Origin of the sequence: Pseudomonas sp. A1230 (genome assembly GCF_044218825.1) — a bacterium.
Classification (GTDB): domain Bacteria; phylum Pseudomonadota; class Gammaproteobacteria; order Pseudomonadales; family Pseudomonadaceae; genus Aquipseudomonas; species Aquipseudomonas iridis.
This window is the reverse complement of the sequence record NZ_CP162582.1, coordinates 5787571-5844985: the sequence shown is the minus strand read 5'-3', so window position 1 is coordinate 5844985 and position 57415 is coordinate 5787571. Positions and strand designations below refer to the sequence as shown.

51 protein-coding genes (2 of these 51 running past the window's edge) are annotated in these 57415 nt (G+C 60.1%); 28 read left to right on the top strand and 23 right to left on the bottom strand.

Annotation, left to right across the window (positions count from 1 at the left end; genetic code table 11):
- The 9 genes from urtC to ureC form a co-directional block, all read left to right on the top strand.
- On the top strand, positions 1–357 hold the final stretch of the coding sequence (gene urtC, locus AB4P97_RS27115; protein ID WP_047299523.1) for an urea ABC transporter permease subunit UrtC. Its footprint begins 723 nt before the window's first position; only the last 357 of its 1080 coding nucleotides appear in the window; its start codon lies beyond the left edge, outside the window; its stop codon occupies positions 355–357.
- Positions 354–1223 carry an urea ABC transporter ATP-binding protein UrtD gene (gene urtD, locus AB4P97_RS27110; protein WP_042557446.1) on the top strand — a complete coding sequence of 290 codons (870 nt, stop codon included), beginning with the start codon at positions 354–356 and terminating at the stop codon, positions 1221–1223. Before urtC ends, urtD begins: the two co-directional genes overlap by 4 nt.
- 143 nt (positions 1224–1366) lie before the next feature.
- On the top strand, positions 1367–2065 hold the full coding sequence (gene urtE / locus AB4P97_RS27105; RefSeq protein ID WP_042557445.1) for an urea ABC transporter ATP-binding subunit UrtE: 699 nt from the start codon (positions 1367–1369) through the stop codon (positions 2063–2065).
- A gap of 43 nt (positions 2066–2108) precedes the next feature.
- A complete protein-coding gene (locus AB4P97_RS27100; protein WP_273876596.1) occupies positions 2109–2948 on the top strand; it encodes an urease accessory protein UreD in 840 nt (279 codons plus the stop codon).
- A 173-nt stretch (positions 2949–3121) separates the two neighbouring features.
- Complete coding sequence (gene ureA / locus AB4P97_RS27095) at positions 3122–3424, top strand: urease subunit gamma (RefSeq protein ID WP_042557443.1); 303 nt, start codon at positions 3122–3124, stop codon at positions 3422–3424.
- 9 nt (positions 3425–3433) lie between these two features.
- On the top strand, positions 3434–3967 hold the full coding sequence (locus AB4P97_RS27090) for a GNAT family N-acetyltransferase (protein ID WP_210624179.1): 534 nt from the start codon (positions 3434–3436) through the stop codon (positions 3965–3967).
- A gap of 5 nt (positions 3968–3972) precedes the next feature.
- On the top strand, positions 3973–4506 hold the full coding sequence (locus AB4P97_RS27085; protein WP_339480321.1) for a GNAT family N-acetyltransferase: 534 nt from the start codon (positions 3973–3975) through the stop codon (positions 4504–4506).
- Positions 4506–4811 (top strand): urease subunit beta, encoded by a 306-nt coding sequence (locus AB4P97_RS27080; protein ID WP_042557440.1) that lies wholly within the window; start codon positions 4506–4508, stop codon positions 4809–4811. Before AB4P97_RS27085 ends, AB4P97_RS27080 begins: the two co-directional genes overlap by 1 nt.
- A gap of 123 nt (positions 4812–4934) precedes the next feature.
- Positions 4935–6635, top strand: a complete 1701-nt coding sequence (gene ureC, locus AB4P97_RS27075; RefSeq protein WP_395601844.1) for an urease subunit alpha — start codon at positions 4935–4937, stop codon at positions 6633–6635.
- A 69-nt stretch (positions 6636–6704) separates the two neighbouring features.
- Here the strand turns inward: ureC and AB4P97_RS27070 are convergent, their stop codons facing one another.
- The 3 genes from AB4P97_RS27070 to AB4P97_RS27060 form a co-directional block, all read right to left on the bottom strand.
- Entirely contained in the window at positions 6705–7865 is a 1161-nt protein-coding gene (locus AB4P97_RS27070; protein ID WP_395601843.1) for a hypothetical protein, read from the bottom strand.
- A 394-nt stretch (positions 7866–8259) separates the two neighbouring features.
- A complete protein-coding gene (locus AB4P97_RS27065; protein WP_042557437.1) occupies positions 8260–8565 on the bottom strand; it encodes a chaperone modulator CbpM in 306 nt (101 codons plus the stop codon).
- 23 nt (positions 8566–8588) lie between these two features.
- Positions 8589–9539 carry a DnaJ C-terminal domain-containing protein gene (locus tag AB4P97_RS27060; protein WP_042557436.1) on the bottom strand — a complete coding sequence of 317 codons (951 nt, stop codon included), beginning with the start codon at positions 9537–9539 and terminating at the stop codon, positions 8589–8591.
- 291 nt (positions 9540–9830) lie between these two features.
- On the opposite strand from AB4P97_RS27060, the gene AB4P97_RS27055 reads away from it, so the two are divergent.
- Complete coding sequence (locus tag AB4P97_RS27055) at positions 9831–11099, top strand: Hsp70 family protein (RefSeq protein WP_042557435.1); 1269 nt, start codon at positions 9831–9833, stop codon at positions 11097–11099.
- A 102-nt stretch (positions 11100–11201) separates the two neighbouring features.
- On the opposite strand, the gene AB4P97_RS27050 is transcribed toward AB4P97_RS27055, so the two are convergent.
- From AB4P97_RS27050 to AB4P97_RS27040, 3 genes are all read right to left on the bottom strand, one after another.
- Positions 11202–12215 carry an AI-2E family transporter gene (locus AB4P97_RS27050; protein WP_042557434.1) on the bottom strand — a complete coding sequence of 338 codons (1014 nt, stop codon included), beginning with the start codon at positions 12213–12215 and terminating at the stop codon, positions 11202–11204.
- 249 nt (positions 12216–12464) lie between these two features.
- A complete protein-coding gene (locus AB4P97_RS27045; protein ID WP_042557433.1) occupies positions 12465–12770 on the bottom strand; it encodes a PsiF family protein in 306 nt (101 codons plus the stop codon).
- Positions 12771–12833: 63 nt separating this feature from the next.
- Positions 12834–13628, bottom strand: a complete 795-nt coding sequence (locus AB4P97_RS27040; protein ID WP_395601842.1) for an AraC family transcriptional regulator — start codon at positions 13626–13628, stop codon at positions 12834–12836.
- Positions 13629–13724: 96 nt separating this feature from the next.
- Between AB4P97_RS27040 and AB4P97_RS27035 the strand changes: the two genes are divergently transcribed.
- Positions 13725–14612: a DMT family transporter gene (locus AB4P97_RS27035; protein ID WP_042557431.1), complete on the top strand. Its 888-nt coding sequence runs from the start codon at positions 13725–13727 to the stop codon at positions 14610–14612.
- Between the two features lie 121 nt (positions 14613–14733).
- Here the strand turns inward: AB4P97_RS27035 and AB4P97_RS27030 are convergent, their stop codons facing one another.
- Together AB4P97_RS27030 and AB4P97_RS27025 are read right to left on the bottom strand one after the other, a co-directional pair.
- On the bottom strand, positions 14734–15612 hold the full coding sequence (locus AB4P97_RS27030) for an alpha/beta fold hydrolase (protein WP_395601841.1): 879 nt from the start codon (positions 15610–15612) through the stop codon (positions 14734–14736).
- A gap of 120 nt (positions 15613–15732) precedes the next feature.
- Positions 15733–16380, bottom strand: a complete 648-nt coding sequence (locus tag AB4P97_RS27025; protein ID WP_395601840.1) for an FMN-dependent NADH-azoreductase — start codon at positions 16378–16380, stop codon at positions 15733–15735.
- A gap of 120 nt (positions 16381–16500) precedes the next feature.
- Between AB4P97_RS27025 and AB4P97_RS27020 the strand changes: the two genes are divergently transcribed.
- Together AB4P97_RS27020 and AB4P97_RS27015 are read left to right on the top strand one after the other, a co-directional pair.
- On the top strand, positions 16501–17448 hold the full coding sequence (locus tag AB4P97_RS27020) for a LysR substrate-binding domain-containing protein (RefSeq protein WP_042557428.1): 948 nt from the start codon (positions 16501–16503) through the stop codon (positions 17446–17448).
- Positions 17449–17539: 91 nt separating this feature from the next.
- Positions 17540–18073, top strand: a complete 534-nt coding sequence (locus tag AB4P97_RS27015; RefSeq protein ID WP_042557427.1) for a bacterioferritin — start codon at positions 17540–17542, stop codon at positions 18071–18073.
- A gap of 111 nt (positions 18074–18184) precedes the next feature.
- Here the strand turns inward: AB4P97_RS27015 and AB4P97_RS27010 are convergent, their stop codons facing one another.
- Positions 18185–20260, bottom strand: a complete 2076-nt coding sequence (locus AB4P97_RS27010; RefSeq protein WP_395601839.1) for an AsmA family protein — start codon at positions 20258–20260, stop codon at positions 18185–18187.
- A 385-nt stretch (positions 20261–20645) separates the two neighbouring features.
- On the opposite strand from AB4P97_RS27010, the gene AB4P97_RS27005 reads away from it, so the two are divergent.
- The 7 genes from AB4P97_RS27005 (at position 20646) to AB4P97_RS26975 (ending at position 25865) form a co-directional block, all read left to right on the top strand.
- Positions 20646–21065, top strand: a complete 420-nt coding sequence (locus tag AB4P97_RS27005) for a hypothetical protein (RefSeq protein WP_042557425.1) — start codon at positions 20646–20648, stop codon at positions 21063–21065.
- 170 nt (positions 21066–21235) lie between these two features.
- Positions 21236–21868: a TetR family transcriptional regulator gene (locus tag AB4P97_RS27000; protein WP_042557424.1), complete on the top strand. Its 633-nt coding sequence runs from the start codon at positions 21236–21238 to the stop codon at positions 21866–21868.
- Between the two features lie 240 nt (positions 21869–22108).
- The gene (gene ureE, locus AB4P97_RS26995) at positions 22109–22609 is read left to right on the top strand and encodes an urease accessory protein UreE (RefSeq protein WP_115145917.1); all 501 of its coding nucleotides are present in this window, start codon (positions 22109–22111) and stop codon (positions 22607–22609) included.
- Complete coding sequence (locus tag AB4P97_RS26990; protein WP_395601838.1) at positions 22606–23280, top strand: urease accessory protein UreF; 675 nt, start codon at positions 22606–22608, stop codon at positions 23278–23280. Before ureE ends, AB4P97_RS26990 begins: the two co-directional genes overlap by 4 nt.
- Before the next feature lie 38 nt (positions 23281–23318).
- Positions 23319–23933, top strand: coding sequence for an urease accessory protein UreG (gene ureG / locus AB4P97_RS26985; protein ID WP_395601837.1), 615 nt, complete (start codon positions 23319–23321; stop codon positions 23931–23933).
- Between the two features lie 27 nt (positions 23934–23960).
- A complete protein-coding gene (locus AB4P97_RS26980) occupies positions 23961–24533 on the top strand; it encodes a HupE/UreJ family protein (protein WP_042557420.1) in 573 nt (190 codons plus the stop codon).
- 198 nt (positions 24534–24731) lie between these two features.
- A complete protein-coding gene (locus AB4P97_RS26975) occupies positions 24732–25865 on the top strand; it encodes an AGE family epimerase/isomerase (protein ID WP_273876636.1) in 1134 nt (377 codons plus the stop codon).
- A 93-nt stretch (positions 25866–25958) separates the two neighbouring features.
- Here AB4P97_RS26975 and AB4P97_RS26970 read toward each other — a convergent pair whose 3' ends face one another.
- The 9 genes from AB4P97_RS26970 to AB4P97_RS26930 form a co-directional block, all read right to left on the bottom strand.
- Entirely contained in the window at positions 25959–26864 is a 906-nt protein-coding gene (locus AB4P97_RS26970; RefSeq protein ID WP_042557418.1) for a cation diffusion facilitator family transporter, read from the bottom strand.
- Between the two features lie 198 nt (positions 26865–27062).
- On the bottom strand, positions 27063–27827 hold the full coding sequence (locus AB4P97_RS26965) for an SDR family oxidoreductase (RefSeq protein WP_115145921.1): 765 nt from the start codon (positions 27825–27827) through the stop codon (positions 27063–27065).
- An 838-nt stretch (positions 27828–28665) separates the two neighbouring features.
- Positions 28666–29382, bottom strand: a complete 717-nt coding sequence (locus tag AB4P97_RS26960) for an ABC transporter ATP-binding protein (protein WP_042557417.1) — start codon at positions 29380–29382, stop codon at positions 28666–28668.
- Positions 29379–30251, bottom strand: a complete 873-nt coding sequence (locus tag AB4P97_RS26955) for an ABC transporter ATP-binding protein (RefSeq protein ID WP_016985385.1) — start codon at positions 30249–30251, stop codon at positions 29379–29381. Before AB4P97_RS26955 ends, AB4P97_RS26960 begins: the two co-directional genes overlap by 4 nt.
- Positions 30248–31549, bottom strand: coding sequence for a high-affinity branched-chain amino acid ABC transporter permease LivM (gene livM, locus AB4P97_RS26950; protein WP_047299506.1), 1302 nt, complete (start codon positions 31547–31549; stop codon positions 30248–30250). The genes AB4P97_RS26955 and livM overlap by 4 nt, the downstream gene beginning before the upstream one ends.
- A 3-nt stretch (positions 31550–31552) precedes the next feature.
- Positions 31553–32467 carry a branched-chain amino acid ABC transporter permease gene (locus AB4P97_RS26945; protein WP_042557415.1) on the bottom strand — a complete coding sequence of 305 codons (915 nt, stop codon included), beginning with the start codon at positions 32465–32467 and terminating at the stop codon, positions 31553–31555.
- 241 nt (positions 32468–32708) lie between these two features.
- Entirely contained in the window at positions 32709–33842 is a 1134-nt protein-coding gene (locus AB4P97_RS26940) for an ABC transporter substrate-binding protein (protein WP_210703025.1), read from the bottom strand.
- A 368-nt stretch (positions 33843–34210) separates the two neighbouring features.
- Positions 34211–35494 (bottom strand): FAD-binding oxidoreductase, encoded by a 1284-nt coding sequence (locus tag AB4P97_RS26935; RefSeq protein ID WP_047299505.1) that lies wholly within the window; start codon positions 35492–35494, stop codon positions 34211–34213.
- 152 nt (positions 35495–35646) lie between these two features.
- Complete coding sequence (locus tag AB4P97_RS26930; protein WP_042557412.1) at positions 35647–37137, bottom strand: aldehyde dehydrogenase family protein; 1491 nt, start codon at positions 37135–37137, stop codon at positions 35647–35649.
- A 163-nt stretch (positions 37138–37300) separates the two neighbouring features.
- Here AB4P97_RS26930 and AB4P97_RS26925 point away from each other — a divergent pair, with 163 nt between their 5' ends.
- The 3 genes from AB4P97_RS26925 (at position 37301) to nadE (ending at position 40469) form a co-directional block, all read left to right on the top strand.
- Positions 37301–38203: a LysR family transcriptional regulator gene (locus AB4P97_RS26925; RefSeq protein WP_042557411.1), complete on the top strand. Its 903-nt coding sequence runs from the start codon at positions 37301–37303 to the stop codon at positions 38201–38203.
- 210 nt (positions 38204–38413) lie between these two features.
- The gene (pncB, locus tag AB4P97_RS26920) at positions 38414–39637 is read left to right on the top strand and encodes a nicotinate phosphoribosyltransferase (RefSeq protein ID WP_042557410.1); all 1224 of its coding nucleotides are present in this window, start codon (positions 38414–38416) and stop codon (positions 39635–39637) included.
- A 4-nt stretch (positions 39638–39641) separates the two neighbouring features.
- Positions 39642–40469, top strand: a complete 828-nt coding sequence (gene nadE, locus AB4P97_RS26915) for an ammonia-dependent NAD(+) synthetase (RefSeq protein ID WP_042557409.1) — start codon at positions 39642–39644, stop codon at positions 40467–40469.
- Positions 40470–40642: 173 nt separating this feature from the next.
- Here nadE and azu read toward each other — a convergent pair whose 3' ends face one another.
- Positions 40643–41089, bottom strand: coding sequence for an azurin (gene azu, locus AB4P97_RS26910; RefSeq protein WP_395601836.1), 447 nt, complete (start codon positions 41087–41089; stop codon positions 40643–40645).
- Between the two features lie 344 nt (positions 41090–41433).
- On the opposite strand from azu, the gene AB4P97_RS26905 reads away from it, so the two are divergent.
- Both AB4P97_RS26905 and AB4P97_RS26900 read left to right on the top strand, forming a co-directional pair.
- Positions 41434–42021, top strand: a complete 588-nt coding sequence (locus tag AB4P97_RS26905) for a TIGR00730 family Rossman fold protein (protein ID WP_395601835.1) — start codon at positions 41434–41436, stop codon at positions 42019–42021.
- Between the two features lie 68 nt (positions 42022–42089).
- Entirely contained in the window at positions 42090–42278 is a 189-nt protein-coding gene (locus AB4P97_RS26900; protein ID WP_042557406.1) for a hypothetical protein, read from the top strand.
- Positions 42279–42411: 133 nt separating this feature from the next.
- Here AB4P97_RS26900 and AB4P97_RS26895 read toward each other — a convergent pair whose 3' ends face one another.
- The 4 genes from AB4P97_RS26895 to AB4P97_RS26880 form a co-directional block, all read right to left on the bottom strand.
- Complete coding sequence (locus AB4P97_RS26895; RefSeq protein ID WP_395601834.1) at positions 42412–43302, bottom strand: transglutaminase N-terminal domain-containing protein; 891 nt, start codon at positions 43300–43302, stop codon at positions 42412–42414.
- Positions 43302–45788 carry a circularly permuted type 2 ATP-grasp protein gene (locus AB4P97_RS26890; protein WP_395601833.1) on the bottom strand — a complete coding sequence of 829 codons (2487 nt, stop codon included), beginning with the start codon at positions 45786–45788 and terminating at the stop codon, positions 43302–43304. Before AB4P97_RS26890 ends, AB4P97_RS26895 begins: the two co-directional genes overlap by 1 nt.
- Before the next feature lie 88 nt (positions 45789–45876).
- Positions 45877–49152 (bottom strand): DUF2126 domain-containing protein, encoded by a 3276-nt coding sequence (locus AB4P97_RS26885; protein WP_395601832.1) that lies wholly within the window; start codon positions 49150–49152, stop codon positions 45877–45879.
- 277 nt (positions 49153–49429) lie between these two features.
- Complete coding sequence (locus AB4P97_RS26880) at positions 49430–51742, bottom strand: YgiQ family radical SAM protein (protein ID WP_395601831.1); 2313 nt, start codon at positions 51740–51742, stop codon at positions 49430–49432.
- Positions 51743–51963: 221 nt separating this feature from the next.
- Between AB4P97_RS26880 and AB4P97_RS26875 the strand changes: the two genes are divergently transcribed.
- From AB4P97_RS26875 to AB4P97_RS26865, 3 genes are all read left to right on the top strand, one after another.
- Positions 51964–53751: a hypothetical protein gene (locus AB4P97_RS26875; protein WP_395601830.1), complete on the top strand. Its 1788-nt coding sequence runs from the start codon at positions 51964–51966 to the stop codon at positions 53749–53751.
- 94 nt (positions 53752–53845) lie between these two features.
- On the top strand, positions 53846–56419 hold the full coding sequence (locus AB4P97_RS26870; protein WP_395601829.1) for a hypothetical protein: 2574 nt from the start codon (positions 53846–53848) through the stop codon (positions 56417–56419).
- 87 nt (positions 56420–56506) lie between these two features.
- Positions 56507–57415 carry the 5' end (the start) of a hypothetical protein gene (locus tag AB4P97_RS26865; RefSeq protein ID WP_395601828.1) on the top strand. 1701 nt of this gene lie beyond the right edge of the window, so only the first 909 of its 2610 coding nucleotides appear in the window; the start codon lies at positions 56507–56509; its stop codon lies off the right edge, out of view.

Below are 57415 nucleotides of genomic sequence, written 5' to 3'. Positions count from 1 at the left end.
AACCGTCTGATGTTCTGCGGCTATGACCCCCGCGGTTTCAAGCTGTTTGTCTGGGTGTTGAGCGCGGTGCTGTGCGGCTTGGCCGGTGCGTTGTACGTGCCGCAAGTCGGGATCATCAACCCGAGTGAAATGTCGCCGACCAACTCGATTGAAGCGGCAGTGTGGGTCGCCCTCGGCGGACGCGGCACCTTGATCGGCCCGTTGCTGGGCGCTGGCGTGGTCAATGGCATGAAGAGCTGGTTCACCGTGGCGTTCCCTGAATACTGGCTGTTCTTCCTCGGTGCGCTGTTCATCATCGTGACCCTGTATTTGCCCAAAGGCGTGATCGGTCTGCTGAAAAAACGAGGTGAATCATGAGAGTCACAGCCAGCGCAGAATTCATGCTTGAACCCGCCTTCTTTCCCGTCGAGCCGAACAAGGATGCCGGCACCAGCCGCGATTCCATCGGCCTCGGCCAACGCGTCGGCCCGGGCCTCGATACCCGCCATGGCACCATCCTGACCCTGGAAGACATCAGCGTCAGCTTCGATGGCTTTCGCGCACTGAACAATCTCAACCTGTACATCGGCGTCGGCGAATTGCGCTGCATCATCGGCCCCAACGGCGCAGGCAAAACCACGTTGATGGACGTGATCACCGGCAAGACCCGTCCCAGCCACGGCAAAGCCTGGTTCGGCGAAACCCTGGACCTGACACAGATGAGCGAAGTGCAGATCGCTCAGGCCGGCATCGGTCGCAAATTTCAGAAACCCACGGTGTTCGAAGCGCTGAGCGTGTTTGAAAACCTTGAACTGGCGCAGAAAACCGACAAATCGGTGTGGGCCAGTTTGCGTGCGCGCTTGAGCGGCGAACAACGTGATCGCATCAGCGAAGTGCTGGACACCATTCGCCTGACCACCTCGGTCAATCGTCAGGCCGGGTTGTTGTCCCATGGGCAGAAACAGTTTCTGGAAATCGGCATGTTACTGATGCAGGACCCGCAACTGCTGCTGCTCGATGAGCCGGTGGCGGGCATGACCGATGCCGAAACCGAGTTCACGGCAGAACTGTTCAAGCGCCTGGCCGGCAAGCATTCGCTGATGGTGGTGGAGCATGACATGGGGTTTGTCGGCTCGATTGCCGACCACGTGACGGTGTTGCACCAGGGCAGCGTGTTGGCGGAAGGATCGCTTGAGCAGGTGCAGGAAAACGAGCGGGTGATCGAGGTTTACCTCGGCCGCTGAACTGCAAACACTCATCAAAAACTGTGGGAGCTGGCTTGCCAGCGATGAGGCCGGCACATCCAGCATCGATGTCGACTGAACCACCGACATCGCTGGCAAGCCAGCTCCCACAGGGTTCTGTGTAGAACAGAAGGAATTTGGACATGCTGCAAGTCGAAAAGCTGCACCAGTATTACGGTGGTAGTCACATCCTGCGTGGCCTGAGCTTTGACGTGAAGGTCGGCGAAGTTACCTGCCTGCTCGGGCGCAACGGCGTGGGCAAGACCACGCTGCTCAAATGCCTGATGGGCCTGCTGCCGGCGAAAGAAGGCGCGGTAAATTGGGAAGGCAAACCCATCACCACGTTCAAACCGCACCAACGGGTCCACGCCGGAATTGCCTATGTGCCCCAGGGTCGCGAGATTTTCGGCCGGCTGACGGTGGAGGAAAATCTGCTGATGGGCCTCTCGCGGTTTCCCGGCAGCGAAGCCAGGGAAGTTCCTGCGTTCATCTACGAATTGTTTCCGGTGCTGCTGCAGATGAAACAGCGTCGCGGCGGCGACTTGTCCGGCGGGCAGCAACAGCAGCTTGCCATCGGCAGAGCACTGGCCAGCCGTCCGCGCCTGCTGATCCTCGACGAGCCCACCGAAGGCATTCAGCCGTCGGTGATCAAGGAGATCGGTGCGGTGATCAAGAAGCTGGCGGCGCGTGGCGACATGGCGATTCTGCTGGTGGAGCAGTTCTACGATTTCGCCGCGGAGCTGGCCGATCAGTACCTGGTGATGTCCCGGGGCGAGATCGTGCAACAGGGTCGCGGCGAAAATATGGAGGCCGAAGGTGTGCGCGGGCTAGTCACGATTTAACGATACGATCTAACCTGTAGCTTCCTAACGATAATTACAAACCATGAATTTACCCATTTCCACTGCCCTGTTTACCCCGAGCTGGCACGCTGAGCTGGAGCTGGCCTACGCGCGCTTCGGCGATTGCACGCGCCCGGTCATGCGCCGTCACCTCGGCCCGCTGCGGGTGCAAAAGCATCTGTACGCCGAAGGTCCTGAAGTGTGCCAACACATCATCGTCCACCCGCCCGGCGGAATCGCCGGCGGCGATCGGCTGGACATCAGCGCCCGCGTCGAACAACACGCCTGGGCGCAGATCACCAGCCCCGGCGCGGCCAAGTGGTACCGCGCGGCAGGTCCTGCGTATCAGCAGCTGGATTTGAAGGTGGCTGCCGGGGCGACGCTGGAATGGTTGCCGCAAGAGACTATCGTCTACAGCGCCGCGCAGGCTGAACTGACGACGTCGATTGATCTTGAAGGCGATGCGCGGTTGTTCTACTGGGACGTGGTCGCGCTGGGTCGTCCGGCCAGTGGCGAGCGCTTTGATCTGGGCCATTTTCAGAGTCATCTGGATATTCGTCGTGATGGTCGATTGCTCTGGCATGAACGTCAGCGCATTGTCGGCGGTGACGGTTTGCTCGATTCGCCGATCGGGCTGGACGGTAATCCGGTGTTTGCGACGTTGCTGGTGACCGGTGAAATCGATGCTGAATTGCTGGAGCGCTGCCGCTCGTTGGACCACGAAGTACGTGGGGATCTGACGCAGTTGCCGGGGCTATTGGTCGCTCGGTGTCTGGCCAGTGAAGCATTGCTCGCCCGGGCCTGGCTCATCGATTTATGGCGTTTGCTCAGACCCGCCCTGCTGGGTCGCGACGCCCAGCCCCCACGAATCTGGAACACCTGAAATGCATTGCGCATTTGAACCCTGAAATGCAATCCCCCTGTAGGAGCTGTCGAGTGAAACGAGGCTGCGATCCTTTGATCTTGCACTTAAAAACAAAGTCAAAAGATCGCAGCCTTCGGCAGCTCCTACAGTGCGCACGACTTAATATCTTTAACTGCCGAGATTGATTCCAAATGGACCTGACCCCACGCGAAAAAGACAAGCTGCTGATCTTCACCGCCGGCCTCGTCGCCGAGCGGCGTTTGGCTCGCGGCGTGAAGCTCAACTACCCGGAAGCCATGGCTTACATCTCCGCAGCCCTGCTCGAAGGCGCCCGTGACGGCCGCACCGTGGCCGAGCTGATGCACTTCGGCACCACCCTGCTCAGCCGCGACCAAGTAATGGAAGGCATCCCGGAAATGATCCCGGAGATTCAGGTTGAGGCAACGTTCCCCGACGGCACCAAACTGGTCACCGTCCACCAACCGATTGTCTGAGGCCGCGCCATGACTTACGCCATTCGCGATGCCCTCCACGCCGACCTGCCGGCGATCCGCGATATCTACAACGACGCCGTGCTCAACACCACGGCGATCTGGAACGAATCGGCCGTCGACCTCGGCAACCGGCAGGCGTGGTTCGCCGCACGCCAGGCTCAGGCTTACCCGATTCTGGTGATCGTCGACAGCGACAACACGGTGCTCGGCTACGCTTCGTTCGGTGACTGGCGGCCCTTCGACGGCTTCCGCCACACCGTCGAGCATTCGGTTTACGTGCGCAGCGACCAACGCGGCAACGGCCTCGGTCCGCAACTGATGACGGCACTGATCAAACGCGCAAAAACCTGCGGCAAACACGTCATGGTCGCCGCCATCGAAAGCGGCAACGCCGCCTCCATTCGATTGCACGAGCGCGCCGGTTTCCTCATCACCGGGCAGATGCCGCAAGTCGGTACCAAGTTCGGTCGCTGGCTGGACCTGACCTTCATGCAACTGACCCTCAACCCTGGCGCGGAGCCGCCCGACACCAACAAGGAGTGACACCGATGAACGCCGCCCAACTGCGCCGCGTCAACGCTGAAAGTTTTGCGCATTATCGTCAGGGACTGATCGATCTGCTGCTTGATGCCGTGGGGTATGGCGCCAGTGTCGGCTTCATGGCCGACCTCGATGCCGCGCAGGCCCGAGCCTATTTCGATGAGGTGCAAGACAACGTCAACAAGGGCAGCGTGTTGCTTTGGGTGGTGGTCAACGACGAGCAAGTGCTGGCCAGTGTGCAGTTGGGCCTGTGCCAAAAGGCCAATGGCCTGAACCGCGCCGAAGTGCAGAAATTGTTGGTGCGCGAACACGCCCGTCGTCGCGGCCTCGGTCAGCAATTGATGAGTGCGCTGGAGCTCGAAGCGCCCAAGCACAAGCGCGGCATGCTCTACCTCGATACAGAAGCGGGTTCGCCGGCTGAAGATTTCTATAAAGCCTTGGGTTACACCCGCGCCGGGGCCATCCCCGACTACGCCTGCGACCCGCACGGCACGTATCGACCGACCGCCCTCTATTACAAAATTCTGCAAGGAGCCCAGTGATGATTCCTGGCGAATACCAGATCCAGCCCGGCGACATTGAACTCAACGTCGGCCGCCGCACCCTCAGCCTGAAAGTCGCCAACAGCGGCGATCGGCCAATCCAGGTCGGCTCGCACTATCACTTTTTCGAAACCAACGACGCCCTGACGTTTGATCGCGCGGCCAGCCGTGGCATGCGCCTGAACATCCCGGCGGGCACGGCGGTGCGCTTTGAGCCGGGGCAGAGCCGGGAAGTCGAGCTGGTGGATTACGCCGGGCATCGGCGGGTGTTCGGTTTTGCCGGGCGGATCATGGGTGAACTCTAAAAAGGCAGCTTCAAGCTGCAAGCCGCAAGCTGCAAGAAAAAGCAGTCTTGTGGCGCTTGCACATTCGCTTTTACTTGAGGCTTGCAGCTTGAAGCTTGCAGCTCAGTTCCGAGGAACGAGGAAATGAAGATCTCCCGCCAAGCCTACGCCGACATGTTCGGCCCCACCGTCGGCGACAAGGTGCGCCTGGCCGACACCGGACTGTGGATCGAAGTCGAACAGGACTTCACCACCTACGGCGAAGAAGTGAAATTCGGTGGCGGCAAAGTCATCCGCGACGGTCAGGGCCAAAGCCAACTGCTGGCCGCCGAAGTCGTCGACACGCTGATCACCAACGCGCTGATCATCGATCACTGGGGCATCGTCAAGGCTGACGTCGGCCTCAAGGATGGGCGCATCGCCGCAATCGGCAAGGCCGGCAACCCGGACGTGCAGCCCAACGTGACCATCGCCATCGGCGCCAGCACCGAAGTCATTGCCGGTGAAGGCATGATCCTCACCGCGGGCGGCATCGACACGCACATCCACTTCATCTGCCCGCAGCAGATCGAAGAAGCGCTGATGAGTGGCGTCACCACCATGATCGGCGGCGGCACTGGCCCGGCCACCGGCACCAACGCCACGACCTGCACTTCCGGGCCTTGGCATCTGGCGCGCATGCTTCAGGCCGCCGACGCGTTCCCGATGAACATCGGCCTCACCGGCAAGGGCAACGCCAGCCTGCCGGAGCCGTTGATCGAGCAGGTCAAGGCCGGTGCCATCGGCCTCAAGCTGCACGAAGACTGGGGCACCACCCCGGCGAGCATCGATAACTGCCTGAACGTCGCCGATCAGTACGACGTGCAGGTGGCGATCCACACCGACACGCTCAACGAATCCGGTTTTGTCGAAACCACCCTCGGCGCGTTCAAGGGCCGCACCATCCACACCTATCACACCGAAGGTGCCGGGGGCGGCCATGCACCGGACATCATCAAGGCCTGCGGTTTCGCCAACGTGCTGCCCAGCTCGACCAATCCGACCCGACCGTTCACCCGCAATACCATCGACGAACACCTCGACATGCTGATGGTCTGCCACCACCTGGACCCAAGCATTGCCGAAGACGTGGCGTTCGCCGAGAGCCGCATTCGCCGCGAAACCATCGCTGCCGAAGACATTCTCCACGACCTCGGCGCGTTCTCGATGATCAGCTCCGACAGCCAGGCCATGGGTCGCGTCGGCGAAGTCATCACGCGCACCTGGCAGACTGCCGACAAGATGAAAAAGCAGCGCGGCCCGCTGCCACAGGACGGCGCCGGCAACGACAACTTCCGCGCCAAACGCTACATCGCCAAATACACGATCAACCCGGCGATCACCCATGGCATCAGCCATGAAGTGGGCTCCATCGAAGTGGGGAAATGGGCGGATCTGGTGCTTTGGCGTCCGGCGTTTTTCGGCGTGAAACCGACGTTGATTCTCAAGGGCGGCGCCATTGCGGCAAGCCTGATGGGCGACGCCAACGCCTCGATTCCTACGCCGCAACCCGTGCACTACCGGCCGATGTTCGCCAGTTATGGTGGCTCGCTACACGCCACCAGCATGACGTTTATCAGTCAGGCGGCGCAGGAAGCCGGGTTGCCGGAACAACTGGGACTGAAGAAGAAAATCGCGGTGGTCAAAGGTTGCCGCGATGTGCAGAAAACCGATCTGATCCACAACGATTACTTGCCGAACATCGATGTCGATCCACAGACCTATCAGGTCAAGGCCGACGGTGTGTTGTTGTGGTGTGAACCAGCAGAAACCCTGCCGATGGCGCAGCGTTACTTTCTGTTCTGATTGCGACCTGTCTTCGGGAGGTGGAAAGCTCGACACCTCCCGAAGCACATGGCGCGCCTCAGTCGCTCGTTATGGGAAGAGCAGCTTCATCGCTTCATCAGAGTAGTTGTAGTCCCAGCGCAATTCCGTTCCGGCCGCAATATCCTGCGTCGCAAAGAATGCATTCAACGAGTATTTGTTGCGGTTCGGTTTGTCCCCCATCAACAGGTCAGCCTCGACCGTGAAGCCGACCACCTGAAGGTTATAACCATCGCGCGCCTGCGCGATGGGCTTGCCAGCGGCATCGTAAATAAAACAGGTGTTGATTCTGGAGATGATGTTGTCTCCGGCAACATGCATTCCGGGGATGGCTACGCTGGCCTTAAGCGTATTGTCGGAGACAGACATGGCGAACGTCAGCTCGTTGGGCTGCAGGAACCGTCCAGGCCGTAATGTGCCGCCGTAAACACCGATCAACTCGCCACTGGCGATGCGTCTGTTGGCAACCACCATGGATTGTCCGATCAGCGCAGCCTCGCCGGGGACCTTTACATCCGCTTCGGTGAACCGCCGCCACTGCAACTTTTCTTCGTACAACCTGGCGACCTGCTCATATCCCTGAAACTTGATATAGGGCTTGATCTGCTCGGACGTGTAGCGCTCGCCTGATTCCAGAACGACTTCGCGCTCAAGCTTGCGAATGCGCACAGGCCTGCCAAAACGGTCTCTGAACGGGTACTTGCCATTGTTGATGCGGTCGTAGGAACCCAGCGTGTTGGTGTCGGCGGAGTAGTGCTCTTCGCGCCTCATGCCCACCAGCTCCCGCTCAGTGAAGTGCGCGATCGGCATCGATTCGGAAGCCAGCTCGAACTCGTCATCAGATCGACCCGTATCAGGCTCCCTGGTCGACTTGTTCGTTGCCGCCTCAGCCTGGCCGGACGCTCGTTTCAGCGTGGAAGGGACCCAGAACTTGCTGACAGGGTCGAACACAAGCTCCGGACCTGAGGGAATCCGCTCACTCGGTTTCTTGGCGCGGTATCGCCCGGTTTGCGGGTCGACACCGATTTGCAGAACGCCGTCAGGCAAGTCGACGTACAGGCGATCCTTGAACATCCGGAACCCTTGGGCATCCGCCTCGGGCAGGCCGAACTGCGCAATAACCGGTCGGTGACGCTCACCCAATGCAGCGACGGACTCGGTCGTTGGCGTAAATATCTCTGTGACCCGGATCGAAGCAGTCGCCGTTGGCAAGTCGGGGTCGACTGAGCCTGTTACGGGCTCTCTGGAGGATGAGGAACGCAAGGTGTGCGATGAGCCGACGTCGACACGTAGCGGCGGTTCTGATCGCGAATGTGCATCGGTGGTCTGGGCGGGGCGAGGGTGTACATCGGCCGAGCCGCTCGCTCGGCGGGAGGGTCTTTTGAGCATTGCTGTTCATCCTTGAAAGGTTATCTGGCGTCGTGGCCCGTTGAGGCGGTATCGGCAAAGCCGAAATGCACTTACTCAACGATGTCACTGGCGCGCATATCCATATGCGCGGCGCCGACTTAATCACACCCGGATGAAAAAATGAAACCGAATAATCGATACTGAAAGTGGCTTGCTGACGGGAAATTACGCCCGCCCATACCGAGGCGCGATTCGATTATTCGACGACCAGTCGCCCCAACCGCTGCTTGAGCATAAGGTTCTCGGCGCGCAGTTCACGAACCTCTTCGAGCAGGTCAAGCGCCAGTGCGACGCCTTCCCACTCCAGATCGAGATCGCGCCGCAGCTTGGCGGCGCGTTTGGCCAAAGCCAGTTCGTAATCGGTGAAGCGCCATTCCCGGGGCTGCGCGCCCTGAGGTTCGAGGATGCCGTGTTCGACGATTTCGATCACGTAGACGTCCGACAAATCGGCCGCCTCACAGAATTCTGCCATGTCCAGTTGAACGATCAGGGGGCTGCTCATGATGGGCTACTCCGTCGTCGGGTTCAGAAGTTCTCTCGCGGATTGAAAGCGGCTTTCTTCGCCAGTTCCTGCCACAGCGCCTTGACCTCGTCATCGGCGGTCTTTGGCATGACGGCTTTGAGCTGCACAAACAGATAACCACGCTCACCGGCCTTGTTTTTCAGACCATGGCCCTTGGCGCGCATGCGCTGGCCGTTTTGGCTGCCGGCCGGCACCTTGAGGTTGATCTTGCCGGTCAGGGTCGGCACGGCCACTTCGGCACCCAGCGCCAACTCCCACGGTGCCAACGGCAGCGTGATGATCAGGTTCTCGCCTTCGACATCAAATTTCGGGTGCGGCGCCAGACGGATGGTCAGGTACAGGTCGCCACTCGCTCCCCCCCCCACACCCGGTGCACCCTGGCCCTTGAGGCGGATGCGCTCGCCGTCGGTCACGCCCGCTGGGATCTTCACGTTCAGGCTTTTGCTGGTGTTGCTGACGTGCTGGCCCGCCGCGTTGTATTGCGGCACCTGGAAGGTGACCTTTTTCGATTCGTTCGAAAGGGTTTCTTCGAGGAAGATCGGCAGTTCCATTTCCACGTCTTGCCCTCGGCGCCCTGCACTGCGTTGTTGCCGACCGTCACCGCCACCGAAACCGGGGCCGCGATTGCCGAAAATCGAACTGAAGAAGTCCGAGAAGTCACCGGTGTCCTGACCGCCGCCGCCAAAACCGCCACGGCTCTGCCAGCCCGGTGGCCCCTGGAACGGCTGACCGTGCTGGCCGTAGCGGCGCAGCTCGTCGTATTCGGCGCGTTTGTCGGCGCTTTTCAGCGCTTCATAGGCTTCCGACGCGTCCTTGAATTTGGACTCGGCGTCTTTTTCCTTGCTGACATCGGGGTGGTACTTGCGCGCCAGCTTGCGATAGGCAGCCTTGATAGCCTTGTCGTCTGCTGTCGGCTCCACGCCGAGTATCTTGTAATAGTCTTTGAAGTCCATTGAAGGAATCACCATCCGTTATCGATTTCGCGCCCATGCAGCATGCGCCGATTCGCGCGTGCCGGGTTGACCGATCTCAAGTTTGTGACCGGGTGGCGCTGCAGAAGTTTATCGGCAGTGGACGGCGGTTCTTGCGACCGCCGGTGTATCTGCCGGCCCATGCCAGCAAGTTTGGGGCAAAGCTGCGAGTTTCAAGCGAGATTAGTCATCAAATAGCAGATGACCGGCCTACGAATCTGCCGCGCACTGACATACACTGCGCGGCCGTTTTTTTGACCGGAACCGAAAGACATGAAAGACGCCTCTCCAGCCCGTGCCTGCGGCATCGACTTCGGCACGTCCAACTCCACCGTCGGCTGGCTGCGCCCCGGCATGGAAACGATGATCGCGCTGGAAGACGACAAGATCACCCTGCCGTCGGTGGTCTTCTTCAACTTCGAGGAGCGCCGCCCGGTGTACGGTCGCCTGGCGCTGCACGAATACCTGGAAGGCTACGAAGGCCGCCTGATGCGCTCGCTGAAAAGCCTGCTCGGCTCCAAGCTGATCAAGCACGACACCAGCGTCCTCGGCACGGCGATGCCGTTCAAGGACCTGCTCGGCCTGTTCATCGGCCAATTGAAGAGCCGCGCCGAAACCGCCGCCGGTCGGGAATTCGAGCAAGTGGTGCTCGGCCGCCCGGTGTTTTTCGTCGATGACGATCCGCTGGCCGACCAGGAAGCCGAAGACACGTTGGTGGACGTGGCGAAAAAGATTGGTTTCAAAGACGTCTCGTTCCAGTACGAACCGATTGCTGCGGCCTTCGACTACGAGTCGACCATCGAAAAGGAAGAGCTGGTCCTGATCGTCGACATCGGCGGTGGTACATCCGACTTCTCGCTGGTCCGCCTGTCGCCCGAGCGTCGCGGTGTGGATAACCGCCACGACGACATCCTCGCCACCGGCGGCGTGCACATCGGCGGTACCGACTTCGACAAACAGCTGAGCCTGCAGGGCCTGATGCCGCTGTTCGGCTACGGCAGCCGCATGAAGAGCGGCGCCTATATGCCGACCAGCCACCACATGAACCTGGCAACCTGGCACACGATCAACTCGGTGTACTCGCAAAAATCGAGTTTGGCGCTGGGCAGCATGCGCTACGACATCGAAGACACGGGCGGCATTGATCGTCTGTTCAAGTTGATCGAACAACGCGCCGGGCACTGGCTGGCGATGGAAGTCGAGGAAACCAAGATCGAGCTGACCCACGCCGACAGCCGCCATGTGCCGCTGGACCGCATCGAAGCCGGGTTGAGTGTGGAACTGACGCGAGCATTGTTTGAATCAGCGATCGATGCGCTGCTGGAGCGGGTGCGCGGCAGCGTCACGAATTTGCTGAACGACGCCAATGTGCGCGTCGATCAAGTCGATACGGTGTTCTTCACCGGTGGTTCCAGCGGCATCCCGGCGCTGCGCAACAGTGTTTCGGCGATGTTGCCGAATGCGCGACATGTCGAGGGGAACATATTCGGCAGCATTGGCAGCGGCTTGGCGATTGAAGCCCGTAAACGGTATGGCGTTTAACGCCAGCTGCAAGTTGCGAGCTTCAAGCTGCAAGCAGGATCAAAAGCGCATCTGTTTTTGCCCTTACTTGCAGCTTGCAGCTGAAAACTCGAAGCTGCCGTTTTAAACCATTCCGCCGAGCTTCAACTCACTCTTCAGATACGCATAATAAATCGGCCCCGCCACTACGCCCGGCAGGCCGAATGCGGCCTCGAACACCAGCATCGCCAGCAGCAACTCCCACGACTTGGCACTGATCTGCCCGCCGACAATGCGCGCGTTGAGGAAGTATTCGAGCTTGTGGATAAAAATCAGATAACCCAGTGCGGCCATCGCCACCCAGATCGACAGCGACAGGCCGACGATGGTGATCAGCGTGTTCGATATCAGGTTGCCGATCACCGGCAACAGGCCGAGCAGGAAGGTCAGGACGATCAGGGTTTTGGTCAGCGGCAGATGAATGCCGAACAGCGGCAGGACCACCGCGAGGAAAATCCCGGTGAAAAACGTGTTCAGCAGAGAAATCTTGATCTGCGCGAAAACAATGTTGCGAAAGGCCTGAACCAGCAGGTGCAGACGGTCGAACAGCGCGGCGGCCAACGGTTTGCGCTTGGTCACGTCCGGTATGCGCTGCAAGGCGATGATCGCGCCGAGCACCATGCCGATCAGCAAGGTCACGAACATGTGCGCCGCGTCTTTGCCCACCAGTTGCAGATCGGACAGGTGTTTGCTCATCCATTCGCCGATGGCCACGCGAAATTCAGCGGCGCTGGCCGGCAAATAGGCGTCGATGAACGGCGGTAATTGACCGCGCGCACGGTCGACCACGCCCATGAATTTGTCCAGAGAGGCGCCGGGATTCTCCGCCTCGTGCAGGAGGAAACTGATAGCCCCGGCGAAGAGCAAAGCCAGCGCACTGACCACCAGCGTACCGAGCAGTGCCACCGCCAGCCAACGGGCACGCCGGCCTTCGATCAGCCGTTGCAGTTGTGGGGTGAGCATGTTGACCAGCTCGAATACCAGCAACCCGGCCAGCAGGCTGGGCAACAAACGCAGCGGCAGGACGAGCAGCAACCCGCCGAAAATGATGATGCAACTGACCCAGAACACAACATGACGCTCAGAAAACGTTGGCATACAGCCTCAAAACGAACGGCGTTAAAGGATGGGCAGTCTGCCAGCGATCGAGGGGGAGCACTAGGGATATGCTGGGGCAAGCCTGATCGGGGCCATGAGTCAAAAGCTCAGGGGGCTATCTGGCCTCATCGCTGGCAAGCCAGCTCCCACAGTGATTGCGTCGTACACAAATTATCTGAGCCCACCAAAACCCTGTGGGAGCGGGCTTGCCCGCGATGAGGCCGGCACGCTCACCACAAGGTCAGAGGATCACTTTTTCTTCAGGCACTCACTCATGAATGCCTTGCGCGCATCGCCGCTCAGGGCTTTGGTTTTCGCATCGGCGTTGCACGTGGTCATCTTCTGCTGCTGCGGGGTCAGGGCCTTGGCGTCATTGGCCGCTGGCGCTGCCTTGAGGCAAGTGCTCATGAAGGTTTTGCGCTCATCGCCTTTCAGACTCTTGGCGGTCGCATCGGCATTGCAGGTGGTCATTTTGTTCTGTTGCGCCGTGGCGGCGAAACCCTGGGAACACAGGAGCAAACCAATCATCAACAAAGGGACACGCAACATCTTCATGGAGTTTTCTCCTTGTCGCCGCTTCGATGGAGGCGGCCTTCGCTGGAGTGTAGCCAAATCCTGTTACATCTTCCTGCCTTCCAGGTGACTGCGGCGGTACTGCTCCGGCGTGCAGCCGGCCTGCCGCGCGAACATGGCGATAAACGCCGAGCCGCTGCTGTAGCCGAGATCAAAAGCGATTTCCTGCACGCTGCGCGGCGTTTCCAGCGCTTCAATGGCCGCGAGATAACGCAGGCGCTGGCGCCACTCACCGAAACTCATCCCCAGTTCTCGAACAAACTGCCGCGCCAACGTGCGCTCGCTGACATGCACCTGCAACGCCCAGTGCGCCAGCGGCTGGTTGTTGCCTGGCTCCGCTTGCAGGGTCTCAAGAATCGCCAGCAGTCCGGGGCTGCTTGCATACGGCAGATAACACTCATGCACTGGCGCCTGTTGCAGTTGATCGACCAGCACCTGAGCCAGACGCTGATCAGCCTCCCGTTCGGGAATCTTCACGTCACGGGCGGCGAAGTCCTTGAGGATCGCCTTGAGGATATCGCTGATCGCCAGCGTACAGGCCCGCGTCGGCAGCTCGGCGCAAACCTTGGGATCGAGACATACCGCCCGGTAATTGACCGGTTGATGACTGTAGAAACTGTGCACGACCTGCGGTGGCACCCACACTGCGTATTGCGGCGGCGACATGAAACGACTGCCGTCGACGTCCATGTGCAATACCCCGTGAGCGGCGTATTCCAAAGTGCCCCACGGATGGCGGTGCGGCGCGGCAAACTCATGGGCGTTGAAATCGGCGTAACGGAAGTACACCGCTGACGGCAGTTCGCTGAAATCGAGCAGATCGATGTGTTTACTGTTCATGCTGTCCGCTTTCAGTGGCAGGTTGTCTGGTTCGAAGTATAGGGCTGCATCCAGACAGGGGATAATCACGTTTCATCAACGTACTGGTTTCAACGCATGCAATACGCTTTTCCCCTGCTGGCGATCTTTATCTGGGCCGGCAACACCGTGATCAACAAACTCGCGGTCGGCGCGATCTTCCCGGCCGAGATCGGTTTCTACCGCTGGCTGCTCGCCGGTTTGCTGTTCACCCCGTTCATGCTCAAACAAGTGATCGCGCATTGGCCGCAGATCCGCCCCAACCTGGGCAAGATTTTCGTCCTCGGCGTGCTCGGCATGGCGGTGTATCAAAGCCTCGCTTACTTCGCCGCGACCCTGACCACGGCAACCAACATGGGCATCATCCTGTCGCTGATGCCTTTGATGTCACTGGCCATGGCAATCATCAGCCTCGGCCAGCGCCTGACTGCCGGTGCGTTGGTGGGGGCGGTGCTGTCGTTTGCCGGTGTGCTGGTGGTGGTGTCGTCGGGCAGCCTCGGCGCGTTGCTGCAACACGGCGTGAACCTGGGCGATGCGATGATGCTGATCGCCACGCTGGCCTATGCGATTTACAGCACGTTGCTGAAGAAATGGCAGCTGCGCCTGCCGCCGCTGGTGTTGCTGTATCTGCAGGTGCTGGTGGCGATTGTGGTGTTGTTTCCGCTGTTTGCCGCCTCACCGAAAACCGGGCTGACGCTGCAGAATATTCCGCTGGTGTTGTATGCGTGCCTGCTGGCCTCGATGCTCGCACCGTTGGCGTGGATGCAAGCGGTGATGCGCCTGGGGCCGAGCCGGACGACGTTGTTCTTCAACTTGCTGCCGTTGATTACCGCGCTGATTGCCGCACTGGTGTTGAAAGAGCAACTGGCGATGTATCACCTGGTGGGTGGTTTGCTGACGTTGGGCGGGGTGATTCTGTCCGAGCGCTGGACGACGGTGTTGGGCCGACAGACCAGTATCGCCTGATCGGGCCTCATCGCTGGCAAGCCAGCTCCCACAGTTTTTGTGTCGAACGCAACTTTTGTGAACGACCTCATCACTTGTGGGAGCTGGCTTGCCAGCGATGAACGATAACTCGGTGCGTCTGTTAGACCCCGGCAGCTTTCAGACGCGCCGCATGCTCGACAAACAGCCGCACCGGATCCGCGCCCTTGCCCACCAGCCCCAGCGACTGGTTGACGATGTCGAAGTGATCCAGCGGATAGTCGTCGCCAATCACCGTGCCCAGGTGCGAGCTGTAACGCCCGACCATCCCGTCGCACTGCCCCGGCTCACGGACAAAGGTTTTCGCAAACAACCGACAGCTGCGATTGGTCCCGTCGAACAAATTGCCGCCACGATCCGTCTTGCCCGGCTGCAAGGTCCCTGACCACGAGTAATACCGAACGCCGTTGACCTCTTCCGGCCCGTGGCCGCCCCAGGTTTCGGGCAGGCCCTGTGGATAAAGCTGATTGAACAGCGCCACGCCTTCAGTGGTCAGCGATTGATGCGAGGCATGGATATCCACCGGCAGTTTCGGCCCGTGATAACCGGTATCCAGCAACGCCATCAGCCAGCCGACAACACGCAGCAGCACCTCGAGGATACGACCCTTGGCGCTGTCTGCGGGGTAGTGTTTGTGTAGATAGTCGGCCAGTTCCGAACCATGATTGGGCCCGGCCACCGAAGTGACCGAGGCCACCAGATCCGGGCGTTTCGCTGCAGCGTAACGCGCCGTCAACGAGCCCTGACTGTGGCCAAACAGGTTGACCTTCTGCGCCCCGGTTTCACGCAAAATCTCGTCGATGCGCGCGAGCAACTGCTCGCCACGCACCTCGGTCGAATTGAGCGGCGACACCTGCACCGCAATCACGGTTGCACCACCGCGGCGCAACGCCTTGATGATCCCGAACCAATATGGATAAATCACCAGCCGGATAAACCCGAGCATTCCCGGCACCAGCACCAATGGATAACGCGTCGACATAGGCAAACATCCTTGTAGTCGGTGAGTGGATGCAAGGCGTGCAAAACACCCGCCAAGCATCCGCTGTAATGATGACAACGCAGCGTCCAGCCTACTTCAGCCCTGCAACCCCCGCCACAATCAGGCCACCTGGAACTCCCTCGCGAGTTCGAGCAAGCGCTGCTCCGCCTCGGCCACCGATACTGCGAAAGTGCGTTCGGCAGACTCCTCGCCTTCGGCCGCGACCACCGTGACGTCGTTGATACCGATGAATCCCAGCGCCGTGCGCAGCCATGGGTCGGCATGATTCAGTGCCTCCAGCTCACCGCCCGGACCGAACCCGAAACCGCCGCGACTGGTGACGATCAACGCCCTCTTGCCCTGCAACAGTGGCGTGTACTGGGCCACACCGTTGTCGAGCGTGTGATCGAAGGTCAGGCCCAATCGCACAATCTGATCGACCCAGGCCTTGAGGCCGCTGGGCACGCTGAAGTTGTACATCGGCGTGGAAATCAGCAGCAGATCGTGATCGAACAACTCGCCGACCAGTTGATCGCTGAGCGCCAGATCAGCCTGCATCGACAGCGAACGAGCTTCGGGCTCGGGATGGAATGCCGCCGCGACAAAGGCCTCGTTGACCGCCGGAATCAGCGTACGGCCGACTTCACGACGAGTCACTTGGGCCTGTGGATAACGCACCTGCCAAGCGCTGAGAAAACCTTCCGCCAGACGCCGCGAGTGCGAACGGTCGCCACGCGGGCTGGCGTGGATTACAAGAATTTTGCTCATCTGTACTTCCTCCGGACTAGAATCCAACTGCTTGTGGCATGAAGCTTGAGGCTCGTAGCCGCCCGTCTTCAAATGAGCAAAAATCATTCAGGATGAATCCATTTCATCCATGGAGTTTCAATGTTCGCCTCCTTGCCGTTGACCGCCCTGCGCGCCTTCGAATCCGCTGCACGCTTGCTGAGCTTCAAGGCTGCCGCCGAAGAATTGTCGGTAACGCCCACGGCGATCTCCCATCAGATTCGGGTGCTGGAGGATTGGCTCGGCGTTGCCCTGTTCGAACGTCTACCGCGCAAGGTGCGCCTCACGGAGGGCGGCGAGCGACTGTTTCGCAGCCTGCATGGCGCGCTGCTGGAAGTGGCGCAAAGCGTCGACACCCTGCGCCCGCAACGCAGCGGCAGCAGCCTGACGCTGTCGACCACTGCCGCGTTTGCCGCGCTGTGGCTGGTGCCGCGCCTCGGGCGGTTTTATGCCAGGCACCCGAACATCAATGTGCGCCTGGACACGCACTGCGAAGTCATCGATCTGCATCAGGACGCCAGCGTCGATCTGGTGCTGCGTTACAGCCTCGACGACTACTCGAACCTGTATGGCCTGTGTCTGTTCGATGAATCGTTCGGGGTCTATGGATCGCCCGAACAAGTCGCGTTGGCCGGGCGACGCACGCCGACGCTGATCAGCGTGCGCTGGCACAACTCGAAGCTGTATGCCCATGGCTGGGAAGCGTGGTGCGCGAAGTCCGGTGCGAACTGGCTGAATCAGCATCCGGCGATTCGCGAATACGATGAAGAGCATTACGCGTTGCAAGCGGCGATCGCCGGGCAAGGCTTGGTGCTGGCGAGCAATATTCTGGTCTCGGAAAGCATCGCCAGTGGTTTGCTGGTGCCATTTCAAGGCGATGTGCAAGTCGACGGTGCCGGCTACAGCGCGCTGTGTGTGCCGGGGCGCGAACGGCATCCGCCGGTGCGGGCGTTTTTTGCGTGGTTGCAGGAAGAGGCACTTTTGTCAGGGCTGGCACCAAGGTCACAGCCTTTGGCAACGCACACAGGGCAAGCCTCGCAAATCTCATAAAACTTTTTGCATCGCGTATGACTCACAACCTGGGTAGGCGATCGCGCCTGTAGAGCGTGGCGCCAATCGGATTAGCCTCCAGGAGACTGAAATGAGCGACGACCTGCATCTGTCTGATGTCCAAACCCTGCGCGAACGTGCGCGCCAACACGTCGAGAACGGCGCCGTAACCGAAAGCTACAGCGCCAACCGTGAAGAGGTGTTGCGCTTGCTCAACGAATCGCTGGCCACTGAACTGGTCTGCGTCTTGCGCTACAAACGTCACTACTTCATGGCCAGCGGTCTGAAGGCCAGCACCGCTGCCGATGAGTTTCTCGAACACGCCAAGCAGGAAAGCGAACACGCTGACCGACTGGCCGAGCGTATTGTGCAATTGGGCGGCGAACCGGAGTTCAATCCGGACATGCTGTCGAAAATGTCCCACGCACAATATGTAGCCGGGAACAGTTTGAAGGAGATGGTCTACGAAGACCTGGTGGCCGAGCGAATCGCGATCGATAGCTATCGCGAGATCATTCAGTACATCGGCGAAAAAGACCCGACCACCCGCCGCATCTTCGAAGACATCCTCGCGCAGGAAGAAGAGCATGCGGATGACATGGCCGACATTCTGAAAGATCTGTAAACCTTTCTGAATCACCATCGCAACAGCAAAAGATCGCAGCCTTCGGCAGCTCCTACAGGGGACGCATTTCCCTGTAGGAGCTGCCGAAGGCTGCGATCTTTTGATCTATTTTTACTTGGTTGGTTTTACGGTCACTGGTGCCTTACCGGCCTTCATCTGCTCCAGCAACGGCGCACACTGATTCGGCTCGCCACCGCTCGGCGCCACCAATGCCAGCAGCCCAGCCGCCGGCGCCGCAATCACTCCCAACGCCACCATCCCCGCACCGCGCAACAACAGCGGGACTGGTTTAACCCCAGCGTCGGGTTTGATGAACTTGCCGCGTACATACAGCGGCGAACGCAACGAGATCAAACGCCAGCCCTTGGATTCCGGCGTCACCGTCAGGTCCAGTTGCTCGGTCGCCATGTTCGCCGTGCCGTCGATATAGATGATCGCGTTCTCGGTATCGAAGACAAACAGCCGCGTGGACGCCAAACCAGTCTTGATATCGAAGTCCGCCGCCGCGCAGTTGATCTTCACTTCTTTGTCGCCAAAGATTTTGCCGACCACGTAGTTGCCGACGTTGAGACCTGCAAGCTCCATCAGTTCGCGACTGATCGCGCCGTCGTTGATCAGCATCTTCAAGCTGCCGTTAGCGCCGCCCAGCAATTTCGCTACCGAGTTACCGCGCCCACTGATATTGGCGTCGCCATTGAGCTCGCCGAAACTGGTTTTCATCGGCTCGAAGGTCGGGAACAGTTCCTTGAGTTTGAACCCGCGCGCCGTCAACTTCGCCCGGCCTTCCAGCGGCTCGGTGCGCCCGTTCAGACGAATTTGCGCATCGAGTTTGCCGCCAGCCACGCCGAAGCGCAGCGGCTCCAGACTGAGTTCGCCGTCGTTGAGTATCAGATGGGTATAAAGGTCGGTGAACGGCAGTTTTTCGCTGTGGACGATACGCTTGCCAGTGAACTCGACATCGGCATCCATCGCGCGCCAGCGGTCAGTCTTGAATTCGTCCACCGGCAGGACTTTGTCTGCCGGTTGCTTGCTCTGTGCACTGCCAGTTTTTGGCTTGTCGTTGGAGTCGGCACCGATCAACGGCCCGAGGTCAGCGAACAGCAGTTGGTTGGACACCAGCGCGCCGCTGAGCTTGGGCCGAGGCTGACTGGCAACGTAAGTCAGGTCGCCGTGGATGTCGCTGCTGCCGATCTTGCCGTTGAATTTTTCATAGGTGAATTTCGCGCCGGCATCATCGTGCAACTTGGCGATGAGATGACCATCGGTGGCGTACGGCGGCGTGTCCGGCAGGGTCACCCCGGTCAGCGGATAGAGGTTACCGAGGCTGTCACCGGCCAGTTTCAGACGCAGGTCGAGGGCGCCGAGATTGAGCGGATCGGTCAGGGCGCCGGCCAGTTCAATGCGGGTATCGCCGATTTTCGCCTGGGCCTGCAGCGGGAACGGTTTGCTCGAGTCCTGCAAGGCCAGCAGCCCGCCGATTTTGCCCTGACCACTGAGATTCTGGCCGTGATACTGACCTTTCACCTTTAATGCAAAAGCGTAATCCTGCGGCGCGCCGACCTTGTCCTGCGTGGTTTTCGCCGCTTTGTCGCCGACGATATCGCTGTAAGGAATCGGCTTGCCCAGTGGATCGATCAACACATCAAGGTTGGTCCTCAAGGTCTGATCATCAAGGGTGACGTGGCCCTTGTCGAACTTGATGGCGCCGATATCAACGACCCAGTTCGACGGCTCGGCATTCGGATCCTTGGGATCGAACTTGAACGTCCAGTTGGCGCGGCCGTCAGCCAGGCGTTGCAACTGGGCGTTGGGTTCGGTCAGGTCGATGCGCGGGATCACCACCCGTTGCGCCAGCAAGGCCAACGGCGAAATACGCAACTCGACGCGCTTGAGCGTGACCATCTGCGGCTGCTTCGACCAGTCCGGATTGCCCAGGCTCAAATCCTCGGCGACCACATGCGGCCAAGGCACCCAGGCGCGCCAGCCGCCTTCATCCGGCTCGCGTTGCCAGATCACCGCAAGGTTGCCGTTGATGGCAAACGGTCGGTGCAATTCTTCCGAGACTTTGGCATTGAGCGGCGGTTTGATCCGGTTCCAGTCGAAGAACACGATGATCAGCACCAGTACAGCCAATAGCAGTACGAGGATGGAGAAGATCCAGCTGAAGATTTTTCCAGTGCGCGTCATGCACAAAACTCCTGATCACGACCGCACGCCCAAGCCACGGCGTACGGCTGAAACGGCGGGCCAAAGCGGCCCCTATGAAATCTGTGACTGGCAAAAGGCCCGCAGGTTTAATCGAAAGACCGATTAAGACGCAAAAAGCCGCGCCAAATCCGACCGATCGGTCAGGCAGCGTTACCGCCACCCGCACTTTTGCGAGGCACGAGTGGGTCGAAAATACCCACTGCGGTGCAAAAGCGCCCCTCTGGAAGGCCCGTTCTAGAGCCTCCCGCTTGAACAATCAATTCTGTTGATTATTACCATTGCGTTTATGAACTTTTATATCGACTTATCGAGAGTAGCATTGCCCTCGTACCCACTTTATCGCCCTCCCAAGGAGCAACCCATCATGAAACGCCAATTACTACTGAGTCTTACCCTTTCGATGCTAGCCAGCACTGCTTTCGCTCTGCCCGCTGCCGAACAAGCCACTCCGCAAGTCAAAGACAGCCACTCGGTGTTCAGCCAAACCCTGGCCGAAGACGGCTATGACAAAACTCCACAAGGTCAGACCCTGGCTGAAGATGGCTACGACAAAACTCCACAAGGTCAACTTGCCGAGAACGGTCGCAATCGTCTGGAAGAAAAAGGTCTGGTTGAAGACGGCTACGACAACACCCCACAAGGCCAGGCTGTCGCCGAAAACGGTCGCAATCGCCTGGAAGAAAAAGGTCTGGTCGAAGACGGCTACGACAAAACCCCACAAGGCCAAGCGCTTGCCGAAGGTGGTGGTGACCGTGTGATCGAACGCAACAGCGCTGTGAGCTGAGCCCATGGCGGTCCTGAAAAAAAGCCCAATCCCCGGATTGGGCTTTTGCCTTTTTAGCCGCAGCCCTCAATAAGTCGCCATTTCCCCGCTACCTGCCCCGCTGCCGTTCGACGCCGATAAAGCCGATTTGCTAGAGTGCGGCGCTTGTCCTGCCAAAGAACACACCTGCGATGCTGCCCCGCGCCGAACAGAAGCAACAGACCCGCAACGCCCTGATGGACGCTGCCCGCCACTTGATGGAAAGCGGCCGAGGATTCGGCAGCCTGAGCCTGCGCGAAGTGACGAAAACCGCCGGCATCGTGCCCACCGGTTTCTATCGGCACTTTGCCGATATGGACGAACTCGGTCTGGTGCTGGTCAGCGAAGTGGGCCAGACCTTCCGCGAAACCATCCGCTTGGTGCGCCATAACGAATTCGTCATGGGTGGCATCATCGATGCGTCGGTGCGGATCTTCCTCGATGTGGTCAGCGCCAACCGTTCGCAGTTCCTGTTTCTGGCGCGCGAGCAGTACGGTGGTTCGCTGCCGGTGCGCCAGGCGATTGGCCGTCTACGCGAGAACATCAGTTCCGACCTCGCGGCCGACCTGACGATGATGCCCAAGCTTCAGCATCTGGACGCTGACGGCCTGAGCGTGATGGCCGATCTGATCGTCAAATCGGTGTTCGCCACCCTGCCGGACATCATTGACCCGCCAGCCGACGCCTTGCCCGAGCATTTGACGCCGCAGGCGAAGATCACCCAGCAGTTGCGCTTCATCTTCATCGGGCTCAAGCACTGGCAAGGCCTGGGCAGTACCGAATAAAAATCAAAAGATCGCAGCCTTCGGCAGCTCCTACAGAGATCGGTGTAGGAGCTGCCGAAGGCTGCGATCTTTTTTGCGCCGCAAATTGGTGCATGTAAAAAACTTCATGCACCAAAACGCTTCAAATCCCCGCAACATCCTGCAACACCCTCTACGATCCTACAGGGATTTCCTACATATCGTCCGATTGGCAAGCCCCTTGCTCTAGCCTGAGTATTGTCCACTGCTGGAAGTTTTCCGATGTTGGTGATTCATCGCAGAATCGACCCTCAACCCGTCTGGGCCGCCGAGTTGCACCTGACCTTCGAAGCCCGAAGCAAGAGCCGTTTGCGCTGTTTCAGTGCCGAGAACGAAGACGTCGGGTTGTTTTTGGAGCGCGGTCAGCCGCCGCTGTATGACGGCGAATGCCTACAAGCCGAGGACGGTCGCATCGTCCGTGTCTGCGCCCGCGCCGAACAACTGCTGCACGTCACCTGCGCCAATGCCTTCGAACTGACCCGCGCCGCGTATCACCTGGGCAATCGCCACGTCGCCCTGCAAGTCGGCGATGGCTGGCTGCGCTTGCTCGACGACTACGTGCTCAAAGCCATGCTGGAACAACTCGGTGCGCAGGTCGAAGCGCTTGAAGCCCCATTCCAACCGGAACACGGTGCCTACGGCGGCGGCCATCACCATTCGCGGCACGGCGACGAAGATTTCAACTACGCGCCAAAACTGCACCAGTTCGGCGTTCGTTTATGAACCCAGCCTGGGCGCTGCTGCGCCTGGCCAGTCCGCAATTGCCGATTGGCGGCTACAGCTATTCGCAAGGCCTGGAAATGGCTGTGGATAACGGCCGCGTGAACAACCCGGACAGCGCCCGCCGCTGGATCGGCGATCAGTTGCTGCTCAATCTCGCCCGTTTCGAAGCACCGCTGCTGCTTGCCCATTGCCAGGCAGCCGCCGAGGAAAACTGGGGCGAACTGCAGCAAATCTGCGAAACCCACCGCGCCAGTCGCGAGACTCGCGAGTTGCACCTGGAAAGTCGGCAGATGGGTTACTCGCTGCAGCAGTTGCTCAACGGCTTGCCAGAACTCGACGCGCCGGCGCGCAGCTTTCTCGAGCAATGCGCCGAACCGCATCTGGCGCTCGGCTGGGCACTGGCTGCTCGCGCCTGGGGGATCAGCCCCCAAGACGCCCTCGCCGCCTGGCTGTGGAGCTGGCTGGAAAACCAGCTCGCCGTGCTGATGAAAACCTTGCCGCTGGGCCAGCAAGCCGCCCAGCGCTTGACCAGCGAATTGCTGCCGCTGCTGCAACAGGCGCAGCAAGACGCGACCCACATCAAACCCGAACACATTGGCAGCGCCGCGTTCGGCCTGTCCCTGACGTGCATGGCCCATGAGCGCCAGTACAGCCGTCTGTTCCGTTCCTAGGGCCCGTCATTTTGGGCCTTCTATTTTGGAGAAGCCGTATGAACACACAATCTTTGCGTATCGGTATCGGCGGCCCGGTCGGTTCCGGTAAAACCGCGCTGACCCTGGCCCTGTGCCTCGCCTTGCGCGAGCGCTACAACCTCGCCGTAGTCACCAACGACATCTACACCCGCGAAGACGCCGACTTTCTGGTGCGCAACGAAGCGCTGGCGCCGGAGCGGATCATCGGTGTGGAAACCGGCGGCTGCCCGCACACGGCGATCCGCGAAGACGCCTCGATCAACCTCGAAGCGGTCGATCAGTTGAACCGGCGTTTTCCGGGGCTGGACCTGATTCTGGTGGAGTCCGGCGGCGACAACCTGTCGGCGACGTTCAGCCCGGAACTGTCCGACCTGACCATCTACGTGATCGACGTCTCGGCGGGCGACAAGTTGCCGCGCAAAGGCGGGCCGGGCATCTGCAAATCTGACCTGCTGGTGATCAACAAGATCGACCTGGCGCCGCTGGTGGGTGCCTCGCTGGAAATGATGGATAGCGACACCCGACGCATGCGCAACGGCAAGCCGTTCGTGTTCAGCAACCAGAAAACCGGTCAGGGTCTGGACGCAATCATCGCCTTCATCGAACGCCAGGGCTTGCTGACCGCAGCCTGATTCATTTATCAACAAGGAAGCTTATCCATGACACTCAAACGTATTTTCGGCGCCGTTGCGCTGCTGCTGACCCCGGCACTGGCCTTCGCACATCCGGGTCACGGCGACAGCGGCTTGATCGCGGGCATCAGCCACCCGATTGGCGGCCTCGACCACTTGTTGGCGATGGTCGCCGTCGGCTTGTGGGCCGCGCAGCAAAAAGGCGCGGCGCGCTGGGCGCTGCCTTGCACTTTTGTCGGCACCATGCTGATCGGCGGCATGCTCGGGTTTGAAGGGCTGGAACTGCCGGCGCTGGAAAGCGGGATCGCCGCATCGGTGCTGGCGCTGGGCCTGGCCGTGGCACTGGCGGTGCGTCCGCCGTTGGTAATGGCGGTAGCGGCGACGGCGCTGTTTGCGTTGTTCCATGGTGTCGCGCATGGCCTTGAGTTGCCGGAGATGAGCAGCCCTTGGGCGTACGCGGCAGGTTTTGTAGCTGCGACTGCGGCCCTGCATGCGGCCGGTTATGGCGTGGTGCGCGTATTGCCGCAAGCGGCGGCGCCACTGGTGCGATTGGCGGGTGCGGCTTCGGCAATGACCGGCGCGTGGTTGCTGGCCGGCTGATCTCTGTCGCCTGTACCGGCCTCATCGCTGGCAAGCCACACACACAGGTCATTTGGTGTAGCCACAATCATGTGAACACCGAAGATCCCTGTGGCAGCTGGCTTGCCAGCGATGACGACCGATCAGACTCCGAGCCTCTAAAGGCTGCCGCTCTGCTACCATGTCGCGCAATCGCCCCAGCCGTGACGACGTCCGCCAATGCCCCATGCTTCCCGCTCCAAATCCCTGCCTGAATTGACCGCCCTGTTCACCGAGGTGCAGCAGCACTTCGTCAACGTGATCGTGCCGCTCTGGCAAGGCCCGGGCTGGAATGCCGACATGGCACTGCCCTACGAAGCACTCGACGCCGCGCACCAGCCCTTGCCAGCGCAACGTTATCGGGCGATGGCCTGTGCACGGCAGCTGTATCTGTTTTCCAGCCTGATCGGCGTTGTGGATAACGCAGAAGAGCGTGCGGCCGCGCTGTTCCGTTCTCTGCAACGACACTTCCACGATGCCGAACACGGCGGCTGGTTCTACAGCATCGATGCGCAGGGCAAACCGCTGGATCAGCGCAAGGATCTATACACCCACGCGTTCATCCTGTTTGCCTGCGCGCATTACTGGGAAAAATCCCGCGAGCCGCTGGTGGAATCGACGTTGAACGCCGCGCTGGAAGTCATCGGTCAGCGTTTCGCCACCGGCGATGGCCTTTACGAAGCCTGCCTTGATCGCAACTGGCTCACCCTCGAAACCGGCCCGTTGCAAAACCCGTTGATGCACCTGGCCGAAGCCTTCCTCGCCACTCTGCACGTGCGCCAGGACAGCGCTACGCAACAAGCGCTACTTGAGTTATGCACAGCCATGCACAAGCATTTCATCGACCCGCAACATGGCGTGTTGATGGAAAAACCTTTGGGTGCTGTGGATAACTGGTACGAGCCAGGGCACCAGTTCGAATGGTATTTCCTGCTGCAATCGTCAGCGTTGCTGCGCGGTTCGAAATTGCATTCGGCGCTTGATAAGGCGTTTGCCTTCACCGAGCAATTCGGCGTGGAGCAGCCCAGCGGTGCGGTGCGGGCTATGCTTGATCTGGAAATGGACGGACGTCCAAAAGATTCGACTCAGCGGATCTGGGCGCAGGCCGAATACCTGCGTGCGCTGACCTTGCGCCCCGACAGCGAAGCCGTGGTGCTGCATCAATTGCAGGCATTGCAACAGCGCTTTCTGCATGCCGGTGGCTGGCATGAGTGCCGCGATGAGCAGGGCGAAGTCAGCCGCAAGGACATGCCCTCGACCACGCCGTATCACCTGGCAACGTGCTACCGCGGCCTGGCTGAATATCTTCTTTGATTGATCTACCGTTATCGCGAGCAGGCTCATTCCTATAGTTGGAATGAATTCCCCTTTAAGAGTGAGCCTGCTCGCGATGGCCTTATACGGTGTCTAGGCGATCCACTTCTTGTCGCCCGTGAAGCTGATGGTCAACCATCGCGCCGCATCCGGTTTGCCCAGCTTCGCGGAAATCTCTTCACGCAGGGCATCCAGTTGCCCGACGTTCTCCAGTCGGTAATCCGCCGGCAACACCACATGAATCTCGATAAACCGCGCTCGTCCGTGCTTCTGCACGTAAGACACATAATCGTCGAAACCATGCTCGGCCTTCGCCGCGTCCATCACCTGGCGCACGTGGTCATTCAGCGTGTCCGGTGCAATGCCCAGCACATCGCGTAATGCCGGGCCGAGGATCTTGAAGGCCGGTGTCAGCATGGTCAGGGCCAGTACGATCAGGATCAGCGGATCGACGTAAACCGCCCATTCGCCATAGCCCTGGGACTTGAGCAGCAGCGCCGTGAGAAAACTGATCAACAGGCCCACAGAAAGCATCGCGTCCACCAGCCAACTGATGTTGTCGAACTGGATCAGGCTGGATTTGAGCTTGCGATTGCGCCGACGCACGTAGAAGAAGTACGCGAACTCGACCACGGTAAACACGGCGGCATAGATGATCACCAGACCCAACTCGATGTCCCGGCCACCGTCGATGATGCCGAACACACCGTTGAGAAACGCGTAGATGGCAATCAACAGCAGGAAACTGCCTTCAATCAGCAGCACCATGGGTTCCAGATGCCAGAAGCCGAACTGGAAACGGTGATTGCTTTCCTTCGCGATCAACTTGGCAGTGATCAGCATCAGTACTTTGATGAAGGTTGCGATCAGCGAGAAAAAACCATCGAACAGGATGGATTGGGAACCTGAAACAAAACCGGTGACGATCCCGGCAATCGACACTGCAAACATCAGGATGGTCGATTGTTTGAGCAGCGACTGCTCACCTCGGTTACTCACGTAGCCTCCTCTAAAAACCTTGAAAACCGCGGGGTGCGGTGGGGTTGCTGGGAGAGGAGTCTACCTTATCGGGATTTATTGCCTGTTTTGGCCCATCGCTGGCAACCCAGTTCCCACAGGATCGTCGGTGTACACAAACCTTGTAGTCGACTTGTTACCTGTGAGAGCTGGCTTGCCAGCGATAGCCGTTATGCGCTCTTAAGCCTTGTTCCGCTCGATGGCAAACCCGGCCCAGGTCTGGCTCACCGGCATCAATTCCAGGCTATTGATGTTGATATGCGCCGGCGCATTCATCACCCAGAAAATCGTCTCGGCGATGTCTTGCGGCTGGATCGGCTCGGCCCCGGCGTAGGTGGCGTTGTACCGTTCCTGATCACCGGCGAAACGCACCAGCGAGAATTCACTCTCGCACAGCCCCGGCTCAATGTTGCTGACGCGCACGCCGGTGCCCTGCAAGTCGCAGCGCAGGTTCAGCGAAAACTGCTTAACAAACGCTTTGGTCGCGCCGTAGATATGGCTGCCAGGGTACGGATAGTTGCCGGCGATGGAGCCGAGGTTGACGATGCCAGCGCCACGACCATGGGCGATCAGGCGCGGCAACAGCAAGCGAGTGGCGTACATCAGGCCTTTGACGTTGGTGTCGACCATGGTGTCCCAATCATCCAGATCGCATTTCGGCGCAGGGTCCACGCCCAACGCCAGGCCCGCGTTGTTGATAAGGCCACGCAGTTTGGCGAACGATGGCGGCAGGTTGGCAATCGCCTCCTCCATCGCCTTGCGATCGCGCACATCAAGCACCAGGCCATGCACTTCAGTCTGCCTGGACAACTCAGCGCAAAGGGCGTTGAGGCGTTCTTCACGACGACCGGTTAGCACCAGTTTCCAGCCAGCCTCGGCAAAACGACGGGCACAAGCTTCACCAAAACCGGACGTCGCGCCGGTGATAAACAGGGTGTTGGACATCGTGTTCTCCTTGCTTCGACCGCGAGGGCAGCCATTGGAATAGAAAATCAGCAGGCAGCATGCCCGGCCACGCAAGCACGGGCAACACCCGCTCGCTGTATAAAAAACAAACAATCGTTCCGACGCCATAGCCAGCGTGGCCTGTAGCCATGTGCACGCATGTTATCCACAGTCCCTTCCACAGTTTCCGGGGGCAAGTGGAAGCGCGCAAAGCCGCGCCACACAAGGCTTTGCGGGCGAAATGGAAAGTTTTTTGCTTGACCATGGAGCGCTACCTGTGCGGGACATGGCATTTTGCACGACAGGTCGGTTGGAGCAGTGATTGCGCGAGGCCAGTAATTACGGCCCTTAGCGGGGTCTTTCCAGAGTTTAATCACAGACTTATCCACAGGCTTGCACCCATCAAAACTGCGGCGATGCAGCCCCCACAAAAAGGTTGACAAAGACGTCTGCCGCTCCAGCAAAAACACTTGATCAAAAAACAACCACACGCCTGAAAGCCACGGTTTTAAAGGGATTCAGCCAGCTACTCCCACGTTATTCACAGCCAGCTCCACAGCAAACGGGGACAAGTCAAAACTGTGGAAAAACAGCCATTTGCAGCGTCTATATGTCGCGCTTTGGCAGGTAGCGGAATTTGTTTTCCACAATTTCATCAAAGTGCACCAAGGAACCTGTGGGAGCTGGCTTGCCAGCGATGGGGGAGTCACTGACAACACCTTGGCTGAATGGTGAACCGCTATCGCTGGCAAGCCAGCTCCCACAGGGATTGGGGTGCATCGCAGGGATAAAAAAGCCCCGAGGCTCGCGCGTCGGGGCTTGTGTATGACGATGTAACTCAGTGCCCGCCCAGATAGGCGTTACGCACCTCCTCGTTCACCAGCAACTCCTTACCGGTACCCGTCAGGCGAATCTCGCCGTTGACCATCACGTACGCCCGATCCGACAGTTTCAACGCATGGTTGGCGTTCTGCTCGACGAGGAAAATCGTCATGCCGGTTTTGGCCAGTTCCCGCAGGGTCGCGAAGATCTGCTTCACAACAATCGGTGCCAGACCCAGGCTCGGTTCATCGAGCAGCAACAACTTCGGTCGGCTCATCAATGCGCGAGCAATAGCGAGCATCTGCTGTTCACCGCCGGACATGGTCATCGCCCGCTGCGTGCGCCGCTCTTCAAGCCGTGGGAACAGCTCGAACATGCGCTGCATATCCTCTTTGGCATACTTGTCACCAATCGGGATGGTGCCCATCAACAGGTTTTCCTCGACGGTCATGTCAGGGAACACCCGCCGTCCTTCCGGCGACTGCGCAATGCCGTTGGACGCGATGTAGTGCGATGACTTTTGGGTAATGTCGACGCCTTGATAAATGATCTGCCCGTTCGCCGCCCGGGGCTGGCCGAAGATCGACATCAGCAATGTTGATTTACCCGCTCCATTGGAGCCGATCAGGCTGACGGTTTCTCCTTCATTGATCTGCAGCGAAACGCCTTTGAGTGCCTGGATCGGGCCGTAGAACACGTCCAGGTTTTTCAGTTCGAGGATCGGTTGGCTCATACCAGCTCCTCTTCGTCGGCGCCCAGGTAGGCGGCAATCACTTTCGGGTCGTTACGGATAGCTTCAGGTCCGCCTTCAGCGATAACGATGCCGTGGTCCAGCACCACGATGTGGTCGGAAATGCTCATTACCATGCCCATGTCGTGTTCGATCAGCACCACGGTCAGATCATGCTCGTCGCGCAGCAGCCGGATCATTGCGCTCAGCGCTTCGGTTTCCTGAGGGTTGAGGCCGGCGGCCGGTTCGTCGAGGCAGATGATCTGCGGCCGCGTGCACATGGCCCGGGCGATCTCCAGACGGCGTTGCTGGCCGTACGAGAGCTCACCGGCGAGACGGTTGGCGCAGTCGACCAGATCGACCACTTCCAGCCAGTAGAACGCACAGTCCAGCGCGTCGCTTTCGGCTTTGCGATAGCCCTTGGTGTTAAGGATGCCGGCGAGCATGTTGCGGTTGACCCACATGTGTTGGGCCACCAGCAGGTTTTCCAGCACGGACATTTCCTTGAACAGACGAATGTTCTGGAAGGTACGAGCCAGGCCTGCGCGGTTCACCAGATGGGTGCCGCCAAACATCTTGTAGTACATCCGGCTGAGAAAGCTTTTCGGCGAAACGAAGTCGGTCGGTTTGAACGACTCACCCAATAGCTGGATGACGTTGGTCTGCTGCCCGCGCACGTTGAGTTCGATCTTGCCGCCGGACGCCTTGTAGAAACCGGTCAGGCAGTTGAACACCGTGGTCTTGCCGGCACCGTTGGGGCCGATCAGGGCGAAGATCGAGTTGCGTTTGACCTTCAGGCTGACATCGCTCAACGCCTTGATGCCACCGAAATGCATCATCAGTTTTTCAACAGAGAGTACGACTTCACTCATGGCGCAGTCCTCTCGTAGTGAATGGCACCTTTGCGTGGTTTGACCCCGGTACGGCTGATGCGAATCAACCCGCGTGGTCGCCAGATCATCATCAACACCATCAGAATGCCGAACAGCAGCACGCGATACTCAGCAAACCCGCGCAGCAGTTCCGGGGCGACGGTCAGCACAAACGCTGCAATCACCACACCGATGGTCGAGCCCATGCCGCCGAGTACGACGATGGCGAGGATCAGGGCCGATTCGAAGAACGTAAACGAGGTCGGGTTGACGAAGCCCTGATAAGTCGCGAAGAACACACCCGCCAGACCCGCCGTCGACGCGCCGATGGTGAAGGCCGAGAGCTTGACCAGTACGTGGTTGAGGCCCATCGAGCGGCAGGCGATTTCATCTTCACGCAGGGCTTCCCAAGCGCGACCGACCGGCATCTTCACCAGTCGATGCTTGATGTACAGCACGGCCAGCACCACGAGGAACAGCACCGCGTAGATGAAGTAGTACTTCACGTCCGGGTTGTAAGCGATGCCGAAAAACTCATGAAACGGCACCCCGCCATCCTTCGCGCGCTTGCCGAACTCCAGACCGAAGAACGTCGGCAGCGGCGCCGCCATGCCGTTCGGGCCGCCGGTCAGGGACAGCCAGTTGTTGAGGACCAGACGAATGATCTCACCGAAGCCCAGGGTCACGATCGCCAGATAGTCGCCATGCAGGCGCAGCACCGGGAAACCGAGGATGCAGCCGGCAAGCCCCGCGGTGATCGCCGCCAGCGGCAGCACCGTCCAGAAACCCAGCCCGAGATACTGATAACCGAGTGCCAGACCATAGGCACCGATGGCGTAGAACGCCACGTAACCAAGGTCGAGCAAGCCGGCCAGGCCAACCACAATGTTCAGCCCAAGCCCCAACAGCACGTAGATCAACCCGAGGATGACCACGCCCAGCAGGTACGAGTTGGAGAAGAACGGCACGGCCACTGCCAGCAGAACCACCAGCGGGATAATCCAGCGCAGGCTTGATTTATGATCGGCGGGCAATACATGCACACCCGACCCGGCGCTCTCGAATCCGTCGAGAATCTTCAGGCCCTTGGGCGTTTGCAGAAACAGGCTGAGGGCAAAGCGGCCGGCCATGACGATGGCAATGATCCAGGCCACGCGGGTCATTTCAAGGTTGAAGCTGTAACCGTCGAGTACGACACCGACAATTGGCCCGAAAACAATCAAGGCAATCAGGCCGGCCAGAATCGCCTCAACCAGGCTTTTTTTGACATCAATGGATTTTTTAGTGGTTGAAGACATCGCTTACACCTTCGACACAAGAGGACGGCCCAACAGGCCCTGCGGCCGGAAGACCAGAACAAGTACGAGCAGCGAGAAGCTGAACACGTCTTTGTAGTCGGAGTTGACCAGGCCGGAGAACAGCGACTCGGAGATGCCGAGGATGATCCCGCCCAACATGGCGCCGGGCAGCGAGCCGATCCCGCCGAGTACCGCTGCGGTGAACGCCTTGATGCCGATGATGAAGCCGGCGTAGAAGTCGAAGGTGCCGTAGTTCATGGTGATCAGCACACCAGCGAGTGCAGCCATGGCGGCACCGATGATGAACACGTAGGAAATCACCCGATCGGTGTTGATCCCCAGGATCGAGGCCATCTTGCGGTCTTGCTGGGTGGCGCGGCACATGCGGCCGAGCTTGGTGTACTTGATGATGTAGGTCAGCAGCCCCATGCCGACGAACGCGGCCACCAGAATGAAGACTTTGGTGTAGGTCAGTTGTACGAAGCCGGTACCGACTTCAACCCGCCATGCACCGGTCAGCAGCGTCGGAACGCCCTGTTGTTTGGCGCCTTGGGCGATCTGTGCGTAGTTTTGCAGGATCAGCGAAATACCGATGGCGCTGATCAGCGGCGCCAGCCGTGTGGAGTTACGCAGGGGTTTGTAGGCAACACGCTCGATGACCCAGCCATACACCGCCGTGACGACGATGGTAAAGATCAGGGTGCCGAGCATCAGCAGAGGGAAAGATTCGATACCGAAGTACGCCAGCAGAGCCAGACTGATTGCCGCCAGGTAAGCAGAAATCATGTAAACCTCGCCGTGGGCGAAGTTGATCATGCCGATGATGCCGTAGACCATTGTGTAGCCGATGGCGATCAGGCCATAGACCGACCCGAGGGTCAGGCCGTTGACCAGTTGCTGCAGGAAAATACCATCCATAACGCAATCTCACGCAGTGAGAACCTGCACATCGTTGATGTGCGGTCCTTCTAGGAAAAATACAGAATTACGTCGGAGCAATGTCAGAGCGCGAACAGTTCGATCACCGCAGGACCTTGTGGGAGCTGGCTTGCCAGCGATAGCGGTAGAACATTCAACACAGTTGTCGACTGTCAGGCCGTCATCGCGGGCAAGCCCGCTCCCACAGGGATTTGCGGAGTTCAAACGGTCGCGTCAGCCCTTACTTCTGTTTTTCCAGCTGGTGGTATTTGCCGTCCTTGTCCCACTGGTAAACCACGTAGTCGGAGACTTTCAGGTCGCCCTTGGAGTCCCAGGCTTTCTCGCCCATGACGGTTTTCACCGGGTTTTTCTTCAGCCACTCGGCGGCTTTTTCACCGCTGTTGGATTTGGCGCCGTTGAAAGCGGCGGCCAGGGTCTGAACCGAAGCGTAGGCATACAGGGTGTAGCCTTCAGGCTCGGTGCCAGCCTTGCGGAAGGCATCTACCACAGCCTTGCTGTCCGGCAGCATGCGTGGGTCGGCGCCGAAGGTCATCAGCACGCCATCGACGAATTGCGGGCCGCCAGCGGTGGTCACCAGTTCGTCGGTAACGATGCCGTCATCGGACATGAACTTGACGTCTTTGAGGCCTTGCTCACGCAGTTGACGAACCAGTGGGCCGGCTTCCGGGTGCAGACCACCGAAGTAGACAACGTCGGCGCCAGCGCCGCGGATTTTGGTGACGATGGTGCTGAAGTCTTTTTCACCACGGGTCAGGCCTTCGTACAGCACCGGGGTCACGCCGCGCTTGACCAGCTGGGCCTTGGTTGCATCGGCCAGGCCCTGACCGTAGGTGTCCTTGTCGTGCAGCACGACGACTTTCTTGCCCTTGAGCACGTCGACGATGTAATCGCCGGCAACAATGCCTTGCTGGTCGTCACGGCCGCACATACGGAACATGGCGCTCAGGCCGCGCTCGGTCACTTGCGGGTTGGTGGAACCCGGGGTGATCGCGATGATGCCCGCTTCGTCATAGATTTCCGACGCTGGAATGGTCGAAGAGGAGCAGAAGTGACCGACCACGCCGGCAACTTTCTGGTTGGTGAGGTCCTTGGCGACCGTCACGGCCTGCTTCGGTTCGCAGGCGTCATCGCCCTTGACCAGTACGATTTTCTCCCCGTTGACGCCGCCTGCTGCGTTGACCGCATCAGCCGCTGCCTGTGCCCCCTTCATGTACTGCTCGCCAAATGCCGCGTTGGCGCCAGTCATTGGTCCCGCTACACCGATTTTCACATCAGCTTGAGCAAACGCAGAAACACCCAACGCAGTAGCTACTGCGAGGGCCAGAAAGCCTTTCTTGTAAAACGTCTGGGACATGAGGTGGTGCTCCAAGGTTTTTTTTAGTTGGCACTGCGACTTCACTTCTCCTGATGCTCAGAGCAAGGGCCGTGCCATCGGTTTTTTATTCTTCAAAAAGTCGCTGCTTTCTTGTTATTTCGACTGTTTCGTTCCCATTTTCATTGGGCGTGCAACCGTCTAAACCGCGGAAGGTGAAACCATTTATTTCTTCAGGCGCAACCCGCTCGCGCCATCATTGCAACCGCGGCACCAATCGACGTGCAACCAGCCTGTAACAGCCCGCGTCACCGAACTGCACACTGCTGGTGCGGGACTGCTACAACCCGCACCATTACAGGCTAGTCGCTAAGCGAAAAAGCGCCGCTCCACGCAACATATTTCAACAATCAGATGACGATGCGCAGGCACTGGCCCGCGTGATACAGCGAAAACCCGGCCTCGTAGAGACAACTGCGCAACCCCACGCCTGCCAGCGGCTGCATCGGTGCAAAGGGAATTGGCAGGGCCTGAGGATTGCCATTACACAGGTAATCGGCGAAGGCCTTGCCCACCACGGTGCCGGTCGTCACACCACGGCCGTTATAACCGGTGACGGCGACCAGACCGGGCGCCGGTTCGAACAGGCGCATCAAGTGATCGGGCGTGAACGCAATACGCCCTGTCCAGGTGCATTCCCATTCGACAGGTTTCAGATTGGGGAAATAATGCTGTTGCACCCGATCGGCCCAGGCCTTGAGAAACCAGGCCGGTTTCTGATTGCCGTTGCCGAGACTGCCGAGCAACAACCGCCCTTCTTTGTCGCGGCGAATGCTGCTCAATACTTGCCGCGTATCCCACGACCCCTGCCCGCCCGGCAGAATGTCCTGCGCGGCATCTTCGGTCAGTGGCACCGAGGCGACCTGATAGTAGTAACCGGGGAAGAAGTTGCGCTTGAGTTCGGTCCAGTCGCCTTCGGTATAGGCGTTGGAGGCGATCACCACTTGCTCGGCCAGCACCGAACCGCGCTCGGTCTGCACCGACCATTGTTGCCCCACGCGCTCAAGTCGAGTGACCGGAGAATGATCAAACATCTGCCCACCGAGGCTGATCACGGCATTCGCCAGACCGGTGACATAGGCCATCGGATTGAGCGTGCCGGCGCGACGATCAAGCAGGGCAGCGGCGATTTTCTGCGTACCGGTGGCTTGCTCACAGGCCTTGCCGGTCAGCAATTCGACCGGTGCGCCGCGGCGTTTCCATTGCTGCTCACGACTGCGCAGATCCGCCTCGCCCTTGGCGTTGTGCGCCATGTGCAAAGTGCCTTCGCGGCGTAGCTGGCAATCGATGTTGTACTTATCCACAAGGCTGAACACCAGTGAAGGCGCTGCCCCGAGCATGCGGTTGAGCTGGCTGCCGACCGCCTCGCCGAAACCGGCTTCGATCTCGTCCGGCGGAATCCACATACCGGCGTTGACCAGCCCGACATTGCGCCCGGAGCCGCCGTGACCGGCACGATGAGCTTCCAGCACGCAGACGGTTTTGCCTTTTTCCAACAGATGCACTGCCGCCGACAACCCGGTGAACCCGGCGCCGATCACGCAGACATCAACCTTGACCTCACCCTTGAGCGCCGTGTTATCGGGCCTCAGTGGCGTGAGCTTTTCCCACAGACATTCTTCGCGTAACGGCATTGCCAGACTCCAACAGAAACCTGCCAAACACACTGCTGATCCTGTGGGAGCGAGCCTGCTCGCGAAAGCGGCGTTTCAGCCAACTTTGATGTCGACTGACTCATGGTCTTCGCGAACAGCCCCGTTCCCACAGGGAAAGAGCCGCCCTGATATCAGTCGAACGTAATGCCCTGCGCCAACGGCAACTCCAGCGAATAGTTCACGGTGTTGGTCTGGCGGCGCATGTAACCGCGCCAGGCATCGGAACCCGACTCACGACCGCCACCGGTCTCCTTCTCGCCACCAAACGCGCCGCCGATTTCCGCTCCGCTCGGGCCGATATTGACGTTGGCGATGCCACAGTCGCTGCCGACCGCCGACATGAACCGTTCGGCCTCGCGCACATCCGTGGTGAAAATGCACGATGACAGGCCTTGCGGCACAGCGTTGTTCAGGCGCAGCGCTTCCTCGAAATCGCTATAGCCGACCACGTACAGGATCGGCGCGAAGGTCTCGCTGCAGACCACGTCGCTCTGCTCCGGCATTTCAACAATCGCTGGCGAGACGTAGTAAGCATTGGGAAATTGATCCTGCAATTGACGCTTGCCGCCGAACACCCGGCCGCCCTCGCTCAACGCCTGCTCCAGCGCATCCTGCATGTTTTCGAAGCTGTGTTTATCGATCAGCGGGCCGATCAGATTGCCTTCCAGCGGATGGCCGATACGCACTTTCGCGTACGCAGCCTTGAGGCGAGTGACGATTTCTTCCTTCACCGACTCATGGGCAATCAAGCGACGCAGCGTGGTGCAACGCTGGCCGGCAGTGCCGACCGCGCTGAACAGGATTGCGCGCACGGCCATGTCGAGGTCGGCGCTCGGGCCGAGGATCATCGCGTTGTTGCCGCCCAGTTCGAGAATGCTGCGCGCGAAACGCGCGGCGACTTTCGGCGCCACTTCTCGGCCCATGCGGGTGCTGCCGGTCGCACTGATCAGCGCCACTCGCGGGTCATCGACCAGCGCCTCACCAGCGTCACGGCCACCGATGATCACTTGGCAGAGGCTCGCCGGAGCATCGCTGAAATTCTTCACCACGCGGTCAAACAGCGCCTGACAGGCCAGCGCCGTCAGCGGGGTTTTCTCCGAGGGTTTCCACACCACCGGGTTGCCGCAGACCAGTGCCAGCGTGGTGTTCCACGCCCACACGGCAACCGGGAAGTTAAAGGCGCTGATGACGCCGACCACGCCCAGTGGATGCCAGGTTTCACGCATGTGGTGGCCCGGACGCTCGGAGGCGATGGTCAAGCCGTACAGTTGGCGGGAAAGACCGACGGCGAAGTCGCAGATGTCGATCATCTCCTGCACTTCACCCAAGCCCTCCTGAGTGATCTTGCCCGCCTCCCACGAGACCAGCTCGCCGAGATCGGCTTTGTACTCGCGCAACACTTCGCCGAATTGGCGCACCAGTTCGCCGCGGCGCGGGGCCGGCACCTTGCGCCACGCTTCGAACGCATGATCTGCGCGACTGATGTGCTGCTCGACTTCGGCCGGACCTTCCCAGTTGACGGCGGCAATGCGGCTGCCGTCGATCGGCGAATGCACCGGCACTTTGCCGTTCTGATAAAGGGCCGGGTTCACACCAAGACGATCAAGCAATGCGGCAACCATGGGTCACTCCTCAAGCAAAAAACTGAATGTGTGCGGTCGGTTTTTCACGACCGGGCAGGCCTTTAGTTGTAGCGTCAGTACGGCGAGGCAACAAACGACCTTTACGCGAGATATCATTCCGTTTATTCATGCTGCGCATAGAAAGACAAGAAAAGGATCGGCCATGCTGAACAAACGCCACTTGCCTTCGATCACCGCATTGCAGTGCTTTGAGGCCGTGACCCGGCACCTGAGTTTCACCCGGGCCGCCGAGGAACTGAACCTCACCCAAAGCGCCGTCAGCAAACAAGTCGCGCAGCTAGAGGAATTGTTGCAGCACTTGTTGTTCCGCCGGATACGTCGGCGTTTGCAGATGACCCCGGCCGGGGATTTGTACCTGGTGGAAGTCAGAAAAATCCTCACGCAGGTAGAGATGTCGACCCATTACCTGCGTTCCTACGGCGGTGAAACCGAAGTCCTGCGCGTCTCCACTCCTTCGACCTTCGGCGCCCGCTGGCTGGTACCCCGCCTGAAAGGCTGGCGCTTGCGCCATCCGTCGATCCATCTGGACCTGTGCAACGAGCAGGAGGCCGACGATTTGCTGCAAGGGCGCAGCGATCTGGCGTTCTATTTCGGCCAAGGCTCACGCCCGGGGACTGAATGCCTGAAGCTGTTCGGCGAAGAGCTTGTGCCGGTGTGCGCGCCCGGCAGCTTGCCCGACCAGCCTTTCACCGATCCGACGCAACTCACCGACCTGGTGCTGCTGCAAAATGCCTCGCGCCCACAGGCTTGGCACGACTGGTTCGACAGTCAGGGTCATCAGACCGAACACAGCTACCACGGCCCGCGTTTTGAAACCTTTTACATGTGCATCCGCGCCGCACAGGTCGGCTGCGGTGTAGCGCTGCTGCCACGGTTTCTGGTGGAAGAAGAGTTGGCCGACGGCAAACTGGTCATTCCCTGGCAGCATGCAATGCCCAGCACCGACGCCTATTACCTGGCCTACCCGGAACACTCTGCGGAAGTGCCGAAGGTGAGGGATTTTGTGAAGTGGATGCTGGAGCAGATCGACAGTCCCATTGCCTGATCATATTCAAACTGTGGGAGCGAGCCTGCTCGCGAAAAGGCCGTCACATTCAATATCAATGTCGATTGCCATGACGCTTTCGCGAGCAGGCTCGCTCCCACAGAGATCGATGTTGTCTAAAAAAGCGCTGGCAATCCCCACCGCTGATATGCGCCACTAGCGCCATTGTTCGAGACCGCGCTACGGCGCGGCGCACCTGGAGACCCCGTTATGAGCGAGAGTGTGTTTGCCGATCGCATCGTGCAGAACCTGCTCGACACCGACTTCTACAAGCTGACGATGATGCAGGCGGTGCTGCACAACTACCCCAACGTCGAAGTCGAATGGGAGTTTCGTTGCCGTAACAGTGAGGACTTGCGTCCGTATCTGGCCGAGATCCGCTTTCAGATCGAGCGTCTGGCGGAACTGAGCCTGAGCGCCGATCAACTGAGTTTTCTGGAGCGCATCAGCTTCCTGAAACCGGACTTCCTGCGCTTCCTCGGCTTGTTCCGCTTCAATCTGCGCTACCTGCACACCGGCATCGAAAACGGCGAACTGTTTATCCGCCTGCGGGGACCATGGCTGCATGTGATCCTCTACGAAGTGCCGCTGCTGGCCATCGTCAGCGAAGTGCGCAACCGTTATCGCTACCGCGAGACCGTGCTCGAACAGGCGCGAGAACAGCTCTATCGCAAGTTCGACTGGCTCACCGCCAATGCTTCGGCCGATGAACTATCGCAATTGCAGGTCGCCGATTTCGGCACCCGTCGCCGGTTTTCCTACCGGGTACAGGAAGAAGTGGTGAACGTGCTCAAGCACGATTTCCCCGGCCGATTCGTCGGCACCAGCAATGTGCACCTGTCGCGCGAGCTGGACATGAAACCGCTGGGCACCATGGCCCACGAGTGGATCATGGCGCACCAGCAACTCGGCCCAAGGCTGATAGACAGCCAGATCGCCGCCCTCGACTGCTGGGTCCGCGAGTACCGGGGGTTGCTGGGGATCGCCCTCACCGATTGCATCACCACCGATGCTTTCCTCGGCGATTTCGACTTGTTCTTTGCCAAGCTTTTCGACGGTTTGCGCCACGATTCCGGGGACCCTGTGGCCTGGGGCGAAAAATGCATCGCCCACTATCACAAGCTCGGCATCGACCCGATGAGCAAGACGCTGGTGTTCTCCGACAGCCTGACCTTGCCCCGGTCGCTGGAGATATTCCGCGCACTGCACGAGCGGATCAACGTGAGCTTCGGCATCGGTACCAACCTGACCTGTGACATTCCGGGTGTCGAACCGATGAGCATCGTGCTTAAAATGACCGCCTGCAACGGCCAACCGGTGGCAAAGATCTCCGACGAGCCAGGCAAGACCCACTGCAAAGATCCGAATTTTGTCGCCTATTTGCGACACGTTTTCCAGGTTCCTGCCGATTCCAGTCTATCTAGCAAGGAGTGAATTCATGCAAGCCGTACAGCGTGAGATTGCTGAACAGCTCAAGGTGCAACCGCCGTTCGCCGACCACCAGGCCCTGCAAGCCGAAATCGCCCGGCGCATTACCTTCATTCAGGACTGCCTGGTCAATTCCGGGCTCAAGGCGCTGGTGCTGGGCATAAGCGGCGGCGTCGACTCGCTGACAGCCGGGCTGCTGGCCCAGCGCGCGATGCGGGAATTGCGCGAACGTAGCGGCGACAATGCGTACAAGTTCATCGCCGTACGCCTGCCGTATGAAACACAGTTCGACGAGCACGACGCGCAGGCCTCGGTGGATTTCATCGATCCGGACGAACGCCACACCGTCAACATCGGCCCGGCGGTAAAAGCGCTGGCCAGTGAAGTCGCGGCGTTCGAAGGCAAGCACGCGGTATCGGTGGATTTTGTGCTCGGTAACACCAAGGCGCGGATGCGCATGGTTGCGCAGTACACGATTGCTGGCGCGGCGGGTGGTCTGGTGATCGGTACCGACCATGCAGCGGAAGCGGTGATGGGGTTTTTCACCAAGTTCGGCGACGGTGCCTGCGACCTCGCCCCGCTCAGCGGTCTGGTGAAAAACCAGGTACGGGCGATCGCCCGCAGCTTCGGCGCGCCGGAGTCGCTGGTCGAGAAAGTCCCGACGGCGGACCTCGAAGACCTGTCGCCGGGCAAACCGGACGAAGCGTCCCACGGCGTGACCTACACCGAGATCGATGCGTTCCTGCACGGTGAGCCGCTGCGTGAAGAGGCATTCAAGATCATTGTTGATACGTACAACAAGACCCATCACAAACGCGTGATGCCGTTCGCGCCGTAATCCGTGAACGAATGAAAAAGCCCGCTGGGGAGTGATCCTCAGCGGGCTTTTCTTTGGCCAGATTATCTGTCGATGCAACTGGACCTTTCGCGAGCAGGCTCGCTCCCACAGTTGATCGCGGTCGAATGTGGGAGCGGGCCTGCCCGCGAAGAACGATGACGCGGTGAACCTGATTACTTCAGGGTCACAGTGCCTTTCATCATCGAGATGTGGCCAGGGAACGAGCAGAAGAAGCCGTATTTTTCACTGGCATTGAGCTTCGACACATCGAAGGTCACCGAGTCGGTTTCCTTGGCGCCGATGATTTTGGTGTGAGCGATGACGCGAGCATCACCGTCCTTCAGGTAGTTCTTGTCGATACCGGCAGCCAGGCCATCGGTGGCGATCGGCTGCATGTCAGCTTCTTTGCTGATCACCAGGTTATGGCCCATGACGTTCTTCGGCAGGCTGCCGGAGTGGGTCAGTTCGATGATGAAGGTCTTGCAGCTCTTGTCGATTTCAATGGCCTTGGTGTTGAAGGACATCTGGTCGGTGGAGTCAACGGTGGTTTTGCACTCGGCAGCCATCAATTGGCTGCTGGCCAGCGCCAGCAGGGATACCGCAACAACTTTGGAAAACATGGTGAATCTCCAAGGCAGGGTTAACAAAAACACTAATGGTTGAAAGACTGCCTGAAATCTTCGCAAGTTCCTATGACTTGAATCAAAAATTGTATACAACTTTCAGGCTATGACACTCATCGAAACAATCTAACGGCCAGAACATCCGGCTGAGTCCATGATCGGCGCATCTCACTGAAACGGAGCGTCTGTCATGATCTTTAACGGCCTGTTGTGCAGCTTGCTCGCCGCCTATGCCTGTGGCGCCAGCGGTACCTTTGAATCGCCGGAGCGCGAACGCTAAACCTTGGATCGAGGCGTGCCAGCCAGTACCCTGTGCGACTGATTCGATACCGGAGAAAGGCATGTCTCTCACATCCGTTTGTGTATTTTGCGGTGCCAACGCCGGCACTGACCCAGCTTATACCGAAGCCGCCGTGGCCCTTGGTCGCGCATTGGCCGAGCGCAAGTTGACGTTGGTCTATGGCGGTGGCGCCGTCGGTTTGATGGGCATCGTTGCCAATGCCGCACTGGCCGCCGGTGGCGAGGTGATCGGCATCATCCCGCAGAGCTTGATGGACAAGGAAATCGGTCACAAAGGCCTGACGCGTCTGGAAGTGGTCGACGGCATGCACGCCCGCAAGGCGCGGATGGCCGAACTCAGCGACGCGTTTATCGCGCTGCCCGGCGGCCTCGGCACACTGGAAGAACTGTTCGAAGTCTGGACCTGGGGCCAGCTCGGCTACCACGGCAAACCCTTGGGCCTGCTGGAAGTGAAGGGTTTCTACAGCAAACTTACTGCTTTTCTCGACCATATCGTCGGCGAAGGCTTCGTTCGCGAGCCACACCGTGACATGCTGCAAGTGAGCGAATCGCCGCAAACGCTGCTCGACGCCCTGGATAACTGGAAGCCGACCGTCACGCCAAAGTGGGTCGACCAAAAACCCGGCTAACCGCCGGGCACCGATACAGGGCAGAATACGCGCCGCTCAACCTCACCTTCGACCCTAGAGGATCGCCCATGGCCAAACCCAATTACTCCTTCGCCAAACGTCAACGAGACCTGGAAAAGGAAAAGAAGAAAGAGGAAAAGCTTCAGCGCAAGAAACAAGTAGCTGAAGAAGCGGCACTGAACCCTGACGGTGAAGTGGCGACGGATGATGATGTTGATGCAACCGAAGCACCGAAAGATCAGGCGCCCGACGCCTGAGCCCCACCGGGTTTGATGATCGAAATCAGACCCCGCGGATCCGTGAAGGGGCTGGCGGTATGACCGCCGGCCCTCACAGTTCTCCCCTCCGCATCCGAACACCACACGAGAACCCGCTCCCACAGGGATTGTGTCACTCGACTGGCATCACCGTGACCCGCACTTCCGGATCATGGCTCCCCCCGCCCAGAATCACCCCGCGCAACGGCGACACATCGGAAAAATCCCGTCCCCACGCCAAAGTGATGTGCTCCAGCGCCGGCTGCACATTGTTGGTCGGATCGAAATCCACCCAGCCCAGCACCGGGCAAAACACCGATACCCAGGCATGCGACGCATCGGCGCCGATCAATCGTGGCTGCCCCGGTGGTGGCCGAGTCAACAGATAGCCGCTGATATAACGTGCCGCCAGGCCTCTTGAGCGCAAGCAGGCCAGCATCAGATGCGCGAAGTCCTGACAGACCCCACGACGGCGCTCAAGCACTTCCACGAGCGGCGTCGCCACCTGGGTGGCTTCGGCATCAAAGGTGAATTCGCTGAAAATCTTCTGCATCAGGGCCTGCACGCCCAACAGTAACGGCTGCCCGGGTGGAAAACAGCTTTGCGAGAACTCGACGAAACTGCGTTTCAAATGCACGTACGGTGACTGGAAACGGTAACGGCAAGCCTCAAGCAGATCGGAGGGCAGCGGCTGGCTGCTGTAGGTCAGTGCATTGCGTGTCAGCTCCCACGCCGGAGACTGATTGAAATCGAGCGACGGTCGCGCCAGCACTTCAACGGTGAGCCGGGCGTTGACCTGCAACTCATCGTGCGGTCGCTCGAACGCCAGCCGCGTCAACGGATTGCCGAACACATCCAGCTCATCGCGCCGTGTCGATGGTTGCGGGCTGATCAGCAATTGTCGTTGCGTGCAGCGCTGCCAACTGCACTCGCGCGGCCACAGGTGCGCCAATTGCTGGGCCAGGGAAACCGGGCTGTCGTAGTGATAACAGGTGTCGTGGAAGATCTGGTAATGCGCGCTCATCAGACGGACACCGTGCGCTGGCTGACATCATCGACATGGGCGAAATGGCGCAGGGCCAGTCGATCCGAGACTTGCCCACTGGCTTCGGCGATCTCTTGCAGCAGATCCGCCAGACCATCGAGCGCCGAGCGCACGCTGGATGCTCCGAACAATGGATTCTCCAGGCAGCCCAGATCAAATCGTGCCAGACGTTCGACCAGTTGCGACAATCCGGCCTCCCGTGGCACGCCGAAATCATCGTTCAGGCGTTTCAACGTACGAGTCACCAGTTTCAGCTGGAACAACACCGCATGCGGGTTCTGTTCATCGAGCAGCAACAGGTCGAGCACCGGAATCAACTGCGCCACCGCCAGATAACGTGAGCGGTAAGTGATGCTGCTATTGCCCAGCTCCAGCAACCACTCAAGCCCGGCCTGATCGAACGCACCGGCGCCACGCAGAAACCCCGCCAGACTGCTGCTGAGAAATTGCAGCCGTTCGATACGCCGACCGATCATCAGGAAGCGCCAGCCTTCGTCACGGGTCATGTCGTCCAGGGCAAACCCTGACAGCGCCGCCAGCGACATCACCAGACGGTTGAGAAAGTCCAGCAACTCGCCAAAATCCGGCTCGTCGGTCTCCAGCTCCAACGCTTCACGCTGCAACTCGACCAGCGCCTGCCAGTTTTCCCGGGAGAGTTTGCCGCGCACCTGCGAAGCCGCCCACTGCAAGCGTTGCAGGTTGGAGCGCAGGCTGAACGACCAGTCTTCGCTGAGCAGCGCGGCCAGCAAACGCTCCGGCAGTTCACCTTCGTCCGGCAACAGTGACAGTCGCTCGCCGAGATCGACCGCGGCTTGCAGCGCTTGCGGGTCGTCGCCGTCGACATACCGCGCGAGCATGATGCGCAGAAGCCGCGCACTGTCGTCGCAGCGCTCGCAGTAACGACCGAACCAGAACAGGTTTTCCACCACCCGCGACGGCAGATAAGGATCACGCCTGACCAGATCGTGAACACCGACGTTGCGCTGGGTCTTCCACTGTTCGCCGCTCGGCGGACGATCACCCAGCACCCAGGTGTCCTTGCTCGCCCCGCCGCGCTGCATCGACACCACTTCGGCGTCAGCCTCGGCCGCCACTCGGGTCAGCCCGCCCGGCAGCACTCGATAGCCATCACCGCTGGCCGTCGCGTACACACGCATACCGATCGCTCGAGGTTGCAACTGGCCGTCTTCGGCTTGCCAGATTGGCGCCTGGGAGAGCTGGGCCAACTCTTGCGCAACATAGGCGTAAGGACGCGCCTGCATGCGCTCAGCGAGGGATTGGCGCTGCTTTTCACTCAGATCGCGGCCGAATACCGGCGCGAAGCTTTGTGAAGGAAAGGCCGGTTTGATCAACAATTCAGGCAGTTTTTCCAGCGCCTGCGCCAGCACCGGCGCCTCACCACACCACCAGGTTGCAATGGAGGGCAGGATCAACTCTTCGCCGAACAGGAATTGGTTGATCCTCGGTAGAAAACCCAGCAAACCCGGCGACTCCAACACGCCGCTGCCCAGCGCGTTGGCGACCAGCACCCGCCCCTGCCGCACCGCCTCAAGCAGGCCGGGGACGCCAAGCGCCGAGTCCGTGCGCAGCTCCAGTGGATCGCAGAAGTCGTCGTCGAGCCGCCGCATTATCGCGTGCACCCGGCGCAGGCCGCTGAGGGTTTTCAGGTAGACCGTGGCATCACGCACCGTCAGATCACCGCCCTCCACCAATGGATAACCGAGCTGACGCGCCAGATAGAGGTGTTCGAAATAGCTTTCGTTGAACCGCCCCGGCGTCAGCAACACCACCAGCGGCGCCTCGTCATCAGTGGGCGCCTGTCGAGCAAGTGTTTCCTGCAACGTGCGAAAGAAGCCGGCCAGATGCTGCACCTTCAGATCACGGTACAACTCGGGGAAGGCGCGGGACAAAATGGTGCGGTTTTCCAAGGCGTAACCGGCACCCGAGGGTGCCTGCGTGCGATCTGCCGTCACCCACCAGCGCCCGTCCGGCGTGCGCGCCAGATCCACGGCAAACAGATGCAGAAAAGCACTGTCCGGCGGCACAATGCCCTGACACGGCCACAGAAAATTGTTGTGACCAAAAACCAGTTCCGCCGGCAGCAAGCCTTCGCTGATCAAGCGCTGAGGCCCATACAAATCGGCCAGCACGGCATTGAGCAGTCGTGCTCGCTGAGCGATCCCGGCCGACAATTGCTGCCACTCATCCGCCGCAATCACATGCGGCAGCAAATCCAGTTCCCACGGCCGATCCGCGCCTTTGGGATCGGCATAGACGTTATAGGTGACGCCATTTTCCTGAATCTGCCGCGCGAGCAACGCCTGACGCTGCACCAGTTGCGCCGGGGTGCTGCGCTGCAGTTGGTCGAACAGCCGCTGCCAATGCGGGCGCACCGCACCGCTGGCATCCAGCAGTTCGTGATAAGTGCCCGCCGTCAGCGGGTAGCGGTCTAGCAGGTCAGGCATGGAAAGCTCGGCAGACAGCAGGGAAAGGTCAGACTAACGCAGGCACATGACGCCCGGATAGACGAAAAATCCGGGCGCTGTGTGCGATTCAGAAACGGCGTAAATCGATTGTCATCGGTAGCTCGTCGTTTATTTCCACATTGGGTATAGGAAGTTTCCCCGGGGTGTGTCCCACCCGGAAGAAACGCGCCATGCGCCGGCTCTCCGCTTCGTTGGCGTTGACCGGCAGCGATTCGTAATTGCGCCCGCCCGGATGCGCAACGTGGTACTGACAGCCGCCCAGAGAGCGCGCCATCCACGTATCGAGCAGGTCGAACACCAGCGGCGCGTGCACGGGGATGGTCGGTTGCAGGCAGTTGGCCGGTTGCCAGGCGCGGTAACGCACGCCGGCGACAAACTCGCCGACTCGCCCGGTCGGATGCAATGGCACCGCGATGCCGTTGCAGGTCAGCAGGTAGCGTTGCGGTGGCAGGCCTTTGAGCTTGACCTGCAAGCGCTCCAGGGATGAATCGACGTAACGTACCGTGCCGCCCGCCGTGCCCTCTTCACCCAGCACATGCCACGGTTCAAGGGCCTGACGCAGCTCCAGTTCGATACCGTTGACCGCGTAATCGCCAACCTTGGAAAAACGAAATTCCAGATGCGCCGCGAACCACTCGGCCCGCAGCGGATAACCGGCACTGTTGAGTTCAACGATAACGTCGGCGAAATCCTGTTCGATGAAGTGCGGCAACATGAACCGATCGTGCAGTTCGGTGCCCCAGCGCGCCAGTTTCGACGGCGCATAAGGCTCGCGCCAGAAACGTGCGACCAGTGCCCGCAACAACAATTGCTGGGCCAGACTCATGCGCGCGTGCGGCGGCATTTCAAAGGCGCGCAGCTCCAGCAAGCCGAGGCGCCCGGTAGCGCCGTCCGGCGAATAGAGTTTGTCGATGCAGAATTCTGCGCGGTGGGTGTTGCCGGTGACGTCGATCAGCAAGTTGCGCAGCAGTCGATCGACCAGCCACGGTGCGCACGCTTCGCCCGGCTCCGGCATCTGCGCGAAGGCGATTTCCAGTTCATACAAGGCGTCGTTACGCGCTTCATCGACGCGCGGTGCCTGCGAGGTCGGACCGATGAACAAGCCGGAAAACAGATAGGAAAGCGACGGATGGTTGTGCCAGTAACTGATCAGGCTGCGCAGCAGATCCGGACGGCGCAGAAACGGTGAGTCCGCCGGCGTCGCGCCACCGAGGACAAAGTGGTTGCCGCCGCCAGTGCCGGTATGGCGCCCGTCGATCATGAACTTTTCAGTGGTCAGGCGGGTTTGCCGCGCCTCTTCATAAAGAAACTCGGTGCGCTCGACCAACTCGTCCCAGGTCGCCGACGGCTGCACGTTGACCTCGATCACGCCAGGGTCCGGGGTGATACGGAAGTTGCTCAGGCGCGGATCGCCGGGCGGCTCGTAGCCTTCCAGCAGCACCGGGCAGCGCAGCTCTTCAGCGGTGGCTTCGATGGCTGCGACCAACTCCAGATAATCCTCGACCCGCTCCAGCGGCGGCATGAACAGGTACAAACGGCCCTCACGGGCTTCGGCGCAGAACGCGGTGCGGGTCAGCCAGTCGGCGGATTCGTCGATTTTCGGTTGGCGTTCGTCAGCAGAGGCCGGTTCGCCGTGACTGTTGAGTTGCGCAGTCTGCGGTAGCTCGGGGAAGTCCTGGTTCGGGTCCTGCGGATGGATAAACGGATACTCGGCCGCTTTTACCCAAGGCTGCGCGCCCAACGGCAAACGATAGCCCAGCGGCGAGTCGCCCGGCACCAGACGGCAATGCTCGTCGCGCAGATACCAACGCCCGCTCTGCCATTGATCGCCCTTGGCGGTGCGCGCCAGCGGCAGCACCTGGCCGATGACCTTGTCGAGTCCCTGACTGAAGACTTTGCGCAGCCGCGCACGCTCCAGCGGTTCTTCCAGTCGCGAATCTTCGGCGCTGACGTTGCTCGGCAAAGTGCCCTCACGCCACAGGTAATAGAAATTGTCCTCGTAGGCCGGGAACACAAACCGCGCAGGCAGTTTCAGGCGTTCGGCAACACTGGCCAGAAAGCGTCCGGCCAGTTCGCCATCGGCGGCGTAATCCTGCTGTTCATCGGCGATCAACGCGTTGTTGCGCCAGATCGGCACGCCGTCGCGGCGCCAATAGCAATTGAGCGACCAGCGCGGCAGCTGTTCGCCGGGATACCACTTGCCCTGGCCGAAATGCACCAGCCCCTGCGGCGCGTAATGTTTACGCATGCGCTGGAACAGCTCGGCTGAGAGCCGACGCTTGTCTTCGCCGAGGGCGGCGGTGTTCCATTCGGCGCCGTCCGGGTCGTCGATGGAGACGAAGGTCGGCTCGCCGCCCATGGTCAGGCGTACGTCGCCCTCCAGCAGGTCGGCGTCGATCTGCCGGCCCAGCGCCTGAATCGCCAGCCACTGCTCGTCGGTGTAGGGCTTGGTGACCCGTGGCGCCTCCCAAATCCGCTCCACGGACATTTCATGGCTGAACCGGGTTTCGCAAGGCTCGACCATGCCGCTGATCGGTGCCGCCGAGGACGGATCGGGACTACAGGCCAACGGAATGTGTCCTTCACCGGCGAACAGCCCTGACGTGGCGTCGAGGCCGATCCAGCCGGCGCCCGGCAAATACACTTCGCACCAGGCATGCAGGTCGGTGAAATCGATCTCGGTGCCGGATGGTCCGTCGAGGCTTTTCACGTCGGCGGTCAGTTGAATCAGGTAACCGGAGACAAACCGCGCCGCAAGTCCGAGGTTGCGCAGCAATTGCACCAGCAGCCATGCCGAGTCGCGGCACGATCCAGAGGCGTGTTCGAGGGTGTGCTCCGGGGTTTGCACGCCCGGCTCCATGCGAATCAGGTAGTTGATGTCTTGGCTCAGACGCTGATTGATCGCGACCAGAAAATCCACAGCGGGCAGCGGCGTGCGATCGATGCCGTCCAGATAGGCTTTGAATGACGGCGTCAGCGGCAGGGTTTCGAGGTAAGGCGCCAACTCCTTGCGCTCATCGGCGGCATAGGCGAAGGGGATTTTCTCGGCGTAGGGTTCGAGAAAGAAGTCGAACGGGTTGAACACCGCCATTTCCGCCAGCAGGTCGACTTCAATGCGCAGTTCGTCGGTTTTCTCCGGGAACACCAGCCGGGCGAGGTAATTGCCCTGGGGGTCCTGCTGCCAGTTGATGAAGTGCTGCTCGGGCGAGACTTTCAGCGCATACGAAAGAATCCGCGTGCGGCTGTGGGCAGCCGGACGCAGGCGAACGATCTGCGGGCCGAGTTCGACAGCGCGGTCGTAGCGGTAATGCGTGACGTGATGCAATGCGACATGAATCGACACGGCGTGCCTCCTGCGAGCCTAAGCGTATTCGAAAGCGCGCAAGACTTATGCCATGCACAGGCTTGGGCGCTTTTGCGGAATGCTCAGGGCAGTACAGCACCAAAATCGGGCGATGCGGGGAAATGGTTTGGCGAAGTTGCGCCTAATTGTGGCGAAGATCAAAAGATCGCAGCCTGCGGCAGCTCCTACAGGGAAACGCGAATCCCACTGTAGGAGCTGCCGCAGGCTGCGATCTTTTGACTCAAAAAAAACGCCAACCCGAAGGTTGGCGTTCTGTTTAGCGTGGCACGACCGGTTTGCGTGTCGGCTTCGGCCCTTTGCCTTTAGCCGCGTCCTTGCGCTCCTTGGCAGCCTGCTGGTTACGGGCGAACGCCGCAGCCTTGGCCTGTTCACGCTTGTCCCACGGATTGCCGCCATCACTGGCACGCGGCGGCAGGCCGGTGTGCTGAGTGAGAATCTTGGTGGTCTTCTCTTTACCTTCCTTCGCCACTTTATGGCTGCCAGCCGGCGTCGAGTTCTTGCGACGAGCGCTCTGGTAGGTGTCGGTAGACGGCTGATGCAACGGAATCAATTGATCCTTGCCCGGCCCGATCAGATCGCTACGGCCCATGCGTTGCAGCGCTTCACGCAGCATCGGCCAGCCTTTCGGATCGTGATAACGCAGGAACGCCTTGTGCAGACGACGTTGCTCTTCGCTCTTGACGATGGTCACGCTGTCACTCTTGTAGCTGACCTTGCGCAGCGGGTTCTTGCCCGAGTGGTACATCGCGGTGGCGGTGGCCATCGGCGACGGGTAGAACGCCTGCACCTGGTCGGCACGGAAGCCATTGCCCTTGAGCCACAGGGCCAGGTTCATCATGTCTTCGTCGGTGGTGCCCGGGTGCGCGGCGATGAAGTACGGAATCAGGTACTGCTCTTTGCCTGCTTCCTTGGTGTACTTCTCGAACATGCGCTTGAACTTGTCATAGCTGCCAATGCCCGGTTTCATCATCTGGTTGAGCGGACCTTCCTCGGTGTGTTCCGGGGCGATCTTCAGATAGCCACCCACATGGTGGGTCACCAGCTCCTTGACGTACTCCGGCGACTCGACCGCGAGGTCATAACGCAGGCCGGAAGCGATCAGGATCTTCTTCACACCCGGCAACGCACGGGCGCTACGGTACAACTGGATCAGCGAGGAATGGTCGGTGTTCAGGTTCGGGCAGATCCCCGGAAACACGCAGGACGGCTTGCGGCACGCGGATTCGATTTCCGGCGTCTTGCAGGCGATGCGGTACATGTTCGCGGTCGGGCCGCCGAGGTCGGAAATGACGCCGGTGAAGCCTGGCACCTTGTCGCGGATCTCTTCGATTTCGCGAATGATCGACTCTTCGGAACGGTTCTGGATGATCCGGCCTTCGTGCTCGGTGATCGAGCAGAAGGTGCAGCCGCCGAAGCAGCCACGCATGATGTTCACCGAGAAACGGATCATGTCGTAGGCCGGGATTTTTTCCTTGCCGTACGCAGGATGCGGGACACGTGCGTAAGGCATGCCGAACACGTAGTCCATTTCTTCAGTGGTCATCGGAATCGGTGGCGGATTGAACCAGACGTCGACTTCGCCATGCTTCTGCACCAGCGCACGGGCGTTGCCCGGGTTGGTTTCCAAATGCAGCACGCGGTTGGCGTGGGCGTACAGCACCGCATCGCCACGCACTTTTTCCATCGACGGCAGACGGATCACGGTCTTGTCGCGGGTCATGCGCGGGCTGGCCAGAATCTGCACGACCTTGGCTTCTTCCGGATCATCGACCGGCCCCTTCTCCTGCTCGATGGCGCAGGCCTGGGTGTCCTGGGTGTTCACGTACGGGTTGATGATCTTGTCGACCTTGCCCGGACGGTCAATGCGCGTGGAATCGACTTCGTACCAGCCCGCAGGCGTGTCACGACGGATGAACGCGGTGCCGCGCACATCAGTGATGTCTTCAATCTTGTGACCGTAGGACAGACGCTGGGCGACTTCGACAATCGCCCGCTCGGCATTGCCGTACAGGAGGATGTCGGCGCAGGCGTCGATCAGGATCGAGTTGCGCACGCGATCCTGCCAGTAGTCGTAGTGCGCGATGCGGCGCAGCGAAGCTTCGATGCCGCCGAGCACGATCGGTACGTTCTTGTAGGCTTCCTTGCAGCGCTGGCTGTAGACCAGACTGGCGCGATCCGGACGCTTGCCGGCCATGCCGCCCGGGGTGTAGGCGTCATCGGAACGGATTTTCTTGTCGGCGGTGTAGCGGTTGATCATCGAGTCCATGTTACCGGCCGCGACGCCGAAGAACAGGTTCGGCTCGCCGAGCTTCATGAAGTCGTCTTTGAACTGCCAGTTCGGTTGGGCAATGATCCCGACGCGGAAGCCTTGCGACTCCAGCAGCCGGCCGATGATTGCCATGCCGAACGACGGATGATCGACGTAGGCATCTCCCGTAACAATGATGATGTCGCAGGAATCCCAGCCAAGCTGATCCATCTCCTCCCTGCTCATCGGCAGGAATGGCGCTGGCCCGAAACATTCGGCCCAATATTTTGGATAGTCAAATAACGGCTTGGCTGCTTGCATGTCGGACGACCGGTGTTGAGATGAAAAATCGCGGTCGCGGAATATAGCACAAAATTTAACCAATTCCGACGGCAATGGTCGGTTTCTCTTCATCCCTGCATCACAGAGGCCGTCGGACGCCCACTCCCCTGCCGGGGCAAGCGTACCGGCCATGCAATCACGATATTCAAGCCTTGCATTATTGCGGGGCGAACATGACAACGACTCAAGGATGAGTACTCATGATCGGCAAGACCAGCAAGGGCGCCAGCGGCGCCACCACGACAACGTTACCGAAAACCGGCGCGCCGGGACCTGATGGTCATCCGCGCATCGACATCCCTACGGTTCATCCTGCGGTCCTGCCCCATCGACCTGCGATCACCCGCCCTGATGGCGTCGACCCTGACGCCATCATGCCCGCGCCCACCGTACAGGTGAGCGCCATGCAGTCGCCGCTGAACGCGACGCTGCCCCCGCTATCGCGTGGCCTGGAAGATTACCGGGTGACGCCGCCGGGGTGGGACGACTCCCCAGATCAAGGTGCACGCATCATCAAGGGGCGCACCTACGTCACACTGCCCGATAAACACATCGTGCAGATCGCGATGGATCCTGAAACCGGGTTCTACCGGGCCAGGCACTCGAGCGAGCGCACGCCGTCCGGCCCACTCCTGCAACCCGACGCCGACGGCCAGTACTGGCGCGAAGTCCCTCGCCACGAAGCATCACCGCGGCACCTGAGCGACAGTCGCCTGGAGGCCTTTCGCAGCGAGATCGATTTCACCGGCATCGCGCCCGACGCCGATGGCCTGCACCGTTTTGACGGCAGGCTTTACGCCCTGATCCGCAGCCACGGCTATCAAGTCGTGCGTGACCTTGAAGTGTCTACACCGACCACGCCGGTCTGGCGCATCGTTCGCGCCCAGGACCCCGTCGCTGGCGATGCCGACAATGTCTACGTGGGCACTCGACCGGGCCGCTCGGAGCCGGTGGTTTTCGACCCTCGGCACGGCTGGATCGAAGCGGATGTGCCGGGTGTCGGTGGCCTGTACCGCGCCGAGACACCCAGACCGTGGTTCATCCCGGACTCCTACAGCGAAAGGTTGCGCGCGCTGCTGTCACCGCAGCGCCGCGTGCGCGCGCTATTCCCCTTCCTGGACGAGAACCAGATCAACGCAATGCTGCAGAACATGGGCGTGGATACACCGACGCGCCTGGCGCAGTACGAGCGGGAACTGAGCACCTTGCAGCACCAGTTATCGTTCTGGCACCACGGCGACCAGGCTGTCGCCCGTCAACGAGTTATCGATTGCTGGAAAAAGAAGGTGATTCTGCATCTGGCCGCCGCCGGCCCGCTGCCGGGCGAAAAACTTGATCTGAGCGGTCTGGGCCTGACCAACCTGCCCTCTCTGGACGGCATCGACTTCCGTCATGTGACCGCCCTGGATCTGAGCAACAACAAATTGATTCTTGCCACGCACCTCAAGCCTTTCAAACACATCACCAGCCTCGACCTGTCGAGAAATGAACTGATCGACCTGCCCTACGACCTGCGTGAAATGCACGGTCTGACCCACCTGAACCTTGAGAAAAACCGGATTACCATCGACAAGTACAGCTCACCGCTGCCCTTGACACTGGAGGTGGTGGTGCTGAACGACAACCTGATCAAGGAGAGGCTCGACCTCAGTCGCCTGCTGTTTCTGCGAAAACTCGGACTGGCGCGCACAGGGCTGAAGCATTGGCCGGAGGGTGTGAACGAGGCAGCGTTTCTTGAAATTCTCGATCTGCGGTCCAACCAACTTACCGAAATTGCCGACTCGATTATCTCGCCCCCGCAAGAACGGCTGGTGAGCTCGGGAAGGCTGAGCAACAAGATTTATGTCCGCGGCAATCCGCTCTCCACCGCCACCCTCGAAAAATTGCGCTTGTATCTGGTCCGCCTGCGCATCGCCGGCTTCACCGAAGCACAGCCGCAGACTCTGCTGAGTGAAATCGCCGCGCCACTGCCCCCTCGGCAACCGTAGGGCGCGAGGTTCCATGGCGGAACCAAACATTCACTGGACTTGCAGCAGCCCTGCCTGACAGGGCTGCTCGACGATTGCTCAAGGATGAGTATTCATGATCGGCAAAACACCCAAGGGCCCGGCCGGGCCCACTGCAGTAAAACCCGCGAAAACAAGTACCTCGGGGGCTGATGGCGTGGCGCGGATTGATCCCGCTGGCGGCACCTTTCACGCACATCACGGTACGGCAGCGCCCACGCGCGTGGGCGGCGACATCGACGCAATCACCCCGGCACCGGCCGTGCAGGTCAGTGCCTTGCCTGCGCACACTGGCCTTGCGGCGCAAACGGCGGCGCCGACGCTGGAGGACTTCTGGATCGCGCTGCCCCCGGGCTTACCGGAGCCCGATGTTCAGGGGGTGCGCACGATCGAAGGGCGCCAGTACGTGACCCTGGCGAACGGCCGCTTCGTGCAGGTTGCGGCGGACCCGGAAACGGGTGGGTATCGGGCCACGCGATCAAGCGAGCGCGTACCGTCGGGGCCGCGACTGGTGCCCGATGCCGATGGCCGATACTGGCAGGAAGATCGACCTCAGGCGCCCCATGACCTGTCCGATACCCGCCTCGAAGCTTTTCGCTGTGACCTGGACTTCACCGGTATCGAACCCGGCAGCGACGGCCTCTACCGCTTTGCCGGCAAGCTCTACGCCGTCATTCGTACTCGCGCTTATCAGGTTCTGCATGACACCGATGCCTCAACACCCGACACCCAGGTGATGCGTATCGTGCGCGCCGGGGACGCCGTGGCCCATGATGAAAACAATGTCTACTTCAGCACGCGGCCTGGCCGCTCGGAGCCGATCGTGTTGGATGCCCGGCGTGGGTGGGTCGGCACCAGCATCCATGGCGCAGGCGGGATGCAGCGCGTGCACCGAGGCCAAGCCATGCACCAGCAACTTGTCGACAAGACACTCGCTCTCGAAACCGAAGGATTGCTTGTGCAGGCAGCCGGTGAAAAACGCTCAGAGGCAACCGACAACTGGCGCGCTCAGGAGCAGGGCAGCCAAGGTGAAAGAGGCGCACTGGCAATGCTGGAGGTGCGTCTTCGGCAAGAGCTGGACCTGCTCAAGGCCTACATCGGCCGGTATGTAAACGAGCAGTACTGGATCAGCCGGGTCAAACCGGAAGGCATTTTCAGGAACGAACTGCATGAATTGCGCGTGCTGAGCGTCGACAATTGTGACCGTCTGATTGGCGCCAGCGACCGGCGCAAGCTCATCGAGCTGGGTGATTTGCGCGGCACGCGCGCAATGTACGAGGCCATTGCCGAGCACCTGTGGAAAAAACGCGAGATCCTGCAGATCCGTCAGCAACTGGTCGACGACATTCTCAGACAGTCACGCTCTTCGGCGCTCGAAACCGCCCTGCCCACGACGCATTCGATGGACTTGCAGGTGATTACCTCCGGTTGGGTCGAGGCCCGCAGCCGACTGCTCAGCAGCGACCCCGGCGATAGCCAATCAGCGTTGGCGCAATGGGCACGCTCGTATATTGAAACGGCCTCGGCGTTCCATGACATCGACAGCGTTCCGCAACAGGCGCGACTGGCGATCATCACCGGCCTGCTAGACCAGACCGCCGCGATCAAGGCCTCATACGAAAACCTCGCGTTCGCGCCGGATTCTGCCGAGGCCGGTGTCCGCCGGCAAATCATCGAGGTCATGCAATCATTTGAGGAGACCCTGGAAACGCGGGCAAGTCGCTATCACCGCGAACAGCTGACCACTCTGGCGATGCCGGCGCAGGACGAGGTCATCGACTTTGACTTCGTGCCCAATCAGGAAAACGCCGGGCCGGCACCTGCACGCCGGCGCCTGTTTCGGGCCCGCCACCACGACGTTTACAAAATCAGTGTCGGCCTTCCCCGACGCACCGCTTCAGGCGAAGAAGTGATTGATGTCACAGACCCCGGCAGTGTCGAGCAGGTCTGGCAGACGTACGAGCGCCGCGATGGCGAATGGCGCCGACAGGCACCGCCTCCGGACATGGCGTTGCCCACGCTGATGGCGCTGGCCAATGAGCGAATGGGGCAATGCGAAGCCCACCTTAGGAGCGCCAGACAGGATGAAAAAGCCAGGCGCAATGCCAGCAACATCGTGGAGTTTCTCGGCGCAAAAGCCGAGCAGCTCGATGACGTCGCGTTACAACTGGAACGACAGCCGAATGCGGCCGACGAAGAGATCGCTGTGCTCATTAGCCAGTTGCGTCAGAACAGCCAGCGACTGCGCCAGGAAGGTGAAGACATCCGCGTGCGGCTCTACAAGGACAAGTCGTTCCTGAGTGCCAGCCGAGTGGCTTACCTGCTCGGCCAGAACCAGATTGTCGCCATGAAGACCCACACCCGGCTCGAACGGGGCAAGGGCAGCAACAAACACTATCTGGATATCTATTCGCTCAATGACAGGCGCACTGGCGAACCGCTCTGGCATGCACATTTTCATTACGCAAAGGCAGACAGCGCCGCCGGTGATTTCACCGTTCAGGGCGGCCACCTGAAAACCCTCGAACAGAGCGGTTCGGGTCTGGCCTCCCAACGCCGGGATCAACAGGCCGGGCGGGTGCACGTCCCGATCTGGCGTGAAGCAATCGACAGCAGGACCGCGCAGAAGATTTTCGATGTTGCGCAGTGATGACTCGCCCGTCCCCGCCAGCACACCTTCCCCCATCAGCCCTTGTACCCGCAGGGCTGATGGAGCCACCACTCAAGGATGAACACAATGGGAACCAAAACCCCGTCCCGCGTCACCGTCTCGGTCGATGTCCACACGCCGCCTCGGCACACCGCAGATGGCAGCACCGCGCATCGTCAGAACGGTGACTCGTCGAATAGTCATGCGCCACGACCGGCAAGGCCAGGCGTGACGCCTGACACCGTGGACGTCGATGCGATTCATCATGTGCCAGCACTGACGGTGGGAAAAATTGGCACTACCACGGCCTCAACACCGCCCCATACGCAGACGCCCCTGACGCTGGAGCAGTACCGGATCAACGCGACACACACCCACGTGCCGCTCGACGCAAACGATTTGCGCCTGCACAAGGGGCGCCATTACGCCGATCTGCATGACGGAGGCGTGACGCAGGTTGCGGTGGATGCGGACACTGGCCTGTACCGAGCCACCCGGTCCAGCGAGCGGATCGCGTCTGGCCCGCTGCTGCGGCGCGACCCTCACACCCGGGTCTGGCATCCGCTGACTGACGCCGATACCGCAACCTTTCCTCTGACCGAGGCACGCCTGCAGCCTTTTCGCACCGAACTGGATTTCAGCGAGGTCGAGCCCGGCAGTGACGGTCTGTGGCACCACGACGGCAAACGCTATGTGGTCATCGCCAAAGAGGCGTATCAGGCGCTGCAGGATCTCGAAGCTTCCACGCCCGGGCAGCCTGTCCTGCGCATCGTCAAGGCAGCCGATCCGGTGGCCGCCGATAGCACGAACATCTATCACGCCAGCCGCGCAGGCGTGAGCCTGGCCGTGACTCGAGAGGCCGCTGACACCTGGGTTGGCGTCGCGGTGGGTCTGCAGGGCGGCATGCGTCGCAGTGCGCAGGCCAGGCTCACCAAAGACATGCTGCTGGAGCGGTACCATCCAATCAGTGAGGCTTTTCAGGTGATGAGTCAATCA

What these genes read in the sequence shown, in the direction of transcription:
- AB4P97_RS26905 (WP_395601835.1), top strand. Translation starts at nt 41,434, where the DNA reads ATGTCTCTCACATCCGTTTGTGTATTTTGCGGTGCCAACGCCGGCACT.
- nadE (WP_042557409.1), top strand. Translation starts at nt 39,642, where the DNA reads ATGCAAGCCGTACAGCGTGAGATTGCTGAACAGCTCAAGGTGCAACCG.
- AB4P97_RS26935 (WP_047299505.1), bottom strand. Translation starts at nt 35,494, where the DNA reads ATGCCGTTACGCGAAGAATGTCTGTGGGAAAAGCTCACGCCACTGAGG.
- AB4P97_RS27050 (WP_042557434.1), bottom strand. Translation starts at nt 12,215, where the DNA reads ATGCCAACGTTTTCTGAGCGTCATGTTGTGTTCTGGGTCAGTTGCATC.
- AB4P97_RS27035 (WP_042557431.1), top strand. Translation starts at nt 13,725, where the DNA reads ATGCAATACGCTTTTCCCCTGCTGGCGATCTTTATCTGGGCCGGCAAC.
- AB4P97_RS26955 (WP_016985385.1), bottom strand. Translation starts at nt 30,251, where the DNA reads ATGAGTGAAGTCGTACTCTCTGTTGAAAAACTGATGATGCATTTCGGT.
- AB4P97_RS26990 (WP_395601838.1), top strand. Translation starts at nt 22,606, where the DNA reads ATGAACCCAGCCTGGGCGCTGCTGCGCCTGGCCAGTCCGCAATTGCCG.
- AB4P97_RS27000 (WP_042557424.1), top strand. Translation starts at nt 21,236, where the DNA reads ATGCTGCCCCGCGCCGAACAGAAGCAACAGACCCGCAACGCCCTGATG.
- AB4P97_RS26890 (WP_395601833.1), bottom strand. Translation starts at nt 45,788, where the DNA reads ATGCCTGACCTGCTAGACCGCTACCCGCTGACGGCGGGCACTTATCAC.
- AB4P97_RS27100 (WP_273876596.1), top strand. Translation starts at nt 2,109, where the DNA reads ATGAATTTACCCATTTCCACTGCCCTGTTTACCCCGAGCTGGCACGCT.
- AB4P97_RS27045 (WP_042557433.1), bottom strand. Translation starts at nt 12,770, where the DNA reads ATGAAGATGTTGCGTGTCCCTTTGTTGATGATTGGTTTGCTCCTGTGT.
- AB4P97_RS27060 (WP_042557436.1), bottom strand. Translation starts at nt 9,539, where the DNA reads ATGGACTTCAAAGACTATTACAAGATACTCGGCGTGGAGCCGACAGCA.
- AB4P97_RS27085 (WP_339480321.1), top strand. Translation starts at nt 3,973, where the DNA reads ATGAACGCCGCCCAACTGCGCCGCGTCAACGCTGAAAGTTTTGCGCAT.
- AB4P97_RS27080 (WP_042557440.1), top strand. Translation starts at nt 4,506, where the DNA reads ATGATTCCTGGCGAATACCAGATCCAGCCCGGCGACATTGAACTCAAC.
- AB4P97_RS27030 (WP_395601841.1), bottom strand. Translation starts at nt 15,612, where the DNA reads ATGTCGACGCGTTATCCATTGGTGCTGGTGCCGGGAATGCTCGGGTTT.
- AB4P97_RS26980 (WP_042557420.1), top strand. Translation starts at nt 23,961, where the DNA reads ATGACACTCAAACGTATTTTCGGCGCCGTTGCGCTGCTGCTGACCCCG.
- ureA (WP_042557443.1), top strand. Translation starts at nt 3,122, where the DNA reads ATGGACCTGACCCCACGCGAAAAAGACAAGCTGCTGATCTTCACCGCC.
- AB4P97_RS27040 (WP_395601842.1), bottom strand. Translation starts at nt 13,628, where the DNA reads ATGAACAGTAAACACATCGATCTGCTCGATTTCAGCGAACTGCCGTCA.
- urtE (WP_042557445.1), top strand. Translation starts at nt 1,367, where the DNA reads ATGCTGCAAGTCGAAAAGCTGCACCAGTATTACGGTGGTAGTCACATC.
- AB4P97_RS27055 (WP_042557435.1), top strand. Translation starts at nt 9,831, where the DNA reads ATGAAAGACGCCTCTCCAGCCCGTGCCTGCGGCATCGACTTCGGCACG.
- azu (WP_395601836.1), bottom strand. Translation starts at nt 41,089, where the DNA reads ATGTTTTCCAAAGTTGTTGCGGTATCCCTGCTGGCGCTGGCCAGCAGC.
- AB4P97_RS26930 (WP_042557412.1), bottom strand. Translation starts at nt 37,137, where the DNA reads ATGGTTGCCGCATTGCTTGATCGTCTTGGTGTGAACCCGGCCCTTTAT.
- AB4P97_RS26900 (WP_042557406.1), top strand. Translation starts at nt 42,090, where the DNA reads ATGGCCAAACCCAATTACTCCTTCGCCAAACGTCAACGAGACCTGGAA.
- ureC (WP_395601844.1), top strand. Translation starts at nt 4,935, where the DNA reads ATGAAGATCTCCCGCCAAGCCTACGCCGACATGTTCGGCCCCACCGTC.
- AB4P97_RS26940 (WP_210703025.1), bottom strand. Translation starts at nt 33,842, where the DNA reads ATGTCCCAGACGTTTTACAAGAAAGGCTTTCTGGCCCTCGCAGTAGCT.
- AB4P97_RS26880 (WP_395601831.1), bottom strand. Translation starts at nt 51,742, where the DNA reads ATGCAAGCAGCCAAGCCGTTATTTGACTATCCAAAATATTGGGCCGAA.
- AB4P97_RS27015 (WP_042557427.1), top strand. Translation starts at nt 17,540, where the DNA reads ATGAGCGACGACCTGCATCTGTCTGATGTCCAAACCCTGCGCGAACGT.
- AB4P97_RS26870 (WP_395601829.1), top strand. Translation starts at nt 53,846, where the DNA reads ATGATCGGCAAAACACCCAAGGGCCCGGCCGGGCCCACTGCAGTAAAA.
- AB4P97_RS26895 (WP_395601834.1), bottom strand. Translation starts at nt 43,302, where the DNA reads ATGAGCGCGCATTACCAGATCTTCCACGACACCTGTTATCACTACGAC.
- ureG (WP_395601837.1), top strand. Translation starts at nt 23,319, where the DNA reads ATGAACACACAATCTTTGCGTATCGGTATCGGCGGCCCGGTCGGTTCC.
- AB4P97_RS26945 (WP_042557415.1), bottom strand. Translation starts at nt 32,467, where the DNA reads ATGGATGGTATTTTCCTGCAGCAACTGGTCAACGGCCTGACCCTCGGG.
- AB4P97_RS26975 (WP_273876636.1), top strand. Translation starts at nt 24,732, where the DNA reads ATGCCCCATGCTTCCCGCTCCAAATCCCTGCCTGAATTGACCGCCCTG.
- AB4P97_RS26875 (WP_395601830.1), top strand. Translation starts at nt 51,964, where the DNA reads ATGATCGGCAAGACCAGCAAGGGCGCCAGCGGCGCCACCACGACAACG.
- AB4P97_RS26925 (WP_042557411.1), top strand. Translation starts at nt 37,301, where the DNA reads ATGCTGAACAAACGCCACTTGCCTTCGATCACCGCATTGCAGTGCTTT.
- AB4P97_RS27010 (WP_395601839.1), bottom strand. Translation starts at nt 20,260, where the DNA reads ATGACGCGCACTGGAAAAATCTTCAGCTGGATCTTCTCCATCCTCGTA.
- AB4P97_RS26960 (WP_042557417.1), bottom strand. Translation starts at nt 29,382, where the DNA reads ATGAGCCAACCGATCCTCGAACTGAAAAACCTGGACGTGTTCTACGGC.
- AB4P97_RS27020 (WP_042557428.1), top strand. Translation starts at nt 16,501, where the DNA reads ATGTTCGCCTCCTTGCCGTTGACCGCCCTGCGCGCCTTCGAATCCGCT.
- livM (WP_047299506.1), bottom strand. Translation starts at nt 31,549, where the DNA reads ATGTCTTCAACCACTAAAAAATCCATTGATGTCAAAAAAAGCCTGGTT.
- AB4P97_RS27090 (WP_210624179.1), top strand. Translation starts at nt 3,434, where the DNA reads ATGACTTACGCCATTCGCGATGCCCTCCACGCCGACCTGCCGGCGATC.
- AB4P97_RS27005 (WP_042557425.1), top strand. Translation starts at nt 20,646, where the DNA reads ATGAAACGCCAATTACTACTGAGTCTTACCCTTTCGATGCTAGCCAGC.
- ureE (WP_115145917.1), top strand. Translation starts at nt 22,109, where the DNA reads ATGTTGGTGATTCATCGCAGAATCGACCCTCAACCCGTCTGGGCCGCC.
- urtD (WP_042557446.1), top strand. Translation starts at nt 354, where the DNA reads ATGAGAGTCACAGCCAGCGCAGAATTCATGCTTGAACCCGCCTTCTTT.
- AB4P97_RS27065 (WP_042557437.1), bottom strand. Translation starts at nt 8,565, where the DNA reads ATGAGCAGCCCCCTGATCGTTCAACTGGACATGGCAGAATTCTGTGAG.
- AB4P97_RS27025 (WP_395601840.1), bottom strand. Translation starts at nt 16,380, where the DNA reads ATGAGCAAAATTCTTGTAATCCACGCCAGCCCGCGTGGCGACCGTTCG.
- pncB (WP_042557410.1), top strand. Translation starts at nt 38,414, where the DNA reads ATGAGCGAGAGTGTGTTTGCCGATCGCATCGTGCAGAACCTGCTCGAC.
- AB4P97_RS26965 (WP_115145921.1), bottom strand. Translation starts at nt 27,827, where the DNA reads ATGTCCAACACCCTGTTTATCACCGGCGCGACGTCCGGTTTTGGTGAA.